This is a genomic window from Anabaena sp. PCC 7108 (genome assembly GCF_000332135.1).
Classification (GTDB): Bacteria; Cyanobacteriota; Cyanobacteriia; order Cyanobacteriales; family Nostocaceae; genus Anabaena.
In genome coordinates, this window is sequence record NZ_KB235896.1 from 5,342,698 (window position 1) to 5,400,368 (window position 57,671).

46 protein-coding genes, 1 tRNA gene, 2 pseudogenes and 3 CRISPR repeat arrays (1 of these 52 running past the window's edge) are annotated in these 57,671 nt (G+C 37.3%); of the genes and pseudogenes, 18 read left to right on the forward strand and 31 right to left on the reverse strand.

What is annotated here, in order from left to right; translation table 11 throughout:
• Positions 1-148 precede the first annotated feature (148 nt).
• Complete coding sequence (locus ANA7108_RS29930) at positions 149-400, reverse strand: hypothetical protein (RefSeq protein ID WP_158318383.1); 252 nt, start codon at positions 398-400, stop codon at positions 149-151.
• Between the two features lie 26 nt (positions 401-426).
• On the opposite strand from ANA7108_RS29930, the gene ANA7108_RS0124945 reads away from it, so the two are divergent.
• Both ANA7108_RS0124945 and ANA7108_RS0124950 read left to right on the forward strand, forming a co-directional pair.
• Positions 427-669 (forward strand): hypothetical protein, encoded by a 243-nt coding sequence (locus ANA7108_RS0124945; protein ID WP_016953565.1) that lies wholly within the window; start codon positions 427-429, stop codon positions 667-669.
• 60 nt (positions 670-729) lie between these two features.
• Positions 730-801 (forward strand) — tRNA-Gln (locus tag ANA7108_RS0124950).
• Between the two features lie 75 nt (positions 802-876).
• Here ANA7108_RS0124950 and ANA7108_RS0124955 read toward each other — a convergent pair.
• The gene (locus ANA7108_RS0124955; RefSeq protein WP_016953566.1) at positions 877-1,356 is read right to left on the reverse strand and encodes a hypothetical protein; all 480 of its coding nucleotides are present in this window, start codon (positions 1,354-1,356) and stop codon (positions 877-879) included.
• A 169-nt stretch (positions 1,357-1,525) separates the two neighbouring features.
• Between ANA7108_RS0124955 and ANA7108_RS0124960 the strand changes: the two genes are divergently transcribed.
• On the forward strand, positions 1,526-2,806 hold the full coding sequence (locus ANA7108_RS0124960) for a hypothetical protein (protein ID WP_016953567.1): 1,281 nt from the start codon (positions 1,526-1,528) through the stop codon (positions 2,804-2,806).
• 133 nt (positions 2,807-2,939) lie between these two features.
• On the opposite strand, the gene ANA7108_RS0124965 is transcribed toward ANA7108_RS0124960, so the two are convergent.
• The 4 genes from ANA7108_RS0124965 to ANA7108_RS29935 all read right to left on the reverse strand — a co-directional run bounded on the left by ANA7108_RS0124965 (position 2,940) and on the right by ANA7108_RS29935 (position 8,297).
• Positions 2,940-4,085 (reverse strand): SpoIID/LytB domain-containing protein, encoded by a 1,146-nt coding sequence (locus ANA7108_RS0124965; protein ID WP_016953568.1) that lies wholly within the window; start codon positions 4,083-4,085, stop codon positions 2,940-2,942.
• Between the two features lie 105 nt (positions 4,086-4,190).
• A complete protein-coding gene (locus ANA7108_RS0124970) occupies positions 4,191-6,236 on the reverse strand; it encodes an AAA family ATPase (protein WP_016953569.1) in 2,046 nt (681 codons plus the stop codon).
• Positions 6,237-7,110: 874 nt separating this feature from the next.
• Entirely contained in the window at positions 7,111-8,073 is a 963-nt protein-coding gene (locus tag ANA7108_RS0124980) for a ribonuclease Z (protein ID WP_016953571.1), read from the reverse strand.
• Between the two features lie 44 nt (positions 8,074-8,117).
• Positions 8,118-8,297, reverse strand: coding sequence for a hypothetical protein (locus ANA7108_RS29935; RefSeq protein WP_144052424.1), 180 nt, complete (start codon positions 8,295-8,297; stop codon positions 8,118-8,120).
• A gap of 373 nt (positions 8,298-8,670) precedes the next feature.
• Between ANA7108_RS29935 and ANA7108_RS0124985 the strand changes: the two genes are divergently transcribed.
• Positions 8,671-9,201 carry a DM13 domain-containing protein gene (locus ANA7108_RS0124985; protein ID WP_026104441.1) on the forward strand — a complete coding sequence of 177 codons (531 nt, stop codon included), beginning with the start codon at positions 8,671-8,673 and terminating at the stop codon, positions 9,199-9,201.
• A gap of 172 nt (positions 9,202-9,373) precedes the next feature.
• Here ANA7108_RS0124985 and ANA7108_RS0124990 read toward each other — a convergent pair whose 3' ends face one another.
• The 10 genes from ANA7108_RS0124990 to ANA7108_RS0125035 form a co-directional block, all read right to left on the reverse strand.
• Positions 9,374-10,297 (reverse strand): hypothetical protein, encoded by a 924-nt coding sequence (locus ANA7108_RS0124990; RefSeq protein ID WP_016953573.1) that lies wholly within the window; start codon positions 10,295-10,297, stop codon positions 9,374-9,376.
• Positions 10,298-10,342: 45 nt separating this feature from the next.
• The gene (locus ANA7108_RS0124995) at positions 10,343-11,020 is read right to left on the reverse strand and encodes a response regulator transcription factor (protein ID WP_016953574.1); all 678 of its coding nucleotides are present in this window, start codon (positions 11,018-11,020) and stop codon (positions 10,343-10,345) included.
• Positions 11,021-11,302: 282 nt separating this feature from the next.
• Entirely contained in the window at positions 11,303-11,950 is a 648-nt protein-coding gene (locus ANA7108_RS0125000; RefSeq protein ID WP_016953575.1) for a hypothetical protein, read from the reverse strand.
• Positions 11,951-12,016: 66 nt separating this feature from the next.
• Positions 12,017-13,411, reverse strand: coding sequence for an HlyD family secretion protein (locus ANA7108_RS0125005; protein ID WP_016953576.1), 1,395 nt, complete (start codon positions 13,409-13,411; stop codon positions 12,017-12,019).
• A 23-nt stretch (positions 13,412-13,434) separates the two neighbouring features.
• Entirely contained in the window at positions 13,435-15,585 is a 2,151-nt protein-coding gene (locus ANA7108_RS0125010) for a peptidase domain-containing ABC transporter (RefSeq protein ID WP_016953577.1), read from the reverse strand.
• 365 nt (positions 15,586-15,950) lie between these two features.
• Positions 15,951-16,151, reverse strand: coding sequence for a hypothetical protein (locus ANA7108_RS0125015; protein ID WP_016953578.1), 201 nt, complete (start codon positions 16,149-16,151; stop codon positions 15,951-15,953).
• Positions 16,152-16,700: 549 nt separating this feature from the next.
• Positions 16,701-16,910: a hypothetical protein gene (locus tag ANA7108_RS0125020; RefSeq protein WP_016953579.1), complete on the reverse strand. Its 210-nt coding sequence runs from the start codon at positions 16,908-16,910 to the stop codon at positions 16,701-16,703.
• 771 nt (positions 16,911-17,681) lie between these two features.
• Positions 17,682-17,981 (reverse strand): hypothetical protein, encoded by a 300-nt coding sequence (locus ANA7108_RS31110; protein ID WP_016953580.1) that lies wholly within the window; start codon positions 17,979-17,981, stop codon positions 17,682-17,684.
• A gap of 219 nt (positions 17,982-18,200) precedes the next feature.
• Positions 18,201-19,085, reverse strand: coding sequence for an alpha/beta fold hydrolase (locus tag ANA7108_RS0125030; RefSeq protein WP_016953581.1), 885 nt, complete (start codon positions 19,083-19,085; stop codon positions 18,201-18,203).
• A gap of 54 nt (positions 19,086-19,139) precedes the next feature.
• On the reverse strand, positions 19,140-19,628 hold the full coding sequence (locus ANA7108_RS0125035; protein ID WP_016953582.1) for a HugZ family protein: 489 nt from the start codon (positions 19,626-19,628) through the stop codon (positions 19,140-19,142).
• A gap of 62 nt (positions 19,629-19,690) precedes the next feature.
• Here ANA7108_RS0125035 and ANA7108_RS0125040 point away from each other — a divergent pair, with 62 nt between their 5' ends.
• The 3 genes from ANA7108_RS0125040 to ANA7108_RS0125050 all read left to right on the forward strand — a co-directional run bounded on the left by ANA7108_RS0125040 (position 19,691) and on the right by ANA7108_RS0125050 (position 21,979).
• Entirely contained in the window at positions 19,691-21,175 is a 1,485-nt protein-coding gene (locus tag ANA7108_RS0125040; protein ID WP_016953583.1) for a CIA30 family protein, read from the forward strand.
• A complete protein-coding gene (locus ANA7108_RS0125045; protein WP_016953584.1) occupies positions 21,176-21,523 on the forward strand; it encodes a hypothetical protein in 348 nt (115 codons plus the stop codon).
• Between the two features lie 63 nt (positions 21,524-21,586).
• Positions 21,587-21,979 carry a GFA family protein gene (locus tag ANA7108_RS0125050; RefSeq protein WP_016953585.1) on the forward strand — a complete coding sequence of 131 codons (393 nt, stop codon included), beginning with the start codon at positions 21,587-21,589 and terminating at the stop codon, positions 21,977-21,979.
• Between the two features lie 258 nt (positions 21,980-22,237).
• A CRISPR array of direct repeats spans positions 22,238-23,745; the repeat unit is 36 nt; unit sequence GTTTCCAATTATTCCGAATTAACCCAATCGGTGGGG.
• Between the two features lie 218 nt (positions 23,746-23,963).
• Here the strand turns inward: ANA7108_RS0125050 and ANA7108_RS30630 are convergent.
• From ANA7108_RS30630 to ANA7108_RS0125090, 8 genes are all read right to left on the reverse strand, one after another.
• A complete protein-coding gene (locus tag ANA7108_RS30630; RefSeq protein WP_192815430.1) occupies positions 23,964-24,113 on the reverse strand; it encodes a hypothetical protein in 150 nt (49 codons plus the stop codon).
• Between the two features lie 50 nt (positions 24,114-24,163).
• Positions 24,164-24,710: direct repeats of the CRISPR family, unit length 37 nt; unit sequence GTTTCCAATTATGCGTCCCCACATGGTTAGTGGAGAC.
• Between the two features lie 308 nt (positions 24,711-25,018).
• Positions 25,019-25,828 (reverse strand): Rpn family recombination-promoting nuclease/putative transposase, encoded by an 810-nt coding sequence (locus ANA7108_RS0125060; protein ID WP_016953587.1) that lies wholly within the window; start codon positions 25,826-25,828, stop codon positions 25,019-25,021.
• A gap of 50 nt (positions 25,829-25,878) precedes the next feature.
• Entirely contained in the window at positions 25,879-27,585 is a 1,707-nt protein-coding gene (locus ANA7108_RS0125065) for a hypothetical protein (RefSeq protein WP_016953588.1), read from the reverse strand.
• A 14-nt stretch (positions 27,586-27,599) separates the two neighbouring features.
• A complete protein-coding gene (locus tag ANA7108_RS0125070; protein ID WP_016953589.1) occupies positions 27,600-29,582 on the reverse strand; it encodes an RAMP superfamily CRISPR-associated protein in 1,983 nt (660 codons plus the stop codon).
• Between the two features lie 20 nt (positions 29,583-29,602).
• Positions 29,603-30,034, reverse strand: coding sequence for a hypothetical protein (locus tag ANA7108_RS0125075; RefSeq protein WP_016953590.1), 432 nt, complete (start codon positions 30,032-30,034; stop codon positions 29,603-29,605).
• Positions 30,031-30,915 carry an RAMP superfamily CRISPR-associated protein gene (locus ANA7108_RS0125080; RefSeq protein ID WP_016953591.1) on the reverse strand — a complete coding sequence of 295 codons (885 nt, stop codon included), beginning with the start codon at positions 30,913-30,915 and terminating at the stop codon, positions 30,031-30,033. The genes ANA7108_RS0125075 and ANA7108_RS0125080 overlap by 4 nt, the downstream gene beginning before the upstream one ends.
• Positions 30,916-30,929: 14 nt before the next feature.
• The gene (locus tag ANA7108_RS0125085) at positions 30,930-31,997 is read right to left on the reverse strand and encodes a type III-B CRISPR module-associated Cmr3 family protein (protein WP_016953592.1); all 1,068 of its coding nucleotides are present in this window, start codon (positions 31,995-31,997) and stop codon (positions 30,930-30,932) included.
• Positions 31,958-33,688, reverse strand: coding sequence for a type III-B CRISPR-associated protein Cas10/Cmr2 (locus tag ANA7108_RS0125090; RefSeq protein WP_016953593.1), 1,731 nt, complete (start codon positions 33,686-33,688; stop codon positions 31,958-31,960). Before ANA7108_RS0125090 ends, ANA7108_RS0125085 begins: the two co-directional genes overlap by 40 nt.
• Before the next feature lie 395 nt (positions 33,689-34,083).
• Between ANA7108_RS0125090 and ANA7108_RS27910 the strand changes: the two are divergent.
• A pseudogene (locus ANA7108_RS27910) lies at positions 34,084-34,362 on the forward strand (transposase); the annotation flags it as partial.
• A gap of 127 nt (positions 34,363-34,489) precedes the next feature.
• Positions 34,490-35,071: pseudogene (locus ANA7108_RS27915) on the forward strand (transposase); the annotation flags it as partial.
• Between the two features lie 133 nt (positions 35,072-35,204).
• On the opposite strand, the gene ANA7108_RS0125100 reads toward ANA7108_RS27915, so the two are convergent.
• Entirely contained in the window at positions 35,205-35,540 is a 336-nt protein-coding gene (locus ANA7108_RS0125100) for a hypothetical protein (protein WP_016953594.1), read from the reverse strand.
• Positions 35,541-35,780: 240 nt separating this feature from the next.
• A CRISPR array of direct repeats spans positions 35,781-36,399; the repeat unit is 36 nt; unit sequence GTTTCCAATTATTCCGAATTAACCCAATCGGTGGGG.
• 396 nt (positions 36,400-36,795) lie between these two features.
• Here ANA7108_RS0125100 and ANA7108_RS0125105 point away from each other — a divergent pair.
• Positions 36,796-38,919: an AAA family ATPase gene (locus tag ANA7108_RS0125105; protein WP_016953595.1), complete on the forward strand. Its 2,124-nt coding sequence runs from the start codon at positions 36,796-36,798 to the stop codon at positions 38,917-38,919.
• A 504-nt stretch (positions 38,920-39,423) separates the two neighbouring features.
• Here ANA7108_RS0125105 and ANA7108_RS0125110 read toward each other — a convergent pair.
• Complete coding sequence (locus tag ANA7108_RS0125110; protein ID WP_016953596.1) at positions 39,424-40,068, reverse strand: DUF3386 domain-containing protein; 645 nt, start codon at positions 40,066-40,068, stop codon at positions 39,424-39,426.
• A gap of 102 nt (positions 40,069-40,170) precedes the next feature.
• Between ANA7108_RS0125110 and ANA7108_RS0125115 the strand changes: the two genes are divergently transcribed.
• Complete coding sequence (locus ANA7108_RS0125115) at positions 40,171-40,833, forward strand: LuxR C-terminal-related transcriptional regulator (RefSeq protein WP_016953597.1); 663 nt, start codon at positions 40,171-40,173, stop codon at positions 40,831-40,833.
• A gap of 255 nt (positions 40,834-41,088) precedes the next feature.
• Positions 41,089-42,324, forward strand: coding sequence for a hypothetical protein (locus ANA7108_RS0125125; protein WP_016953599.1), 1,236 nt, complete (start codon positions 41,089-41,091; stop codon positions 42,322-42,324).
• Positions 42,325-42,635: 311 nt separating this feature from the next.
• On the opposite strand, the gene ANA7108_RS0125130 is transcribed toward ANA7108_RS0125125, so the two are convergent.
• Positions 42,636-44,009: a DUF2330 domain-containing protein gene (locus ANA7108_RS0125130; RefSeq protein WP_016953600.1), complete on the reverse strand. Its 1,374-nt coding sequence runs from the start codon at positions 44,007-44,009 to the stop codon at positions 42,636-42,638.
• A 2-nt stretch (positions 44,010-44,011) separates the two neighbouring features.
• Positions 44,012-44,881, reverse strand: a complete 870-nt coding sequence (locus ANA7108_RS0125135) for an RnfABCDGE type electron transport complex subunit D (RefSeq protein ID WP_016953601.1) — start codon at positions 44,879-44,881, stop codon at positions 44,012-44,014.
• A 375-nt stretch (positions 44,882-45,256) separates the two neighbouring features.
• On the opposite strand from ANA7108_RS0125135, the gene ANA7108_RS0125140 reads away from it, so the two are divergent.
• Positions 45,257-45,922 carry a polysaccharide deacetylase family protein gene (locus ANA7108_RS0125140; protein ID WP_016953602.1) on the forward strand — a complete coding sequence of 222 codons (666 nt, stop codon included), beginning with the start codon at positions 45,257-45,259 and terminating at the stop codon, positions 45,920-45,922.
• Between the two features lie 543 nt (positions 45,923-46,465).
• Here the strand turns inward: ANA7108_RS0125140 and ANA7108_RS0125150 are convergent.
• Complete coding sequence (locus tag ANA7108_RS0125150; RefSeq protein WP_016953604.1) at positions 46,466-47,770, reverse strand: murein transglycosylase A; 1,305 nt, start codon at positions 47,768-47,770, stop codon at positions 46,466-46,468.
• Between the two features lie 60 nt (positions 47,771-47,830).
• Complete coding sequence (locus ANA7108_RS0125155) at positions 47,831-49,144, reverse strand: proton extrusion protein PcxA (protein ID WP_026104442.1); 1,314 nt, start codon at positions 49,142-49,144, stop codon at positions 47,831-47,833.
• An 89-nt stretch (positions 49,145-49,233) separates the two neighbouring features.
• On the opposite strand from ANA7108_RS0125155, the gene ANA7108_RS0125160 reads away from it, so the two are divergent.
• The 3 genes from ANA7108_RS0125160 to msrA all read left to right on the forward strand — a co-directional run bounded on the left by ANA7108_RS0125160 (position 49,234) and on the right by msrA (position 54,602).
• Entirely contained in the window at positions 49,234-51,414 is a 2,181-nt protein-coding gene (locus tag ANA7108_RS0125160) for a hypothetical protein (protein WP_016953606.1), read from the forward strand.
• A 744-nt stretch (positions 51,415-52,158) separates the two neighbouring features.
• Entirely contained in the window at positions 52,159-53,208 is a 1,050-nt protein-coding gene (locus tag ANA7108_RS0125165; RefSeq protein WP_016953607.1) for a hypothetical protein, read from the forward strand.
• A 728-nt stretch (positions 53,209-53,936) separates the two neighbouring features.
• Positions 53,937-54,602, forward strand: coding sequence for a peptide-methionine (S)-S-oxide reductase MsrA (gene msrA / locus ANA7108_RS0125170; RefSeq protein ID WP_016953608.1), 666 nt, complete (start codon positions 53,937-53,939; stop codon positions 54,600-54,602).
• Positions 54,603-54,814: 212 nt separating this feature from the next.
• On the opposite strand, the gene ANA7108_RS0125175 is transcribed toward msrA, so the two are convergent.
• Positions 54,815-56,614 carry an aspartate kinase gene (locus ANA7108_RS0125175; protein WP_016953609.1) on the reverse strand — a complete coding sequence of 600 codons (1,800 nt, stop codon included), beginning with the start codon at positions 56,612-56,614 and terminating at the stop codon, positions 54,815-54,817.
• Positions 56,615-56,769: 155 nt separating this feature from the next.
• On the opposite strand from ANA7108_RS0125175, the gene ANA7108_RS0125180 reads away from it, so the two are divergent.
• Positions 56,770-57,363 carry a cytochrome b/b6 domain-containing protein gene (locus tag ANA7108_RS0125180; RefSeq protein ID WP_016953610.1) on the forward strand — a complete coding sequence of 198 codons (594 nt, stop codon included), beginning with the start codon at positions 56,770-56,772 and terminating at the stop codon, positions 57,361-57,363.
• A gap of 33 nt (positions 57,364-57,396) precedes the next feature.
• On the forward strand, positions 57,397-57,671 hold the 5' end (the start) of the coding sequence (locus ANA7108_RS0125185) for a molybdopterin-dependent oxidoreductase (protein WP_016953611.1). 466 nt of this gene lie beyond the right edge of the window; 275 of the gene's 741 nt are visible here — the first part of the coding sequence; it begins with the start codon at positions 57,397-57,399; the stop codon falls past the right edge of the window.

Here is a 57,671-nt window from a genome sequence, read left to right on the forward strand (position 1 = left end):
CAAGGTTCAGTTGCTAGAAATCAATAACTATAAACCACCAGAAGCCCACCTCCCTTTGGTTGTTGTAGGGGAATGGAGTATTGGGAATGTGGGTGGTGGATAGGTGGCGCATCTCTTCTCTCGTGTCGAGACTTGTGGACTGTAAAATCTAAAGATGACAGAAAATTATTAAGTCAGAATCAGGATGTCCAGGATTAAAGGATGTACAGGATGTTACTGTTAACTTACTAAAAAATAACAGATATTTCTCTCTGCGTCCTCTGCGTCTCTGTGGTTCGTTATTCCATAACTTGTGCATAAAACCCAGATCAAAAAAGCGATCGCCATTATCGTTCCAACTTCCTGTAAAAAGTGAAATTATTGTAGTATAATAAGACAAGTGTTGTTTATAGCATTTCATAGTCATTACTCACCGTCAAAAACACTATGCGCTTAAAAAGATGGGAATCCCCCCGAAAAGAAGGGAGAAACGATAAAGGGCGAGGCGGTTCTGCCAGAAAGAGACAACTGAAGAAACAAAGACAGATGCTGAGAAACAAACTCAAAGAAGCGCAAAAGCCAGAAAACAACAACAACAATCAAAACAACAAGCAGGGGGAAGGTATTTTAACCTTCCCTCTTTTTTTATGCCTTTCTTCGACAATAAATAAGAATAAAAATATTTTCTAAAAAGTACTTGACAAAACCCCCAGGGTAACTGCTATATTATTTGAAGTTGACTTACTTCGTTGGGGCGTAGCCAAGTGGTAAGGCAGTGGGTTTTGGTCCCGCCATCCCTAGGTTCGAATCCTAGCGCCCCAGTATTAAGAAGGGCAGGTTTTAAAGCCTGTCCTTTTTTTTCAATTATCAAAATTAACAACTGGGTTTGGTGGAGAGTCACTTTTCAGGTGATTTGAGAGCTTGATCCAAAACTTGTCTAGCCTGTTCTGCTTTAGTTCGTGCTTCTTGATAACGGATATTAGCTTGGGCGAAATTTTTGAGAACCTTAAAACCTTCCTTGAGACGGGTGATTTCCTCCTCAGTCACCACATTATCTGAGAATAGAACATCAACCGCTTTACGAATTTCCAAAGCTTCAGACCGTGATTCTTGCACCTTCAACTTCAGTGTAGCCAAATTGTTGAGAATCTGGACGGCTTGGGTAATGGCATCCTCACCGCTAGTATTATCAATAGTTGGTTCCTTAACTTCAATTAACTGTTGAGGTCCAAATCCTTCTTCTAGTTGTGTGGATAGCTGATCAGTATCCATCAGTTCCATCAACTGATCCATTGCTTTATCGCGGGCTTTAGCCGAATCTTTGCCAGGAACAGAAAGAATAATTTCTGGGCTTTGAGCGAGAGTATACTGAACCATATTAGGGAAAATGTGCTGGTTTACCAAGCTAGGGAGAAACTAGACACAAGAATTGTCCAGCGCCATAATGACCATATCATTTGGTGATGAGTTTATGCTATGGGTTTAAACTAAAATCAAACTTTATACTAGATAAAGAGAAACTCAAATACAAGAGGAGAGGAGAGCAATGACTCCCAATCCCGCCATTATGCGATCTGTAGAACAATTGGGCTACCGCGTTACCGTTGGTGACGTAGCAACCCAAGCTGGTTTAAATTTAGCTGAAGCCAATCAAGGATTATTAACCTTAGCATCAGATGCTGGGGGACATTTACAGGTAGCAGAATCCGGTGATATTGTTTATAAATTTCCCCAAAATTTTAGAACAATTTTACGTAATAAATACTTGCAATTACGGTTGCAGGAATGGTGGAAAAAAGTTTGGGGAGTGCTGTTTTACTTAATTCGCATTTCCTTTGGAATTTTCTTAATTGCTTCTATCGCGCTGATTACTGTCACCATCATCATTATCATTACTGCTGCCAATTCAGACCGAGATGGAGACAATAGAAGCAGTGGTTCTCGCGGATTCAATTTCTTCTTTTTCCCAGATTTATTCTGGTATTTTAGTCCCGATTATAGACAACAATCGCAAGAAAGACGACAACAAAGAGGGGAAGAGAGCGATCTCAATTTCTTTGAAGCTGTGTTTTCGTTTTTGTTTGGTGATGGTAATCCTAACGCCAACTTAGAAGAACGCCGTTGGCAAGAAATTGCGACAGTGATTGGTAATCACAAAGGAGCAATAGTAGCCGAACAAATTGCGCCATATTTGGATAATTTGGGTGAAAAATATCAGCAAGAATACGAAGATTATATGTTGCCTGTACTGGTAAGATTTAATGGGCAACCCCAGGTAAGTGCTGATGGGCAAATTGTCTATTATTTCCCAGAGTTACAAGTAAGAGCCAGCAAAAAAAAGCGGCAGTCAATAGCTCCTTATTTAGAGGAATTTCCTTGGCGGTTTAGTACGGCGAGTTCAGGAAAAATTATGTTGAGTGCTGGTTTAGGTGTACTCAACTTTGTGGCTGCTTTAATACTGGGAAGTTTATTGAGGGATGGTACAGCCGCAGCGCAAATAGGTGGATTGGTAGGCTTTGTACAAGGAATTTATTGGTTGTTGTTGGCTTATGGAGCAGGTTTTTTAGGTATACCCTTATTGCGTTATTTTTGGATTCAATGGCGCAATGGTAAAATTGCTGCTGGAAATAATCAAAGGATAGAAAGAGCAAGATTGTTAGCAAATGCTGATTCGGCTTTACAGAAAAAAATTGCTTTTGCTAGTGAATTTGCTAAAGAAAAAATCATTGGTAAAGAAGATTCTGTTTATTCCAGTGAGACAGACTTGCTAGAACAAGAATTTGAGCAAGTTAAAAAACAGAACCGATTAGATGAATCAAAGGATTAAGGTTGGGATATGGGGAGATAGGGGGAAGCGGAGACGTGGGGATGGGGTGACGCGGAGATGGGGTGACGCGGAGAATTAAGCTATTCCCTGCACGCTGCCCCCTGCCCCCTGCACCCTGCCTCCTTCTCCCTGCCTATTTAGCCTGAATCGGGGTTAGAGCTACACCTTGGTAATAATGTCCCAAAATTTGTAAATAGCTGGCTCCGCGTTGGGCTAAACTATACGCGCCCCACTGACTCATACCTAAACCATGTCCGTAGCCTAGCCCTTGGAGGACAAAACTGCCATTTGCGCCTTTGCTAACGGTAAAACGGGTACTTTTTAGCTTGAGTGCGGTACGGACTTCCTCTCCTTGGAGGACTTTAGTACCTTGATCACCGATTATTTTCAGGGTTTTCACGCTGCGGAAAGGTGAGAAAGATTCAGCAATCATATCTTTGACATTACCGACACCAGAAATTATGGAGCTAATTTCCCCAGGTGAGAAGGTTTTTACCCAATTGCACTCTTTGACACCTTGATCAAAGTCTTGTACTGCACGGAGGTAAGGGAGAGTATTTCCCCAAACATCTTCTACATTTTCGGTGTGTCCACCAGAACAAGCATGGAAGACTGAGAGAATAATTCGGTTGTTATAGGTGAGGACTTTTCCGGCTGTACCATCTACAGCACCATAAGTATTACGGGATTCGCTGCTGACACCTTTGTAAATTTGCCAGCGGTCGGGACTATCTCCTAAATCATAAACAGGATTGTTGCGCTGTTTTTCTCGTTCATAGAGGGCATAGGTACGGGCTGCGATCGCTTGGGCTTTGAGGGCTTCGGGAGGCCAACTAGAATTCATTTCTCCACCGATGACGCTGTAGAGATATTCTTCTAAATCGACCCAATTAACTGCGGTTAAGCCTTTTTCGGTAGGAATGACAAGAGTTCTGCCTCGAAACCAGCGATCGCCAATATAAACAAATCCCTTAGCAGTTGGCTCAATCCAAAATAACCCAGATTGCCATTTATCCAAAGCCACTCCCCCAGGGACTGCTTGAGCAGCATAAGCGCTCATTCCTGGCAACTGTCCAAGAGTACGTCCTGCACTATCTTTAACTATTGCAGTTGTGGAAGCACCAACTTTGACTTGATTTACTCCCCTCTCAATTGCTACGCGCAGGATGACAGATGCTTGAGCAGGAGCAACCAAAACAAACCACAAGAGGATACCTATCCACCAATGTTGTCCTTGAATCCGGGAAAATAAAGTACCTAAATAAAGTTGGATTTTCATGCTGATTGTCTAATCACAAGCCTCTACAAGTTAAATAAGACAGTTCTCCCAGATAGGAGCTTGCCACCTCTACTTATTATGCATTTTGATTAGACTTGTGGGGTTTTAATCAGCAGATTGAATCGTGTCAGAACGTTTTGGAGATTTCCTGACTTTTGGCGAATTATTCACCTCATTTGCCACAATACCGATTAAATTCAACTGGCTCAAAATTTCGGTTGCTTGCATTAGTTCCTGTGGGGTTAACTGACCAATGCGCCCAACTATGACAATTCCATTACAAACAGAGGCAATAATTCTAGCATCAATGCTATCTAAAACAGAAGGAGCATCTATCAACACCAAGTCATAAATTTGCTCAAAAGACTGAATCAATTCTTTCATCCGCGCAGAACTAAGCAGATTTACCACATCGTCTGGTGTCGGACCAGCAGTTAAAATATCAATTGAGGGGTGAATAGGCTGGACGTAATTATTAACTTGGTTTTTGATATCATCCACCAATAACAGAGATAGCCCCCAATCATTGGATATTTTGAGGATTTTGTGTAAACTTGGCGATCGCAAATTAGCATCTATCACGAGAACTCGTTGATGCATATGTGCAGCACTAGCCCCAAGTCCCAAAGCTAAAGTTGTTTTTCCCTCTCCCGATACGGCTGAAGTCAACATCAAGGACTTGAAAGGTAAGGGACTCTTGAATATTTGAATATTTTGATAAATCATATCCAGGGTTTCATGGCTGGATAATTTATCGTCTGTTTCTATAGTTGGGGATGATAAATTTGGCTGTCTACGTCTTAAAATCTGCTGAAGTCTATTTTTTAAACTAGGTTTTCCCAATTTGGAAACAGAACCCAGTAATCGGATATTTGTGAGTTTTTGTAAATCTTGTGCCGAAAAAATGGCTTTATTAAAAAATTCCCAAATCAAGGCTACTACCGCACCTAAAACTGGACCAATTAACACGCCGACAATTATCAATAACCATTTACGATTACCGATATAAATTCCCAAGTCTGGTTCTTCCAATACTTGCCAATCAAATCCCCCTTGAGCAATTTTCATTCCCAATGACTGTTGTAACTGAAGTAATTGCTCAAGTGTTCGGCGTTGGACTGTTACATCTGAAAGCAATCGATTGTACTCTGATATTATGTTTGGGTAGGTACTTAGCTGCAAGCGAATTTGTTGTTCAGAGTTAGCTAAAGTATTTTCATTACTAATTAGTTCAAGGGCTGTTTTTTGTAACTGCTGCAACTCATTAACTAACTTGGGATCAATTCCTAATAACTTTGGTGTTGTGGTGCTAGTCTTGACGGCTTGATTTTGTAATTCTTCCTGTAATAAGGCCAGTTGAATTTGGCGTTTTTGCTTCAGTTTTATGACCATTGGTGAATTATCAGTGTAGCGCAGACCCTCCTGAGCTAAACTAAATTCTGTCTTTTTCACCTCATCTAATAAGGCTTGATAGCGGCTAGAACGATTCAAACTAGCTGCAAATTGTGCATTTTGGCTGGAAGATGCTATTTTTTGATCTAGGCTATTGTACTGAGCTTGTACAGATTGAAATTGGGAGCGCGTGGTTTGTCGTTCTTTTTGAATATCAGCTAGAGATTCTAGCAGGATTTTACTTTGTACTAACGGGTCAATTAAATTATGTTTTTTGCGGAAGAATTCTAATTTCTTCTCGGAAACTATTACATCTTTTTGTAATTTTGGTAATCGATTGCTAACGAAAGACAAAGCTTGATTTACACGTTGTTTTTTTTGTTCCCTATTGTAGTCTTGATAAACTTTCTGTAGAGCTTGTAAAACCCTTTTTGTCTTAACTGGATCTCGATCTTTGAAAGAAACAATAAATACTTGATTTACAACCCGATTAAATTTTGATAAATCATCTACAGAAGTTACTTGCAAAGCTCCTTGATTACCTGGCTCATTTTTACCCTTAAGATTTTCTATGGTAATATTGGGATAATGAGAGCGTAGTAAATGTACAGCTTTTTGTACCAAATGGGAACTCAGCATTATTTTCATCTGATGAGCATATTCTACAGATGAAAAGGTAGGTTTAATTAACTCAGGATTTGTATTTTCCTGCCTTTGAATTGATTGTGATTCTTCTTCATCTAAATCAGAACTTACCATGATCTGCATAGAACTCTGGTACATCGGTTTAGTGATGACAGCGAGCAGACTTGTAACTGATATAACTGAACAGGAAACCCCTAAAATTAAAAAGCGTCGGTAAAACAGAATTGTAGATATTTTTCTAATGTTAACCGCTCTTGGCTTAGAGGTAGTAACCAGTTGTTGATGATTTAGACCAGTTGTAGCCACTATAAAAGCCCTCTATTATTTAAACAATATATCTATCTGGAAGATGATTATGAGAAAAGAATTTGAGAGAATTTATACTCAAAATTGTCTCAGAAATAGCTAATATTTATTCTTTCCATGATGATAGGCCTACTTCATAGAAAATTCTCTTAAGTAGCTCTTACATAATCTATTCATTCAGATATATGCCCAGTCAGCACTATGATAATAAAATTATTCATTAGATTTTTAAATCTTTAATGAAGCCTGGACATGAGATATATTAAGGTTGATATTATATTTTCCATAACTCGTAAAACTACTCAGGTTATTTTTGAGGTTATTTTTCAGTTACTGTGAAAAAATTTGTATTTGAAAAAATACATCTGTTTTGTAGTAAGTCTTTTCCCATCTACAGCATATTTCAGGTTCCAGGAGGTACAAAATTTAAGGATAAAGCCTGATGCTAAGAGACTTTAAAACCTGTTCCCTCCGGTACAATGGTATGGCAACCGCCAAGATGGTTAGGACATTCACTGAAATTAAAGGCTATAAGACCGCTGCATTTAGGGATGATCCCAATTTTGCCAAAAAATACCAGCAATTATCAATGGTGGCTATAACTTCGCTTGTGCGGTCTTGGTTTGTTTAGCCCCAGAATTCTATGATGTTAGCGAAGCAGTACTAAGTATGGGTCAATTTACTATTTTGAATGTTTATTAGTGATGACAACTTCTCGCCTTCTAGGTATGTCATAGATCATAAAATCATGAGCCATTTCCGTTTTTGGGAAAATAGCACGGGCTTCCCGAAGTAAATCTTTGAACTCAATAGCATTTCCTGGAGCATAGCGGGGACTAAAATGAGTCATGAGTAATCTATTTACTCCAGCCGCGTAAGCTGTTTGTGCTGCCATTGTGCTTGTAGAATGCAATCTTTGAAAAGCCATATCTGCATCTTGATGAGCAAAGGTGGCTTCATGAATTAACAAATCTACATCTTGTGCTAACTGCACAGCGCCGTCACAATAAATGGTATCTGTACAATAGGCCATCTTCCGGCCAATTTCCGTATCTCCACACAATTCGTCGCCATGAATTACTCGCCCATCTGCAAGGGTAACAGTTTCACCGCGCTTGAGTTTCCCGTACATGGGACCTGAAGGTATTTGCAATTCTTTAGCTTTTTCCACATCAAAACGTCCTGGTCGATCTTTTTCAGCTATGCGATAACCAAAAGCTGGAATGCGGTGATGTAAAAGACCACAGCTAACGATAAAATCATTGTCTTCATAAATTACTCCGGGATGAACTGTATGTACCTTGACTGGGTAGGAAAAATGAGTGTGGGAATAACGTAAAGCAGCTTGCAGGTATTCATTTAACCCAGCAGGTCCATAAATATCAACCCTTTCGACATTACCAGCTAAACCGCAACTGGCAAGCAGTCCCATCAAGCCAAAGATGTGATCACCGTGCATATGGGTGATAAAAATTCGGGAGAGTTGGCTAATTTTTAGATCACTTCGTAAAATTTGATGCTGAGTACCTTCACCACAGTCAAATAACCACAGTTCTGCCCGTTGAGGTAATCTCAGTGCGACACTGGAAACATTACGTGATCTTGTAGGTACTCCGGAACTCGTCCCTAAAAATGTTATCTGCACAGTGTTTTTTAGCCTTTCTCTTGCTCAATATGAGGATTTATTCCCTACCTATAGTGACATGGTTGTTGAGTAAATAGACGTTCACCAATAAGCCACCTGAGAAGGGGCAAAATGCCAAAAGATAATAATTTATCCATGATAACAATACCTTCGCCAAAAAAAGAGAGGATAAATGGCGATCGCATAACTGCCCCTCCTAGGCGATCGCTCTTACCAATCATCATCAAGGCTAAAATGTTTATAGCGTCATAATTTCAGTCTCATTTACCCCAATTTATTTGGAACCAAGATTAAGGTTGAAACATAAGAAGCATAATTAGAGATTTTGGCATTGACAATTGCAGGTTGTTATCAGTACTGACAAATTGCAACAAAGCATTGATTTATTGCAACAAATTTTCTTATATTTAATCACTCATAATCTAAAAATTTAAATTTTGCTGAGAAATCTGTAAGAACTTGCTCAGGAAAATATCAGTTTTTTAGATATCAATCCTTATGTATCCATAATCTTGAGATGAATTATTTAAGCAATAATTATTTTCAAGTTCAAGCAAAGAACTATATTGGTGATTAATGCATTGAGGAATGGAAATTATGAACTTAAGAAATTTATTCATACTGGGTTTGTCTTCTCTTGTCATGGTTGGCTGCGTCCGTGAAGTATCAAATAACCAGGCTAATCAAAGTCCTATAGCTGTGAATGCATCTGTTCCTGTGTCTTCAACTCAGGCTAAACCTTTAGCTTCCTCAGCAAAATCTCCAGATTCAACAGTTATTAAATCAGGCACATTTGTTTCTGGAGAACATACAACTCAAGGAAAAGTTCGTATTACTACTAAAAACGGTAAATCATTTTTAGAGCTTGAGAATTCATTTAAGACCTCTGAATCTGGTCCAGACTTGGTAGTAATTTTACATCGTTCAAATAACGTAATTAATTCAACTAAGCCACCATCTTATTCCTTAAAAAAAGGAGACTATATTGTTCTTGCTCCTTTACAAAAATATAGTGGCGCTCAAACATATTCTATTCCTGAAAACATCAATTTATTAAACTACAAATCTGCCGCTATCTGGTGTCGCAAGTTTAATGCTACTTTTGGTGCTGCTAATTTGAGCAGTTAAAAATTAATCAAAAACTAACTACAATTGACAAGGGCAAAATTTATAAAATTAACTTTATAAAATTGATTGGTAAAGTTAATCTAGTTTTTTGATGAAGGTATTGTGATAATTCACAGTATATCAGCAGCTATCCACTCTGCCTTCAGGAATCTAAACTTTTGAAAAAATTTGTCTAATGCCAAGATAGTTCACAAATAGTTCCTTGAGGAGAAAGGGGAACCCGTCGAAATTTACCTTTAATTTGTCGTGCTAAATTTTTGAACTGTTGTGTTCCCCGGCTTTCTCTTGAGGATTTAACCCCCAAACCATCATCTACAATGCTGAGTGTGTAGCAGCCCCCAGATAGAGATAAAGTGACTTGGAGACAGGTGACTCCTGTAGCGTGTTTGCCCACATTACACAAAGCTTCTTCCAGAAATCGGCAGAGTCCTCGCTTGTTTTCAAGGGTCAAATTGCTTTCATCTATAGGCTCAAATGTGCGGATTTTTAGCTTGAGGGTTCTAAAGCAGGGAAAATCTCGCTCCAACGTATGACTATAAACTTGATAGAGAATTTCATGTAGAGGATCTTGTAAATTTATGACTGTACGATTTCCTAAATAAAGGCTAGGTTCTTGCGTAAAGGTTTCTTGTTGCCAAAATTCATAAATTCCTCGTAGCTCTTGGTTTAAATGCTGTAGTTCTTTTTCTAATTCAGGAAGCAATTTGTGAATTGGTAAATCTTCTCCTTTCAGCAGTCTTAAAACCCTATCCAGGTTTTGGAGTGGTCCGTTGTGAATTGTTTCAAATGTAATTTCAATGATAGCTTGCCTAGCTTTAATTCGTGACCTAGCAGTTTGGTCATATTGATAGAAAGCTGTAATTGCTATGGCATTGATAAGAAAAATTATAATTGCTGGAAATATTGAAATCCAAAGACTATCAATTAACAGCAAATACCCAATACTAACTAAACCAGAAGTGGCGATACCAATAACTACAATATTTTCTAGTTGAAGTTTCATCATACCAACAATAGCAGTGTTGGAAATATCCAAGCCAAAAATCCAAATATCTTCCCATCGCTCTTTGATTGTCTTAAATGTTTTTAACTGCATAAGCTTGATGTTTAGTCTTAAAATTTAATTATTTTATATTTATAATTAATCAATTAAGCCTTGTTCTCTTGCTTGCATTTCAGTTTGGATACGGATGTTCTTGCCATCTTCAGGGTAAATATTTAATGCATCTTGTAGCTTACTCCAATAATGACGTACCATGCGTTCAGATATACACATTTTTTCCGCTATTGATTTATCTTGTAATCCTTCCTCAAATGCTAGGGTTAATACCTTCAGCCACTCTGGTTTAACTTCTAATCCTGAGTGAATTCTACTAATATCTTTTGTATGAGTTAATCCCTGTAATGCCCAATCAACTCTTGTTAACATTTCCTGGGTAGAAAGACTTTTATCCGCGATGGTAAATCCTCCTTTATGACTATCAATATCTAATCGAATACGTATTAATGTTCTGACGTGGGCGCTTTGGACAACAATATTCAAATGTGGATATTGTTTCATCAAAATTTTCAGAAGTTTAATTCCATTATCAGGTCTAGCATTCAATCCCATTTGTTCTGGAATAGAAAGATCCATAACGATGAGATCAGGTTGTAAGCTAGTAACTTGCTCAAGAGTATTATTAGCATTTATAGCAGTTATAAACTCAGCCCTAGGATAGTTTTTTCGGAGAATATCAACTGTGCCACTTAGAACTGCTTCATGGTCATCAATCACCATGATTTTCAGCAATTCTTTTGCTGATAAAAGTTGTTCCATATTTAATAAGTACTCTGAAAGAGAAACACTAAGTAATTGTTATTTTAATCGATTAGTATGAATTTAATTTAGTTAAATTCTAATAGATTTTATTATTTATAGTTTATGGAATATAAGGTGTGTAACCCTTAAAATATGAATTTGTGCTGACAAACAGTTCTAATTAATACATTAATTATCTCAAATTTAAACTAGCTTGAATTAGGGAAAATTCAGTAGCTATCAGATGTTTCAATGATATAACATTTGGTATACCGTTAGTTAATTAGTCATGTAAAATACCTACCAATAAAAATGCCAAAATGACCTAAGATTATTGTTGTAGTGCAAGCATTTACCTGATATTAAAAAATTAAAGCTATGGTAAAGATATTCTAGCTCAGGTAACTGGGAGTGAAGAATTAGAGTAGATATATCAGGATAGGAAATTTTGACAACTAATTGCCCCATATTCCGTATTTTTTTTAATCTAATATACATAGAAAAAGCTATTAAACTTTCAGATTTTGGTAAAGTTATGATCAGTAATTCTTCTAAAGCTCTTAAAATTATTAAACTGCATTCAATCGGTTCATATCGCCAGTAATCTGGCATATCAATATGAAAATATGAATGGGGATAGAAGGATAGCCAAGGTTCTAATAAATACTCAATTGATAAAGGTAAGCTATCTTGAATAAATGTTGGGCATAAGCGATCACTCAATTGTACTAAAGAGTGATGAAAATTTTCAATTTTTTTGCTACATTCTTGAATTTCATCAATTGACAAACTTAAATTATCTATCGCCAATACATCTAAACTGCGACGTATGGTGAATGATTCTTGTAATAAGCCATCTCGGATTTTTTCAGCTTCCAAAAATAGTTTTATAGCTTGTCTATAAGACCACCACTGTAATGCTTTTTGAATCATTTTTTCAGATGTCATAAACTTTACAATGGTTATGACTTGAATAATTCAACTAATTTGACGATACATAATACTGATAAGTACTCATAAATCAGTAATTAACCTGGCTTTTCTGAGGATAAATTTCAATGCAGTATCTTCTCTGGAAATAATGTCAGCTTTTACTTCCATTCCTGATTGAACATAACACTGGTGATTTGTAGTACCAAATTCAAGTCTTTCCGGTTGAATAGTTGCTTCAAAGTAGCTACTAGGATTTGTTTGGGTACCATTATTCGTCTGGGTTGTGATTACGTCTGGAGAAATAGTTTTGACAACACCCTTAAGAGTTCCATAATCTGGATAGGGACAGGCATCAAGACGCATTTGTACTTTTTGATCTACAGCAACTTTTTTAATGTCAGCTGTAGAGATCATAGCTTTAATCACTAAAGAAGCATTATTAGGAACAATTTCAGCAATAGATTCACTAGTACGCACAACTTGACCAGAGTTTCGCAAATTTAGTTTAAGAATAATACCGTTACTAGTGGCAATAATGATACTTTTTTTAAGTTGGTTTTCTAGTTGTTGAAGTTCCTTTTGAGATTGATTGAGTTGGGTTAGCAATTCAACACGTCTTTCAATTAAGGCTTGTTTTTCTTTGTTTAAACTAGCAATATTGGCTTGACCTTTGGCAGTTTCTTGGGCAATACGTTCTTCTGCTATCATCACCATTGCTGTAGTTGGATTAACTGCAACTTTAGCTGATTCAACTTGGATTTTAGCTATTTCAAAAGACCTTTTTACTGCTTGCAGCGTTAGTTCTGATTGCTTAACAACTAGTAGTTTCTGCTCATATTCTCGTCGCCCAATAGCTCCAATTTCTGACAATTGCTTATAGCGATCACTATCTATCTGGGCAAATACTAAATCAGCTTCAGCCTTGTCTAAATCTGTCTGAGCTTTTTGCAAACTTTCCTTAGCTGAAAGGAATTCATTTTGAGTATTAGTTTGCTTTTCTTGATATTCTCTTTCATTCCGTACCAAATCAACTTTTGCAGAAGCAATAGTCTTTTCTATAACTGTTTTTTCGGCTAAAATTTGACTATCCAAAATCCTAACTTGACTATCAATTTGGATGAGTTGTAATTTACGTTGTTGCAGTTCAACTTGTAATTGGCTTTTTTTAATTAGCAATTCGCTCGTATCAAGCTTGGCAATAACATCACCTATTTTAACTACCTGATTTTCTTTAGCTAAAATACTTTTGATTGTACCTTCTATTTCTGGTTGTACTATACGAACTTCGCCTGTAGGACGGACAGTTGCAGTAGCTTTAACTGTCACATTATATTTGACCCATGAAGAGAGGGTAATCCCAGTAGCAACCGTGCTAAGGAGGAAAATTCCCGCCAAAGAAGTCCAAAAACTAATAGGAGGAAGAAAGTCATTATTTTCCGATGAAGAGATAACTTTTTCATTGGGAGTATAAATCATAATTAGCTGATGATTATTAATAATTAGGGAATTAAAAAATCTAAATGATCTCCAGTTTTTGTTTTTAATTCCTCCAAAGAACCTTGTAGTTTTAGTTTGCCCTGATCTAGCAAAACTATCCAATCGGCACGATTAATTACCTTAGGACGGTGAGTAATTAAAATAGTTGTTTTCCCTTGGCGATGCTTAAATAATTGATCTAAAACTTGTGTCTCGCTTACAGGATCAAGTCCACCTGTAGATTCATCTAAAATCAAAATTGGTGGGTCTGTAACAATAGCACGAGCTATTGCTAATCTTTGTCTTTGTCCACCAGAAATATTAGCACCAAATTCACCTAAAATAGTTTGATATGTTTCTGGAAGTTTACTGATAAATTCATCAGCACCAGAAATTTGACAAGCTTTTACAATTTGTTCAAATGTAACGTATGGCGCTCCTAACCGGAAATTTTCGACAATAGAACGACTCCAAAAATGAGCATCTTGGGGAACAAGTACCACCTGTTGACGCAGACATTCTAAAGATAGGTCTTGGAGGTTATAAAGTCCAATGCGGATATTGCCAGATTGGAGTTTATATAATCCAGAAATCAATTTTGCTAAAGTACTTTTACCACATCCAGATTTACCAATAATTGCAACAACTTTACCTCCAGGAATTGTTAAAGAAAAATCTTCTAATAAGTCAATCCTACCAGCATAGTGAAAGTTTATATTTGTACAAATTATGTCAGCAGCTTCGGGAATGTGAGCAAAAGGTTTTTTTCCATCACCTTCATTTTCTGGAGTGGCATCTATCACTTCTGTAAGTCGTTGTATGGCAGTTTTCGCACGAGTAAATTCTTCAACAAAACTGATAACAGTACTAATTAATGCTAAGAAGTTACTATTCATCGAGTTAAATGCGAGAAGCTGCCCGACGCTTAAATATTCAGATGGGTTAATTACTAAATTGCCACCGAACCAAAGCAAAATAATACTCCCAATAGCCGAGACAAAACTAGAAAAAGTATTATTAATAATTCCAATCTGAATGGTTCGCAACGTGAGGTTCGCAAGACGACCAAATCTGCTTTCTAATTCATCCCAAAATTGGGGTGCAGATGTAGTTGTTTTGAGAGTAAGTGCGCCTTTAAAGGTTTCTACTAAAACACCTTGTGTTTCTGCCTCCGTGACTAGTACTTCTCTAGTTTTTTGTCGCAAAGTCGGCTGGAATATGACTGTAGATATAGTCATAAATATAGCTATAAATAAAGCCAAAGCTGTAAGTTTCCAGCTATAAAAAATCATGAATAACAGAGAAATTAGTGCAATAAAAAATTTACTAGGTAGATTGATAATTAGTTGAGAAATCAACTGATTAACTTGATCTATATCTTGCAAACGACTAACTATTTCGCCACTACGTCGGGCTTCATAATAACTTAGAGGTAAGCGAAGAATTTGCCGCCCAAATTCCATAACTAACCCTAATTGTAACCGTTGAGCAAAGTGAGCAATTAAGTTAGATTGGATAAATGCAAGGCTACTAGAAATCAAATTCATCACTACTACAGAAATTACCACGGTAGTGAGTAATTTTGTATCGCCTCGAATCAGCACATCATCTGTGAGAATTTGCAGTAAGAAAGGGGAGGCTAAAGATAATAAACCTAATATTAAATTGATGGGTAAGGCTTGAAATAAAATGCTCCGATAAATCCAGACGCGTTTGAAGAAGCGCCAAAAGCCACCAACTTTATCATCTTTTTGGGCAAGAAATCGGGTAGGATCTGGTTCAATTAACAGTAACAACCAATCTGTCCAACCTTCTGCTAAATCTTTTTGAGAAAGATAACGGACACCTATAGCAGGATCAGCAATTAGAAAACTTTTGCCTTTCTTACCATATAAAACAACCCAATGATTCCCCTTCCAATGAATAATTGCTGGTAGAGGTGCTTCATTAATTCGGTCAATAATTTCTGGTGAAGTTTTTACTGGTTTAGCATTGAAACCTAGTGTTTCTGCTCCCCTTTTTAACCCCAATAAAGTTGTTCCAAATTGTCCTGTTCCTACGGCTTCACGAATGTGGCTGAGAGTAAAAGTATGCCCATAATGTTTGGCTATAGCAGCAATACAAGCTGCACCACAGTCCTCTTCACTATGCTGTTTAACGAACTGGTATTTCATCAGTAAATCACCCTAGAAGATAAGAAATAGAATAGGAATAGGATTTAAATATTTTGGGCAGTTTCTAGAAATAGAATCTCTTATTTTTAGAGTTAAAAAAATTAGGTTTAAGAAAATACATTTTTCGACTTGATTGAATATGGTGAAAGATATGATTTATATCAATTGTTACTTTACTAAAAGTAGTCAGTAATCAGTAGTAGGATATTAGATTAGTTATTAATCGTCCTTATTCTACTATCCAATCTCTAGCTGATAGCTGACTTACTTTAGTGATTAGCAGAATTCAAGATATTTTTCTAGAGAAAAACTTTAATTTATCGCTTTTAATGCGGAAAAAGAGAAACTCTAGAATTAATCTTCAATTACACATCAACATAAATCCATTGAGTACCATTAATATTGGTATTGAAACTGCCATTTAAGCTCTCTTTGTTATAGCTGAAGTTACGAGTCACATCTTCCAAATAATTTTTGGAAAAAGCATATTCACCGAAACTAAAACGACCACCAGCTACGATTTCTTGTTGTGCAACAGGTACTTCAGTAAAAAGTAAGTTAGACATGGTAGAATCTCCTTGATTTTAGTTATCGCTTGGAGTTGATTTAGTTTTGCGTGCTGCTCAACTCCTCGCTTGTTAATAGAATATCGGGAAATAACTAGTCGATTCATTCTCATTTACTGCAAACTTAATTACCAGATTTAGAAATATATATTTCACATTTACGTCAGGGATATTTCCGAAAAATACACGCTTCAACTACGCCTAATTATGTCAATTTATATAGATGTAAAAACTAACTAAAAAAATCGCTATAAAAGCGATTATTGTTTTGATGCCAAATTAGGTAGTGGTCAAGCAGTATTTATATCGGTTCTCGATTGAGTGAGGTACAAGATATGAGTTATATCAATTGTTAGTTTACTAAAAGTAGTCAGTAATCAGTAGCAGGATATTAGATTAGTTATTAATCGTCCTTATTCTACTATCCAATCTCTAGCTGATAGCTGACTTACTTTAGTGATTAGCAGAATTCAAGATATTTTTCTAGAGAAAAACTCTAAGTTATCACTTTTAATGCGGAAAAAGAGAAACTCTACAATTCATCTTCAACTACGCATTGATATAAATGAATTGAATACCATTGATATTGGTATTGAAACTGCCATTTAAGCTCTCTTTGTTATAGCTGAAATTACGAGTCACGTCTTCCAAATAATTGCCAGAGAAAACAGATTTACCGAAACCACCAAAACTAAAACGACCACCAGCTACGATTTCTTGTTGTGCAACAGGTACTTCAGTAAAAAGTAAGTTAGACATGATAGAATCTCCTTGATTTGAGTTAGTTATTTTTTGGAGTTGATTTAGTTTTGCGTGCTGCTCAACCCCTCGCTTGTTAATAGAATATCGGAAAATAACTAGTCAATTCATTCTCATTTACTGCAAACTTAATTACCAAATTAAGAGCTATTTATTTCTGATTTACGTCAGTACTATTTCCGAAAAATACACACTCGAACTACGGCTAATTATGTCAATATAATCAATATGAAAATTAAATAAAAAAAATCGCCATAACGGCGATTATTGTTTTGATACCAAATTAAGTAGTGGTCAGGCAATATTTATTTGTATCAATTTAAGAGGATATTGGAAAAATCATCAACTTTACTGATAACTTTTTCCTTATAGAATCAAGATTTGTACCCATAATATCTAAAAATACTTTATTCCATAATCACCATACGTAATGAGCATTAAATCACATCTTGCACTTGAGATAAAAACTGCATCTATTGACAATGACTGAGTGCAAAACTCTAAAGGTTGGGTTCAAGAAGATGCATTTTTATAGTTGATTGAATATGGTGCAAGATATGAGTTATATCAATTGTTGGGTTACTAAAAGTAGTCAGCAATCAGTAGCAGGATATTAGATTTGTTATTAATCGTCCCTATTCTGCTATCCAATCTCTAGCTGATAGCTGACTTACTTGAGTGATTAGCAAAATTCAAGCTATTTTTCTAGAGAAAAACTCTAACTTATCGCTTTTAATGCGGAAAAAGAGAAACTCTAGAATTAATCTTCAATTATGCATCGACATAAACAAATTGAAGACCAGCGATATTGGTATTGAAACTGCCATTTAAGCTCTCTTTGTTATAGCTGAAATTACGAGTCACATCTTCCAAATAATTTTTAGAAAAAGCATATTTACCAAAACCACCAGCTACGATTTCTTGTTGTGCAACAGGTACTTCAGTAAAAAGTAAGTTAGACATGGTAGGATCTCCTTGATTTTTAGTTATCGCTTGGAGTTGATTTAGTTTTGCGTGCTGCTCAACCCCTCGCTTGTTAATAGAATATCGAGAACCAACCTTTGGAATCATGCTCAATTCATGCAAACTTAATTACCAGATTTAGAAATATATATTTCACATTTACGTCAGCGCTATTTCCGAAAAATACACGCTCCAATTACGCCTAATTATGTCAATATAATAAATATGAAATAGGTAAAAGATTTACGAGTGCTAGACGATCAGTATTGTAAGGGCGTATTGCAATACGCCCTAGCAAACAATTGATGTGATTAGGAAACTCTATATTTAAAGATATTTTTGTAATAGACCAATTACAACTTCGGGTGTTTCCAGATGTGGTAAAATTCCTGTGTGAGCGATAGCTTGAAAATCTCTAATTGCGCCTTTATTTAAACTTGCCAAACGTCGTCCCAATGTGATATTAGTAAATTGTGCATCTTCTCCCCAAAATATCACAGTAGGAATTTTGAGTTGCTGAATATATAAACTCAAATCAAAATAAAGATCGCCTCGTAAAAATGCTAAAGCAGCAAATTTGGCATTTGGTTGTTGTGCAGAAGTTAAATAACCTTCTACTATTTCTTGAGTAAGTTTTTCTGGGTTTGTAAAGAGAAAACTTTCTAAAAAATTTCTGACTGCAATTTCATTTTCTGCACCTAAAGCATAAATTAAATTATCCAAAAAAGGCATATTGATAACCGAAAGTGGTAATCTACGTCCAGCACCCTGGCCAAAGTCATCAAAACCAGAGGGACACACTAAAACCAGTTCTTTGAATAATTCAGGTTGATTAATAGCAAGACGAATAGTAAAAGCAGCAGTTAAAGAAGAAGCTATTACTGTTACTGGTTCGTGACAAGTTTGGGTGATAAACTCAGTAATAGTAGTTAGGTAATCTTGAATTTGGTAATCTCGCACAGGATGAGCAGATTCTCCCCAACCAATTAAATCTGGGGCTAAAATGCGATATTCAGAAGCAAATGCAGGGTAAACTTTAGACCATTCGTAAGCAGATGCACCACCACCAAAGTTATGTAAAAACAATAGCGGAGGTAATTTTTGAATGTCAACAATCTCCCAAGGTGCGCTGGTTTGGGTATAGTAAACCATTGCTCCCAAAGATGTATTGATGACTTGTTGTCCAAAACCAGGAGGGTGAAATTGAAGCATATAAATTATGAATTATGAATTATGAATTATCAACTATGAATTATCAACTATGAATTATTCTGTTATCAACGTCAGTTGATTAAGATTATCACCACTGATATGGTAAGCGGCTCCAAAGCCAATTACAAATCTTCCTTCAGTTGGAGTTAGTTGGAAAATCCGAAAATCGGGTAAGCTGCGTAACATTTCAATAATTTCTCCAAAACGTTCTTGAAATTCTCCAACAATTTGATTCCATTGTTCAGTTTCTCTCTCTAGTAAAGTTGCGGTACAATCAAAAGTTAACCGACGACGGGCAAATATTTGTTTGGTTTTAGCTTCATCCTCAATAAATAAAATACTCACATGAGGATTAACATAAATATTTTTGGTGTGAGTAGAAAGACCACTAACGTAAATGTAGATATTTTTAGCATCATCTATGACGAAAGGAGTATAACTTGCGTTAGGGATTCCCTGTTCGTTAACAGTACTAATGATGATACTTGCAAATTCTTCGGTAAATTTTTCATACTCAGCTTGAGCTTTTTCGATTTTAGTCATCTGTTTATTTACTTGGTAAGATTTTATTAGCTATTATAAAATAAAATGGTGATAATACAATTGTGACTGATCAAAATCGTTCTCAATGGGATTTATGTAGGTTTATCAAAACCTTGACCTACTTTGAGGTATTTCCTGTTCTTAACTGGGTACAGCAGTTAATTCAAGGTCGTTCCCAAGATAATCAAGATAAACCAAATGGGGTCAGAAATATGGGTGTAATTCTGGTAGCGGGTGCGACTGGTGGTGTTGGTAAACGAGTAGTCAGACGATTGCGGGAACAGGGGTATAAATTCCGCTGTCTAGTGCGAGATATTGAAAAAGCAAGACTAGTTTTAGGTGACGATGTTGACTTAGTAGATGGGGATATTACTATACCTGAAACTCTGAATAGCTTGGTAATGGGTAATGTGGAAGCTGTAATTTGTTGTACTTCTGTGCGGGTACAACCAGTGGAGGGAGACACAGCAGATAGAAGCAAATACTATCAAGGTATTAAGTTTTACTTACCAGAAATTGTTGGTGACACACCAGAAAATGTCGAATATCGTGGGGTGAAAAACTTAGTTGAAGCAGCAAAAAAATATCTCCCTACCGCAGGTGAAAAACTGATATTTGATTTTACTAAACCAACAGATGAATTAAAAAATATCTGGGGTGCGTTAGATGATGTTGTCATGGGTGGTGTGAGTGCAAGTAGTTTTCAAATATTAGAAAATACGGCTTTATTTAGTGGTAATGTTTCCACTGCTAACTCTGGGGGATTTGCTTCTGTGAGAACAAAAAACTTTTCCCCACCGTTTGATTTATCTGGTTATGAAGGTGTTAGATTGCGAGTCAAAGGTGACGGACAGCGTTATAAAATCTTTTTGCGGACAGAATCAACTTGGGATGGTGTTGGTTACAGCTATTCTTTCGATACGGTAGCTAATACTTGGATAGATATTACGATTCCATTTGCAAATTTAGTTCCTGTATTTAGAGCCAAAATTGTGAAAGATTCTCCCAAAATTGATTCTAGCAAAGTTTGCTCATTTCAATTGATGTTGAGCAAATTTGAATATGATGGAGCTTTAAATCCTAAGTTTACCCCTGGTGGTTTTGCGATACATCTAGAATCGATTAAAGCTTATGGTGGTGAAAGTTTACCCCAATTTGTTCTGATTAGTTCTGCTGGGGTAACTCGTCCTGGAAGACCAGGAATTAATTTAAATGAAGAACCACCAGCGGTCAGATTAAATGACCAATTGGGAGGAATTTTAACTTGGAAGTTGAAAGGTGAAGATAGTTTAAGATCAAGTGGAATTCCTTACACAATTATTCGACCTTGTGCTTTAACTGAAGATGCTGGAGGTAAGGAGTTTATATTTGAGCAAGGTGATAATATTCGGGGAAAAATCAGCCGCGAAGATATTGCTGAACTTTGTATTCAATCAATCCAAAAAACAAAAGCTCTTAATCTCACTTTTGAAGTAAAGGAAGGAGAAAATCTGGCTAATTCTGTTGATTTACAGGAGCTTTTTTCTGAATTAAAACCTGATAAATAAATGCTGATTAGATTATTATTTTCTGTTGTTTTGGCGCTGATTATTGGTAGTAGTTTCTTCTCAAAGACGGCTTCATCACAGCAAGTAAATTTCCGGGTTAATAATTTGGAGTCTGATATCCGTCGTCTAGAGTTACGGTTAAACCAGATTGAGTTATTACTCAGTCAAAACCGCCAATTTTCATCTACTAAGGTTACACCTACTCCGTCACCCTCTACAGGTTCTAGACGAAAATTATCACAACCAGAACGTGAGAAAATGTTTGATAGATTAGCAACTTTGGTGGTTGAATTGAAGCAACAAGTTAATCAATTAACAACGCGAGTTAGTAAACTTGAATCACGCTAAAAAACTTAACCCCCTCCCTGGTTAGGGTTGGGGGCTAAATCTGGAATATATCGGGTAATTAAGATGACAGCAAATATTAATAAAATCGCTACTTATGAAGGTGGGTGTCACTGTGGTGCGGTACGCTTTAAGGTGATAGTTGATAACCATAAAGTTGATGATTGTAATTGTTCTATTTGTAGTAAGAAAGGATTTTTACATTTAATTGTACAGCGAGAAAAGTTTATTTTATTGCAAGGTGAAGATGTGTTGAAAACTTACACATTTAATACCGGAGTTGCACAACATAAATTTTGTGGTATTTGTGGAATTCATTCTTTTTATATTCCCCGCAGTCATCCTGATTGTATTGATGTGAATGTGCGCTGTTTAGATGGGAATGTAATAGATAATTTTGAGATTGTGCCGTTTGATGGTGCTAATTGGGAGGATAATATTCATAAGTTGGTTAATTGATTATAAGCTGTTTATCCAGGGGAAACGCATCTAAATTTTATTGACAAAATACCGTTTTAATGTGTAAACGAAGAAATCCGCATTTATCGTTTGATTGATTTTTTCAAAGTCATAGTGATGAACTAAAATATTGTTAATAAGTGGTCGTTAATGCGAATATTTTGGTCATTATTGAGATTGAATTGTCCTTATTGATAAGATGCGTTTCCCCTGGGGGAATACTGAAGTAGAAGAACTTAAGGGTGATAACAAACTAGCGTTTCCAATTATTCCGAATTAACCCAATCGGTGGGGTGAATCCATGAAACAACAGTTTCAAAATGTTAGTTGTTTCCAATTATTCCGAATTAACCCAATCGGTGGGGTTACATTGATAGCGTCGAAGTGAAACACTTCGTGTTTCCAATTATTCCGAATTAACCCAATCGGTGGGGGTAACTCTGTTGGATTACACCAAAACCGAAACTCCGCTCCGTAGGTTTCCAATTATTCCGAATTAACCCAATCGGTGGGGGTTAATTTTAGTACAGACTAATTTAAGATGTCTAACAATAAGTTTCCAATTATTCCGAATTAACCCAATCGGTGGGGTTAGAATACCAATCAACAAATGAGTTCAAAGAAAAGTTTCCAATTATTCCGAATTAACCCAATCGGTGGGGCCTCTCACTAAATAGAGAGATTGCTGATGCTTTTAGTTTCCAATTATTCCGAATTAACCCAATCGGTGGGGTCTAGCTCACGCTGATGCCGCCAAAATCGCACTTAATAACTGTTTCCAATTATTCCGAATTAACCCAATCGGTGGGGGAGCTTTATATAGTGAGCTCAGACGAATTCATCTTGCCGAGGTTTCCAATTATTCCGAATTAACCCAATCGGTGGGGTAATCCCAAATGCAGTTGATACTCTGCTATTGTTTCCAATTATTCCGAATTAACCCAATCGGTGGGGTTGAAACACGTCTTTCGGGGGCACTCAGAAGACTTGCGGACGTTTCCAATTATTCCGAATTAACCCAATCGGTGGGGACAAAATGGAAACGCTGCCTTCAGCGCTGCCATTTCGTTTCCAATTATTCCGAATTAACCCAATCGGTGGGGCAGCTTTGGCGGTAAAACATAGGAAAAAATAAGGACTTGTAGTTTCCAATTATTCCGAATTAACCCAATCGGTGGGGTTATCCAAGAAAATACTAATGGCGAAAGAATACTTGTTTCCAATTATTCCGAATTAACCCAATCGGTGGGGGGAAAAGACGGGCAGCTATTGGCAACGACAAATGACAGTTTCCAATTATTCCGAATTAACCCAATCGGTGGGGTCCCATAGATGATAACCAGCCAAAGAGTCATAAGCGTGACTGTTTCCAATTATTCCGAATTAACCCAATCGGTGGGGTTATCGGAAAAGTTGGATATATCGACAGAATATCCAAGTTTCCAATTATTCCGAATTAACCCAATCGGTGGGGTTTCGGTCAAGGCGGTAATTCTGGTGGTAATAATATAGAGTTTCCAATTATTCCGAATTAACCCAATCGGTGGGGTTTCCAGAGCTTTCAGCAGAAATTAGATTAGAAACGTTTCCAATTATTCCGAATTAACCCAATCGGTGGGGTTACTTGGCAATATCTTGTGCCATTCTTATAAAAAAGAAAAGTTTCCAATTATTCCGAATTAACCCAATCGGTGGGTTTTGCGAAACCAGCAAAAAAATGCATTCCCCTTGTTTCCAATTATTCCGAATTAACCCAATCGGTGGGGAGTTCGTTTAGCAGCCCTTACCCAGTAAAGGTTTCAGACTGCAAATCGACACCACTTTTAAAAGTATAATACATTTATCCAAAAACCGACACATACACACACCTCAAAACCTTGTCCTACAAGCAATCGACACCACTCCACGAAAAATATAGGGTTTGGGCAATTCTCTGACTGGTGTCGATAGGAAATTAAAAAACACACCCATAAAACCTTCAAATCTAGATGACATAATAGTTTGGAGGTGGTTGGGGTACTTCACCACCAATTGTTAACACCCTCTCAACAGCTTCTTGGGATATCCAATAAAACCGCACACTATCTTCCGCAGGTTTAACTAACTTTCTCACATTTATATAAAGTCGTCGCATTTCCTCCAAACTCAAAAAACGATTGCCCTTGATACTTGAAAAGGATAGTAGTTTCCAATTATGCGTCCCCACATGGTTAGTGGAGACTACTTAATGATTTGGATAAAAATAAAAAGGATGTAGTTTCCAATTATGCGTCCCCACATGGTTAGTGGAGACGAAGCTTATGCTCACTGCTACCTGCTAAATCAAGGGTTTCCAATTATGCGTCCCCACATGGTTAGTGGAGACTGAAATAGTTAAATAAGGAGAATCTTATGAAATTGTTTCCAATTATGCGTCCCCACATGGTTAGTGGAGACTCAACACGCCACACCAACCGAACCTATAGAAGCTTCGTTTCCAATTATGCGTCCCCACATGGTTAGTGGAGACTAGAACAAGAATCCCAACAGCAGCAGAAAGCCTTGGGTTTCCAATTATGCGTCCCCACATGGTTAGTGGAGACCTTCTCGAAGTGCGATCACTAGAAGTTGTTGCTTTGCCATGTTTCCAATTATGCGTCCCCACATGGTTAGTGGAGACAGTATGGTGAAATGTTTATTAGGTTTGGGGTCTTTGTTTCCAATTATGCGTCCCCACATGGTTAGTGGAGACTGCTGGAGTCTAGAAAGCTTGATATACAAGACTTGTGACACCAGTTTGCGCGGATGAAATTAAAAAGTACCGTTTGAGCGATCGCTTGTCAAGTCCTCCCTTCATGAAAAATACCTCAAACCCTTTCCTGGTATGGATTACAGAGTTTGCGCGAGCCTCCTTTTTTCCTCAAGACCTCTAAAGCCATAGCTGATAAGGCTTTACAGGTTATATAACAAGCGTTCGATAAATACACCCCCTGGTTCGCGCAGTTTTAGGTAGTGTTGTTAGGTGATTTCCTTTAAAGTATCCCATAATCAACTAGAAAATTATTGCTGTGCAGCTTGTCTAACCTCATCTAGAGATAAACTTAAAGCCTGTGCTATTTGTTCTACACTCAAACCAGCAGCTAACATTGCTGGTACTGCTAGTAGTTTTCCTCTAAGTTCTCCTTTCTGTTCTCCTCTAAGCTCTCCTTTCTGCTCACCTTCTGCAAAGGCTTGTTGGTATACTCGTGTTTGCTTTAAGTCGCTTAATCCAAACATTGCTTCTATCTCCTCGATGTCCATGCTGGGAAATTTATAAACCAAAATTGTTTCAATAATTTGTAATAATTGTTGCTGTTGGCGTACAGATGCAATTTCTTGGTTGGTTCTGGTAATCAACTCCCTAGCTAATTGGATAGCTCTATCTTCATTTTCGATCACTAATTTAATCGTAGCAATGCCGATGGGTAAGGATGCACTTTCTCCTAATTCGTCTAGATAAATGAGGGTGACTCTTCCAGAAGCGAAGGATTCGCGGTAATGAGTAATTGGTGCGCTGTCAATGCTGCGAGTTGGGTAAATCACTACAGCGAACCAATCGTTTTCGGGTTTGTTTTGGCGTAAATATAGATGAATTTCTGTAAATAGTCGGGAGTAGATTGCTACGTCGGTTTGAAATTGGACTTCTAGAAAATAAATTGGTTGCTCTTGGTTTTCTGGAAGGAACACACCGTCAATGCGGAATGCTGTTTGCTTGATTTCGACTGATGAAAATTGGTACTGGGTAGCAGTATCGGATGACTCACCAATGATTTCAAAGAAAATATGCGGGAATTCTTGAAATAGGCGGTAAAATATGCTGTCTGTTTTCACGCTAGTTTTTTGAAGACTGAGATGCTGGTTTTGGGTGAGATAGTTGGAGATTAGGTGATATCATTAGCGATCGCTTCTAGTTCATCATATAAATTCCTCTCATTGTAAGGTAGACCTAAATTCTTAATCTCATTCAGAAATTTTTCTTTAACTTCTTTTTGGTAGGTAGTCAAAACATCTTGATTGCTAGAATTAGGCTGATCACCTAAAAGATATCTAATCACATCTATTTCTGTAACTCCACGTAAATTGTGCATTAATTGATTGCGACGATCTGCTTCGCGTTCTCTTACATATTTACCTATCCATTTCAGAAGTGTCCAAGATTGAAAATTCTTTTTTGGTGCTTGTTTACACAATTCACATAGCCATGCAACCATACCTTGATTGTTTCCCACTACAGAAAAATTACCAAAATCACCTTTATTGAGCTTTTTAAATATCTCATTATTTTTGATAGGAAAGGATAATTTCCCTAAAATTTTTATTTTTTCTTCCTTAATATTTGTGCTTCTATTTACACCTATTAAGTTTTTTAAGTGATTATCTTGTTGATATATCTCAGTGTCTTGTTCTCTTTTTTTAAAACCTAATCCTTCCTGAGTCCAAACAATTACTTCATCAACTCTTAATTTTCCGCTAGTTGGTGAATTAAAAGTTTCATAGCGACTATATAATTCATTGATTATAGCTGCCTTTAAAAAAGTTTCATGAGCAGCAGCTAATAATGTAATTCCCTGAATATAATTTTTTTCTTTAAAGAAAATTTCTGTTAAAGAGAGTGAATCAACAACACGCTGTATAGCTGGTATAACATCAAATTCGTTCTCATCTTTTTTAATCGAACTTTCACAAATATTAAAAACGCTCACCATATTCTTCAACCGAGGCATAACATTTTTAGTATCTATATAACCAATTTCCTCCAACATAGACAAAGCAGCACCTGGTAAACCTTTCCGAACTAACTGTTTTGCTTTTTCAAGTTGGATTCCCATCCAATACTTAGAAATATTGATTATCTCTGGTTCTGAAACTGGCTCATTATCATCATTAAAAAATACATTACTAGATAAAAATCTGACATTCTTAAAACTACTTAAACTGACAAACTGCACTGCTGAAGAAATTGCCGGAGTTCCCGCTTGATGACTAATATATACAGTTTCATTAGGCTGATATGTAGGAGATTCTGATAATTCCCCTTGAATCTTATTCAACTTTCTTTTCACCACCTCTAAAGTTTCATTCCAGTTATCTAGTCCTTTTTGAAATGATTCTAAAATATGGAATTGAACTTTAACTGACGAGAATATTTCCTGCTTCTGAAAATACTCCCTAAACATAGGTTCTAAAGTACAAGTATCCTGCCAAAAAGGAGAAAATTCATGTTTTACTTTCTCATTCAAATCACCATCTTCATCAACAAATATATTTCTTTGATCAGTCAACAATACAATAATCATAGATGGCTTTTCATCGGGATGATTCAAAAAATGTTGAGTGAAAGTATCTAACAATGGAAAAGCCAAATCGTCATAATTATCCTGTAAATGATTTTCATAGACTATACCTAATATCCTGGCAGGAACAGGATAAAGTTCGGTAGCTTCGTCTTCCCGAATAGCTGCAAATTTATCACATTTTCTGATATCTTTTTTATCATCATATCTAACATTCTCATGAAAATCTTCCCAATAGGAATCAGTCTTTAACTGCACATCACTATTGCCTGTTGTAATAATCCAAATTGACATATTAAATCTCCTGATTACCAAACTTTTTTAAATTCACTATCATCGTTGAGAAAATCCAAAAACTTTTTAGTTTCTGAAGATTCATCAGCAAAAATGGTCAGCAACTCTATATAACCTTTCCCTGACACAACTTTCCCCTGTTCATTAGTTACAAAACCTGGATACATACGATGCCAAATACGTCCTGTATTTCCCATACTTCCCGCTAAAATATGAGGATTTCTAATTCTATCATTCCCCTTATAAGCATCATGAAACCAGTGAACTGCTAGACTTTTTCCATTTTCCGCAAAACGCGCCCACACTTGTACTTTTGGTGAATACCAAGCTTCCCGCCATTGTGTGATATCATCATTTTTATTTGATTGATTTTGAGGTTGATTCTGAGCAATTTCGGGACGTTTTGGTGGAGATTTAAGAATAGGAGCTTGATTGGGTTTTGATGTATTTTTGTTATTGGGTATATTAGTTGCGACAGTTGTATTTGTAGATTTCTGTGTTGGTATATTGGTTAATAAATTTACATCCTGTTTAATTTGCTTATCTTGCGGTATCCAACTCCGAATTACATCACGAATTTGTTGGATATATTTAGCAATATCATTAGGATTATTTTGGTCATTTTCTAAATTATTGAGAGGATAATATTCTAACTCATCAATAAATTGCCAGTGACAACCAATAACCTTTTCTGGATGGTTTTTAAAATAGGTTGTGTGAAACTCTTTATGACATACTCTGCGCCAAGATTTACCAATTCCACCAAATAGCATGGTAAATTTAATTATAGCTTTGGCTGTATTAATTAACTTGAGTCTTTCCGCATCATTTATTTCAGGACGCATACAAAAAATATTTAAAGTTCCTTCCGAAAGTTCATAGTGTTTCGGATGAGATGGAAACCTCAAATCTTCTAAATTAAAATCAAAATCTATTCCCAATAATCCCACATTGGCATCTTTTGAATCTTGATTATTTTTGTCAGCAAATCCACCCCATAAATCTTTAGTAATTTCCTTGGCTGTAACTCCGTCAGTCATTCCTGCTAATAAACGTAAAGTATGTCCGCGTAATGCAGCTTTGAACATATTCGGACGAAATTCCGGTGTTTTATTAACTAATGTTGATACACCACCCTGTCCTTTGAGCTTAATTTGTAATAGTAAACGGGAATCTTTTTGATGACTATAATCAATTTCTTGAAAATATCCGTAACCAGCACTAACTCTAGAACCCAGTCCATTAGCTAACGCTCTTTCCCAGATTTTTTTAATTTTATCCCATTCAGATTTATCTAATTTTTCGGTACTAGAAAACCCGAATTTTAATGTAGTATGATAGAGAGATATCATTGAGTTTGCATTAGTTTTTTTATCTCTATCATCCTTAATTACTTGTCTGCTTTCTTGACTGTGAACAATATCTACTAATTTTGTTGTCCAGTCTAAATCAACTGGATAAGCACCATGAAAGCGCAAAATTCCAGGTTTACTACTACCATCTGCTAATTTTTTACCGCAATAGTTTTCTGCTTCTTTTTTCCCTTGTTCTTTTCCATAAATTTGCTTACAAGCACGAACAAAAGCACCTTTCATACTTGCACCGGAGAAATAGGGAAAACCTTTAGCACCAATAATTGGCCGGATAAAACCCTCATCTTGTCCGCTATTGGAAACCAATCTCCATTTGATTTTATATTCCCATGTTTGTACTTGAGAACCAAATTCTGGAAATTTAAAGTTTGTATTTTTCGCGGGTTTTACACTTGGCTTTGAACGCGCCAAAGCTTTATTTATTGGTTGATTAGATACAGCTTGATTGCTGTGAGATACTTCTTTAGGAAGTAAATCTTTAGGAAAAATATCCTTCCATTCATCAACCCATATCTCTGCATCTTGTCGCTTTTCTGAACTTTTTCGCTTATCAACAACTCTGTGAATTTGGCAACGTCCATCAATTTGAGCGCGGAACATCATGGGTACATCTTCAGGATTCATGGTTATTTTTCCTCTTTTTTCTATTTAACTTTATTAAATCGCTGTGTCCACCAAACTAAACTGTCACAAAATTGAGTTAAAACAGCCAAAGTTACTCTTTGATGCTCAATGGGAAATTGCTCTTTATCCCAGAATTTAGCTGTCATTTTCTTGATATCTTCGGTTTTAAAATTTTTGCCATCATGACCTATTTTTTCATTAGGAACAATAATTCCGGCTTGTTTCATAATTTCTACTAACTCTTGCCAAGTTGCTAACCAAAACTCTCCTTTATTGTAATCTTCACTATTTTCTTTCTTGCTCATTAAGCGTAAATGTTCTCCCCAAAATCTTTCTAATCCATAAGCTGCTGTGACGCGCATTTTGTGAGATTCTTTCAAAACATCTTTTTCCCGATATTTAAGAACTAGATGTTGTGCTTTTTGGTCTAATTCGTAGGAGTTCCAAGTCATGATTTTTTCTCAGTAATATGCTTAATTGTTAAATGACAATGACCTAAACCAATAGATTCGAGTCCACCCAAATATATTTCACCACTTAATGCTCCCTGAATCGGTTTCCATTCCCAATCTTTATCATGGGGTTTAATCGCAATTGGGAAGGCTAAAATAGTTCCTTCAGGTAAGGCTTCGGTATTAAAGAATTGACCTTTTTTAGCCATTTTTTTATCATCTTCTAAAGCGACTCGACTTTGACGATATAAAGCCATATCGTGAATCATAGCTATATCATTATCACTTACTACAACTGCTGGTAAATCTTCACCTAAAGGAAACCAATCTGATAAATTCCCTTCTCTTTTAATTTCTAAAAAACCGAGATTAAAAAAGAGAAATTTTTTGCCTTTATGTTTATTATCTTTAGATTCTAGGGAGCTATCCCATAATTTTTTAGAAGCTGTGTATTCTCTGGGGATTTCACTAGCTTTTTTATTCAACCCAGCTATACGATTATACCTTTTGAGTAAACTAGGACAAGTTACCCAGACAATTGGTTGTCCCGGACAAAAAACAGGTAGCCAAACAATAGAAGCGTGTTCTAATTTAATTACAGCTTCGCTGGTACTATCTGGTTCTCCTGGTGCGGCTTTTTTTCCATACCAAAAATTTTCATCTTGTTCGTGAGGAATTGTTTCTCCTTTCTTTTTTAGGTATTCGCAATATTGACGCATATCGGCTCGCAAACGACCGCGAATTGAACTACCATTAATAATGCCAGTTTGGGTAAATTGGTCACGAAATATGAGGTTTAAATTACCGTTTTCCTCTCCTGCTGTCGCTCCGACATGAACTGGTGCTAACGTTTCAATAATTCCACAAGCTTTCTGATACATTATTTTCTCTCCTATTAATTTACTAATTGAGATTCTTGATATTTTTGTAAACCTTTAATTTCTACTGGTAAACACAAACCAGAACCGATTTTTTGTAAGCTATATCCCTGATTAGGAAACCAGTCTGGATGAAATTCACTCCAGGTTTTATTAAGTGGTTTTGGTAATACATAGACACTGCCGGCGGGAACTGCATAACGTCCTCTTCCTAATCTTCCTGCTGAATTGAACCGATAAGGTATGGCTTTATCAGTTAATAATTTAGTTTGTTTTTCTGGAAAATATGATGCTAAATCAGGATGTTGGGGAAAGCGAAAAGAAAAGCGGGTTGAACCCCATACAGCAGGAGAAATTAAAGCAAATGATTGTTCTATTTTTTGCTCAAAAAGGTTCAAAACTTCCTTATTTTTGATATCTTGACATTCAATTTCGACAATATGATTTTCCCCTCCAAAGCGATACCATCCATTGTTTAGTTTATGGCTTGATAAATAAATTAAACAAGTATCTTCTGGCATTTGGACGGCACTTTCTAGAAACAAACCATCTTTAGCTTTGGAATGCCTTTCATCATCTTTCATGTGAGGATGAAGAGAAGATACATAATCCCAAGGATGATTAGCACAATTTGGTTTATTCTCATTCCAAGAAGTAATAGTTTGCCATGTAAAGGCTGGTTCTAATTTATCTTCATCTTCTTGATATTGTCTTTGTCGCTGCCAATTGCCATTTTTATCTAATACCCATTCGTCTCTATATTTCTCTTTATCTCCAGCAATAATTCTATGCCAAGGAATTGGTACATAAAAATTCTGTTCATATCCAGATTTAGCCCAAAATGGACCCGCAGTATGCAAGTTTTGAGGAAATTGTTCGTGAGTTTCCTTTTCCTCTGCTTCTGGTTTGGGAAAGTTTTTATCTGTTAATTTGGCATTAAATAATAAACCAGAAAGAACTGCTGCACTGGGTGGAAATTTTTCGCCAGAACGACCAACTAAATTTTCTGGGGAAAGAAATGCACCTGCACTACCATATAAAAAACCTAATGGTCTAATGATGATGATGTGTTTGTATTTGAACATAAGTGCCAACCAATTGTAATTAAATCTTCTATCCAATCAATCATTAATAAAGCTTTTTGAGCGGAACTTGCATCATCGCTTGCACCCACAAGTAATTTTTCATGACTTTTAAGAATGTCTTTATAGCCAGGAAAATAAATATCAAAAAATTCTAAAAAATCTCGCCGATAGTCAATAATTTTGCTTTGTTTGGCGGTGTTGTCTTTATCAATTTCTTGACGACGACGGTTTTCTCCTAGTCCAAAAGCGTGACGGGATTTGAGTTGGGCTAAATCGCTGTATATATGCGTCCAATTGGGTTCATATTTACTATCTCGACCTTTGTGTTCCCATTCTGGATAGGTGTTACCTTTTCTGTCTTTGTATGCTTTTAATATGTGTAAATATTGCCACGGACAAGTCCATTCTACATACTGTCCACTATTAAATACAATTCTAATGGTTACGCGATCGCGTTTCAAACTTTTGGCTGTATCCTGTGCTTGACGACAATGTTGCAATACATCTCGTTGGGGTACACTCCCCGCAACCCACACAAACCCTACACTGACACTAATACCTTGTCCGTTCTCTTTCCACTTATCATTTAATGTCATCAACCATTCCAATGCAGTCAATCCAGGAATCGGTTCTCTAACATTTTTACTATAAATTACACCTAAAAAATCATCGCCACCAGCATAAATTACTCGTCCAATCTCATCTTGTTCTGCAAAGTTATTATAGAAATCCTCCCCCCAATTTCTTAAAGCCAGAGTAAAGTCTCTTATTCCTTGTTCACCATAATTTTTCGCTATTTCTTTGAGTTTATTACCAACTTTATCTCCATCTCCTATAAACCAACCCGTCCATTGTCCGGGTTCAGATTCTGATTGTTTGGTTAGCGATTCGGTAATTTTTTCTTTTATCGTTGGTTTGCGTTGAATTTCACTAAAGTTCTCTTCCAATTCTTCAAAAGGTTTATTCTGATGTCTGCGCTGGCTAATTTTCTCCCTCACTTCGTACCATGTTACTAGGCGTTTAGTTAATTCTGGAATGCTCAATTTTTCAGTAGAATCAATAACTTCATTGGTAATTCTTTCCAATCCTTCATAAAAAGGTTTAATACTACTATCTTCTTTTCTATAGTGGAAATGCTCTAAATTTTGAGATTTAGGTAGTTCTCCACCCAATCCTGGAAATGCAATTCCATCTGTACCTGTCAAACTTGAACTTTCCCCAATCCAGTTAATTGCAGTCCAATCACGAGAAAGCTTGCGAGTTTCCAAATCTTCCATTGCATTTGCAATAGAATCACCTTGCCCCCAAAAGATTTCCCAAGTATAGTTTCCCCAATGTCCCCACTCACGTTTCCATTCATATTTATAATTGGATAATTTGGTCTCAATCCAGTTACGACAAACAAAAAGAATATCTTCCCAAGCTGTTAATAATTCTTGGCGTGCAATATCTTCGGGGAAATGACCTTTTATAAGAATGCGGTTTGGCATTCCCTTTTGTACATTGATGTTTGCAGGGGAAATTACTGTAGTTTCTGGAGGTTTATGTGCTGCTATCACTATCTGTTGACTGAGGTAGGACAAAATTAATGACGCACCATATAAGTCCCGTAACTTCCGAGATTTTTCGATAAATCCCTGCACTGGTGCAAAGGTAATAGCAGTGTATGTGTATTTTGCTTCATCAGACATACTCTTACTTCAACACGTAAATAACTTTAACTACAATATCTGGCACTAGAGAATCGTATAATGAGCAACTTAGATGCTGCCCAAAATAACTGATTTTCTTTATCTATGTAACAATACGTAAAGGAAAAGTAACAAAGTAAAAAGAATTGGTGATCCCCTTACTTGTTATTTTTCAACTTAACGCTCATATTACTAAGTGTTGCAGAGACGACCTGAGTTGCAACCTCCTTTCATGCGAATGACGAAAAATATCACACCAAAAATCTACTGTAGGGTGCGTCAGACTGCATAAATCTAGTGAATAAACAGATTTTTCATATCTGACGCACCTGACCAATGTGTCAGTGATTAAGTCCTGTTATGATAAATCCCTAGACAAAAGTGCATCTTGAAAAATGCCAAAACCAGCAGATACCAGCACAAAAAAACTAATTAGCCTTGCACCAGACAATTGGGTAAGATGGGTAACAGATATTCCTAATATCAAAGCCCATGAAATTTTATCGGGGGAATTTCAATGGATAAGTAGAGAAAGTGATGTATTAATCCGTGCCACAAGTCCCGAACATGGAGAATTTCTCGTATTAAATGAACTGCAACTGCGTTACAGTTCCAAAATGCCCAGACGAATGCGTTGTTATGCAGCACTTGCAGAAGAAAAATATGAATTACCGACTTAAGTAATTGGACAAAAATATTTACAGTCATTGCGAGCGAAGCGAAGCAATCCCAGCCCTTGCGATTGCGTCATTCCACTGCGTTCCATTCGCAATGACATTGTGTAATTAATTCTGTCCTAGTACTTACCCGGTACTAATTAATATCTTGCAGACAAGTGATGTAGAAATACCCACGAGATTTACATCAAATCTTGCCGGATTAACAGCAACCCAAGATTACCGTGTGATTAATTTGTGGGAAGTTGATGTGAATATTCCCTTTCAACAATCTTTACCATCATTACTTCCCTTTGTCCCAATTCTGAAAGGAGGAGGAAATGAGTCTACAATTAGGGAAGCATTGCAAATCTTACGTCAAGATCAAGACTTAAATCAACTGGAGACGGTTCTAGCATTTTTTGCTACCTTTGTATTAGAAAGTGCGTTAGTTAAAGACATCATGAGGTGGGATATGGCAGTTTTACGAGAGTCACCTTGGTATGAAGAAATACTAAAAGAAGGAGAAATAAGAGGAAAAAGACTAGGAGAAGCAGAGGGAATTATATCGAGTATACGGACGAGTTTGGAAGCAAAGTTTGGCAATGAAGCTTTGGAATTAATGCCTCAAGTTTCTCAAGTTAATGATTTGGAACAGTTACAAGGAATTTTGCGAACTGTGGTTTTAGCCAATAATTTTGAGGAATTACGGCAAACTTTTTCATGATTTTTTGTTAATTAGTAGCTATAGCCACAGTTACCAAAATTAGGACGTAAAAATCATAATTTGTAGGGGTTTAGCATTGCTAAACCCTTACCAATCGCTGCAATATACCTGACCCCAGAAATCTGTTTGACGATTACTGTCCGACTTCGGTAAGTCCTCGAAAGTCTATTATATTAATGCCGCCTTTATTATTTGGTATTACAGAACCAACTGTAATAACTTCTTCTTGGGTAGATTTTAAGCTATTAAAAACTAAGTATTTCGCAACATAGAAGGGAGTTTTCAGGAAACAATTGTTGTTCACAAAACTATTGTGCTTTACGTGATTACTCTTCCAGGTAATGCTAACTGTGGAAAAAGTGTCTTTAGTGCAATATATTCGCACTTCTTGAGTTTTTTCTTCTTCTAGTAATGCTGAACAAGAAAAAGATAAATAAATAACAGCAAAAACAAAAACTAAACGAATCATTTTTGATTTTCCAATTACAATTTTACTTACTAATTTAGGATTTACGCATTGTACAAATCAATCGTGATATGCGTTCACCAAAATACCTTATTTCAGGCTGCAATTAATTCTATTTTTGCCGATAAATCAACCGTGGAGTAGGGGTTTAGCACTGCTAAACCCCTACGATAAATGTGTTTTTCACGTCCATATATATTTAATGTTTTTTGTCAATGCGTAACTCCTATAATTGTCAAACAAGTTTCCAATTATTCCGAATTAACCCAATCGGTGGGGTAGTGACAGGTTCAGAATATGACCGTAGAAAGGTTTCCAATTATTCCGAATTAACCCAATCGGTGGGGCGATAGCAACTGTTTAGGTGCTAACGGACGTAACGTTTCCAATTATTCCGAATTAACCCAATCGGTGGGGTTGGGAGAATTTTCTGTCAATGTGCCAACCACAATTGATAGTTTCCAATTATTCCGAATTAACCCAATCGGTGGGGGGGATTGCGTATATATACAAAGATACAAAAACTCCAGAGTGTTTCCAATTATTCCGAATTAACCCAATCGGTGGGGAAATGCAAATGGTTGTTCCAACGGATCACAATTCGTTCGTTTCCAATTATTCCGAATTAACCCAATCGGTGGGGAAGGCACTTTTCGCGGAGCCCCCTCGGGCAACGCAATGTTTCCAATTATTCCGAATTAACCCAATCGGTGGGGCATGGGATTATTTTCTAGCAATCCGAGCAACAAAAACAGTTTCCAATTATTCCGAATTAACCCAATCGGTGGGGAAATGAGTTAGTCGCCGTAAATATTGGCAAGAGCGAGTTTCCAATTATTCCGAATTAACCCAATCGGTGGGGAGTTCGTCTAGCAGCCCTTACCCAATAAGGGTTTTAGACCGCAAATCGACACTACTATAAAAAACATCATAAATCCATCTGAAAAATTAATCAAACACATAGCTCAAACCCTTACACAGCAAGCCATCGACACCAATCAACGAAAGAATAGGGATTTGAGCGATTCTCTGACTGGTGTCGATAGTCATGATACAAAACCTCCCCAAATAGCCTCAAACCTAGATACAGAAAGACTTTGATAGAAACTTAGTTTAACAAAATATCTTCTTGGTCATTCGCACGAGCAATGTAAAATTACCATTTATACCCAACTAAGATTAAACACATACCTCAAATATTTAACTTGATTTGCATATTTAAATAAATTAGTAAAATAACTATAAAATTATACCTTATATGTCAACATCTCGACGCAAGACTCAACAGGCAGCTAAAACCGACTCCAAAGCCTACGCTCATTTTCTCATTGGGACACCAGGAAGCGGTAAATCTACCTTTGCAAAACTCCTATCCAGCACAGGGAATTGCGAAATCATCTCCACTGATGAAATCCGCCAAGAACTATATGGTGACGCGACAATTCAAGGGGAATGGCACACAATCGAAGCCACTGCCATTAACCGTATTTGTACTGCTTTTAGTTTAGAGAAAAGTGTTATCTACGACGCTACTAATTGTAAGCGTTCCTTTCGCATGGACTTTTTACTCAAAGTCAAAACCCAACTTGGAGAATGGGAGTTACCCCAACTCCACTGGATTGGCTGGTACTTAAAAACTCCCTTGGAAATTTGCATTAGCTGGAATCAACAACGCCAACGCCAAGTTCCCCCAGATATTATTAAAAGTATGTATAAAATGCTGCAAGACTTTCCACCAATTCATGGTGAAGGATTCGCCGCAGTCAATAAAATTGATGTCAATTCACCCGAATTTTCCCAACACCAAATTGCCAAACTAATTGGAGGTGTTCCCCGTCAAATTGTTAACGTTCAAAATCGTCATGCAAACATCACACCCCATCGTTATAGTCATCTAGTGGATTTTGAACGTTTGATGTATTTGATATTCTTAATAATTAACTATCCTGGCATTGGTGAGTTCCACTTAACTAAGCCTCAAGTCCTAGAAAACATTCTCGGCTATGTTCCATATTTTACTAACTCCCTGCAAGAAATTACTGCTTTTATGTCCAAGATGCGGGGTGAAATTTATGCTAGGGAAGATGCTATAGCTGCTGATTTAGAATGGCTAGAAGCTGAAGGAATTATTAATAGTAATTCAAAAGTTTGTAGTGAAGATTTTCCCAAGTTTGCGCCTGATGAATTGATGTCTTTAAATGCAACACATTCCTATTCAGACAAAGATGTGTTTAGGCGTTTAATCGGGACAATTCGCTTTATTCTCCACTACCCTTTTTTAGCTGATATGGGTGTAGGTAGCTTGAACACTTTAATTCGCTCTCTTGCACAAGCGGGGGTAATTGACAACTATCGTACAGAAAAAGATAGAATTCGTAAAGATATTGAAAAAGTTTTAAAACCTTATAAAATATTACCGGAGTTTCCGATGCGTCACGGTTATTTTGCTGGTACTGGCATTCTTTCTAAACCAGAATTAATCAAGGTTTTTGATATTATTCAATCCCAAGCTAAGAGTTTAAATGACCCCCAAGCCTTAGCAATCTACGAAACATTTAAGCAACGGTTGTTACAAACACATACTATTGAAAATACTGAAAATATTTATCCCGTGAGAGCGATCGCTAATAGTTCTATTATTGACCCCAAATATCTCCATAGTAGCGCCTTAAGTAATAATCTCACTCAGTTGGAAACAGCAATTGTGGAAGGAAGGCTGTTGGAGTTACAACGGTTTGCAGGTGTGGGTAGATACAAAGGGGATGAAAAAGACTTTTTTTTAGCCTATCCATTGCAAATGGTTTTTTCTAACTTTGCTTGGTATTTGGGTTATGAGTGCGTAAGTGGTGAAACTTCTGGTTTATTGCGTTTTGAACGTCTGGATAGACTGTGTTTAGGTAGACCGCAAAGCCAACAACGCAACGGAGAATCACAGGAAAAGGCACTACAAAAGTTACAGAAATTATTTAAATCTGGTGCGGGGATGTACTTAGGAAATAGCAGCATTGACCAACAACAATTTCTCAGTACAGATCAACAAAAACGAATGCAAGTCTGCGTGACAGTGGAACTGTGGTTTAATGACCAGATTTATCCGTTTATTACCGAGGGGACAAAACGGTTCGCACAGATGAAAATGTCTCCACCGATTCAGAAGACAACGAGTAATTTACCCAAGTCGCTATTTTGTTTGGACAGGACTGATGATATTTATTTCCCCCATCGTTTTCAAGCTACCTTTCCCAAGTGGACTTTAGAGGATTTTGATTTGCAAAGATGGATTGTTGGTTTTGGTGCAGGTGTGAAAGTAGTAACACCACAAAAATTAGCGGAAAGGATAAAGGAAATAGGTCAAGGAATTGTCGGAAATTATGAAAGTTAAAATATTAGGACTTACGCATTGACAAGATTCCTCAAATATGTAATATGAATTATATTTCTTGTAGGGTGTGGTTCGGCAAGCTCACCAACCACGTCAGACACGATATTTTCACAAAAAACAGATTCTCTCTATCTGACGCACCTTACTCAATAAGAGACTTCCAAATAAAAAAATATCCCGTCGTTTTGAGAGCAGGGGGGCAGGGAGCTTTCTAGCAGGGGGAGGAAAGGTGATTTTAGTTGCAGAAATTTGGATAGCGAAGCGCTGCTGCAAGCAGTTCATCTTTTTTGTGGAGTTCTCTAAGTTATTCCCAAAGGCGAAAACGACGCAATTTCGTTCATTCACATCATGGCAGATTCGTACAGTGCGTAAGTCCTAAATATAATCATTGGTGACAAGTTAAGGAAAAGGAGAAATTGTCAAGGGTGGTATTCGTAGTGATAAAAACAATGGACAAGTGATCGCTCTCAAATTATCGAAAGCGATCGCAGATTATTGAGAAATCTAGCCTAACAACTCGATCTTAGAAAAGATAAATTCCTGAATGGAAACGTTACCGTCTACCTCAGTGCGAATTTCCCGACGATTCAAAATGAAATACTCACCAACTTTTTCATATTCATCGGTGAATTCACTTCTACCGCCCTTTTGTTCGCCAGTTTTGGGGTCATGATATACAGAATCATAGGTATGAGACAAATATCCCGCCCCTGTATCAAGACTGCTAAAAGTGTCAATTGTCACAAAAGTACCATGAATTAAACGGTGTACGTGGCAAACTTCATTATTGCGAACTTTATACTTGTCCCCTTCAGCCTTTCCACCCATCAAAATTTCCACTGCACCACTTGCGTCAGTATTACCGTAGCTAAAAGTATTGGCGCTGTGAGTGTCTTCAAAGGCGCGACGGACACGGTGTACGGCGATTTCCCAAGCTTGACCGTGAATCGCTTTTTTAGCTGCTTCGTCTTCTACACCCAAAACTTCGGCTTTGAGATTGGCATCAATACGAACTTGACCTGTAATCACCTGGCCATCATACTTGTAAGTAATATCTGCGGTATAACCAGGGAAGCTTTTGTCCCAAGTGTAGCGGTTTTCATAAGCAGCCCGGAAAAGTTCTTGGGCAGAGATTTGTGTAACTGTCATGTGCTTCTCCTATCGCCACTAGTAATAATAGCGTTTTAATCTTGCTGGTATTAGCATAGAGATAATGATTGAGGTTCGCATAGTCCCCAAGTGGGTACTCTTATGGCTAAAACTCTCCACGCCATTTTTCAAGCGATCGCTAATGTCCAAAATGAGCAAGAATTAAAACAGGCTCTGATGGATACCATTGGCGACCATTTTGGAGTGCAACATTGGGGTATTTCTTTCCTAGATGACGATTCCCCCACCAAAATAGACTTTCCAGAAATGCCCGCAGCTTGTTTAGAAAGCAATCCTGTTGGTCAATATGTGGTAGAACGGCACGCCCCTACCCATGAGCAATTAATCTTATCTCCCAGTGATTGGAAGCATTTTTGCACCCGTCATGACCATGTGATGACAGGTCCAATAGTGTCCGATGGTAATTTGGTGGGAACATTGAATTTTGCCCGTGACCAAGGCAGTCCACCTTTTAATAGTAATGATTTAGCTGACCTGAGCGCCTTATGTATTCATTTATCAAGCAAACTAGCCACACTACGGGCAAAACCCAAAACTTTCCCCACTACCGTCTCCAGTCCTCTCACACCCAGAGAATTAGAAATTGCTGAATTGGTAGCCCAAGGTTTAACTAATGCAGAAATTGCGACTAAATTATGGATTACCCAAAATTCTGTTAAGCAAGCTTTGAAAAGAATGTTCCGCAAATTGGGGGTATCAGCGCGTGCGGAAATGGTAGCCAAATTGCAAAATCTCGTAGCTTAAATCAATAAGTAAGTAGCCATCATGAACTGCGTACACCAGGAGGGATGAAAAACTTCTTATTCCCCTCATCGCTTGCGGGGAGGCGTTAAGGGTGGGGTCTTATTTTCAAGTCAGGGGGAGGAAAATTCGTTTTGATGCTGTGAAATTGGATAATTTATTTTTTGGAGTTCCCGAATTTAAATCGCTTCAGAAACAGAAATCACCGAGAATGAGTCAAATTAAAGACAAATTGACTCATTCTTTATTCCTAAAATCATGAAAACCAAAATACTTTTATGTAGTCTGCTGGGGTTATTTGGTGTCAGCAGCCTGATTTTTTTAACAACAAAACTTACCCATAATTCCATTAAACAAGCGATTCCTACGGAGCGCTTCGCGATCGCAATTCCGCCCTCAAAAAATCTGCCTCAAAACCTAGAAACAGCAGTGCGGGAGAAAATGGGGCAGCAATTGGAAATTAACAGCAAACTACTCAAACTGAATAAATCTCAAATAGCTACTTGGAAAGACTGTTTACCTGATAAATCAGGGTTGATCCCTCTTCAACCTTGTCCAGCTACATCACGTTCTGGCTGGCGTGTGACAATGACTGGCCAGGGTGAAAATTGGGTTTATTATGTGACTAATAATGGATTTATCACCCTTGATGCGATCGCTAGTTTAAATAAAACTATCTTGTCAAATTTATCCACACAATTGCTTGTGCAGCCAAATAAGTTGCGTATTTTGGCAGCACAACTGACCAAAGGTGTTGCACCCTGTCCGGTCAATGCTACTTGTAAAGCTAAACCGACTGTAGGATGGCGTATTCTTGTAGAGGGTACAGAAAAACCATTTTTCCTGGAACTTGATGGTAAAGAGTTGAATTATGGAACTGCAAGCAGATTTCTTCCCCAGCAAACCGCACAAATGCCTCGTAATATTGGTGAGAGGGTATTACAAGATGTGTTGAGTCGGCAAAATATGTTAACTCCCAACCTTCGGGTTGAAAGTATTAAAGCCATAAAATGGAATTGGTGTCGAGGTACAGGTACAGGACCGACAAGACCAGAGATGGGAAATTGCCCAGATGTAGAACAAGCCGGTTGGCAAATGAGCGTCATCAACCAGAGCGATCGCTATATTTACTATATTCCCAAAACCGCAACTTCAGACTTCAACTTTATTCCCCTACCTGATGGAATGCAGAGTTTACCAGCTTCAGTAGTAACCGCAATCCAAAAAGATGCAGCTAAACGAGCAAAAGTCCCAGAGAAAATGATTAATCTGCATTGGACTACACCCAAATTTTTTGACCATTGTTTGAATATTAACAACCAAAAGTTACATTGTCGTCAGTCAATTCAAGCAGGATGGCAAGTCAAAGCTGTTGGGGGTAAAGTACCTAGTGCAACTACTCCAACCCCAACTGCTGCCTGGATTTACAATGTGAATTTGGGTGGAAATGACATTCGGTTTTCACAGTCTTCTACCTGGTATCCAGTACCTTAAAGATGAGCAATAAAACCCACTATTTTGGGGAGCATCCCAATTTTGCAAAAATATACGCAACTAACCCAAAAAACCTGTTTTACCTCTTACCTTCGCGCTCTTCGCGTCTTCGCGGTTCGTTTATTTTATGCTTTGTATTCAGTTGGAAGCTCAGATAAAAAATAAACTTACACATTTGGGATGCTCCCCTATTTTGCAGAATTTATTGGGTTTCCTCCCATCAACCTAGTCGAGAAAAATAAGATCCCTAACTTCTCTGATAAATCGGGGATCTGAAGTAATTAGCCGGACTTAATATAAACCGTATTGTTCTATAATCCTAGCCAAGTTAAGAAATTTTCCCACCAAGAAGTAGTCTGAATTCCTACATTAAACTTCATTTTTTGGCGAATATCTTGAATCTTCCAATTAGTTAATTTAGCAAGGGTTTGAGCTTCTTGTTCAAAACGCCCAGCTAAAGACCGTTTGTATTCCCTACCAGCAGAACATTGTAAATTACCTGTAAAGGGATGTTGTAAAATATAACGTCCTTGGAAAGATTCTTGATTAGAAGTTGCTTGAAACATCAAATCTTCAGGGAACTTATTGCGAGTGTAGCGGACGTGCAAACGAGTAATAAAAACATTACTTGTAGGAAAGGGACGACTAAATCTTGGCTGTGTTATGCCATTGAAATCAGAATTATTATCTAACCAAAACACACCAGCTTGCTTAAGTTCTTCGGAGTTGAGAGGATCAGCAGAACAAGGATCGCAACTACTCATATTCCAAGCATATTCTAGAAAAGCAACTTTTTTATCTTCTTTAGTGTAAGAAGTTTGAAACATGGATTTATAAAAGTCGCCAAATTCTTCTTTGACAAAAACAGGAATATTAACGTTAGAGGCAACTTTAACCGTTCGGTAGTTGGTAACTTCGGCTTGTCCTTTGGGTGAGAGAATATAAACAATCAAATCTTGTTCTGTAGTGGAGTTAATCATACCCAAACGAATGGGCAACATAAACTTAGATGATTGGTAGGAGATTTGCAGAGGTCTGAGTAATTGATAACCAGATTCCTCAAATTTATCTAAGTTGACTTTAGCAACAAAGAATTTCATCGCAGAACGAATATAGGGTTTTAGTAATTCTTTTGCCCCTCTGGGAATTTTGTAGCCATTGCGGTTCAGCCAAGTTTCTAATCCACCAGATTCTTTAGCACTGAGGATGACAATATCATATTCACCAACATTGAAACGCGCCTCAACTGTCACACCTAAACTGTTATCGCTTCTCCTACTTTCCTCTCTACCTCTAGTTGCTGCGGCTTGTGGTGCTGCCATATCCGCCATTTTGGAAATTGGGGCGCAGGGGTCAGAATCAAAATATTCTACTAATCTTGGGGCGCTAAAAGCATCTAATCGTTCGATAATTTTAGGTTCAGCAACGCGTACTTGCTCTTTTTTAATCACCGTTGGCACAGGTATAACTACAGCAAAGTCTTTAACTTCACCTTGAAAGTCATTAGCCATAGTTAATACTGTTTTATCTCCTTCTCGCGCAATTACTACTTGAGAAGCTTTGTTATATAGCTTGGTATCAGCTTTGGCAACATAAAAACCGCAAAAAGCCCAAGCTGCCGGTGCAAAAGATAGCACTGCTACAAGTGCTATTAATAAGGGAATGAATAAGCTAAATTTTTTCATTTTTATACAACCTTACTAATTTGTAATTGGTGATTTTCTTCCTGTACTTCTGTTTCGTTCTGCCAAGAAAATTTGGGTGCAAACCAGATAGTATCCACGATAATAGTCAAAGGTGCTAAAGCAAATAAAGCCCAAAAAACGGCAGTCGAAAGAAAGAAATAATTCCGCAAAGCAAAGGTGACTATAGCAATACACACAGCCCAAATAATTCGACCTATCCGACTATTGGGAATTGACCGAGGATCTGTCACCATAAATAAGGCAAATAATAGTAAAGACCCACTCATCAAGCGATGTAAGTAAACATCCCAAGTCCAACCTAGCCAAATATTGCGTACTGCTTCCAGTAAGGAGTAAGCACCTAAAAAAGCGGCTGTGGTATCCCAACGACCAACACGTTGCAGAACTAGTCCCCCAGTTCCAGCAAATAACAGCCCATACCACCATTCTTCACCCCACTGTCCGGGGGAAACCCAAGCATCAGAGGTTAGTGATAAGACGGTAATAATCCCAAAATTGGCGGGGTTAAAGAAATGCTTATCACCAATTTTGAAGATAAATTTGCTAGAAATCGCCATTGCTGCGGCTAAAACCATAGTTGTCCAATGGTCAGCCCGTAGCAGTAAACTCAGTCCTAGAGAGGTAATTAAGGAACTGCGGAGATTGAATGTTGGTTTGATATGAGTTGGTTCTGGGCTAATTACCAATGACCAACGACTAATGACTAAGGAAAATATGAGTTGAGTTGTGATGCAGGTTGCGATCGCTATTACAATCAACTCAGGTCGCAGTGTCCAGTCTCTTGTCCCAATCCCTAACATGAGGAACACACTGAGAAAGAGAATTTGATAGTCTCGAGTATCTTTGAACATTACCCCTTCACTCAGGGATTACCCTGTTATTTGTCATCAATGTAGTCGAAAGTTAGGGGAAATAATATTCTTGTTACAGTTTTTGTTACAACTCTCACCATCATTTTTCAATCGGTATAAGTATATCAACGTAAATAATTCAAAGTTTGTAGTCAGGGCTTCAGCCCTACTTTTTCCTACTTTTTATCATCAAAGTGTAGCATTGACCATAGGAGAGAGGTCTAATATCAATTCACTTAATTAAAGCTACAAATGAATCTCCCCGTCTCTCAGTCCCCTCGTCTGTCCATTTGTATCAACCTTAAAGTAAAACGGTATAAAACCTCAATAAAAACCAATAGTAATACTTAGTACTTTACTTACTTAAAACCTAAAATGCAGTTTGCACCTTTGTTCCCGCTTGTTTACCGTATTCTCCAACCGAGTTTTCCTAATTGTCTTTGGTGTGGAGATAGTAATAAAAAAAATATCGCTCTCACGTTTGATGATGGACCACATCCTCTATACACACCCCAAGTATTAGCAGTTTTAGATCGTTACAGAATTACAGCTAGTTTTTTCTGGTTGGGTGTTTGTGTTAATCGTTCACCACATATTGCTAAAGCGGTTAAAGATAGGGGTCATTGGATTGGGTTACATGGTTATGAACATCATTCTTTTCCGATGCTTTCCCCAACTGAATTAAAGCAAAGTTTAGAAAAAACTCAAGTTGCTATTAACAATGCTTGTGATTTACAACCTGAAGTATTACGAGATGTCCGTCCTCCAAATGGGTTTTTTAGACCTGCAACTTTAAAGCTATTTCAACAGTGGAATTATCGTCCTGTAATGTGGAGTGTTGTACCGGAAGATTGGGTACGTCCTGGTGTTAATGTTGTAGTGCAGCGAATTTTGCAACAGGTGAAAAATGGTTCTTTAATTGTTTTACATGATGGTGTTTGTGGTGGACAAGATGTTGCTGCTACTCTCGAAATCTTAATTCCGCAATTATTACAGCAAGGTTATGAATTTGTAACTGTTGATAGTTTATGGAATCAATAAAAGCACAACAGAGATTTTTATTGCCTTTTATCATTAAATCCTCTCAGGATTTTCTTTAAATTCCTGATCCCATCTATGTAAAATTCTTTGATATATTGCAGAATTTTTTGCAAAAAATTATATATCAATAGCTTTTGTGAATAGCTTAAAGACCTCTTCTTTTTATCCTTCCTGCCCGCTGCTTTGAGCATTTTTAAATACTTGTTCATGTATTTTATGGAACTTATCTATAACAACTGTTTTCGGATTTTTAGGACTTACTCATTGACAAAGTTTATCAAAGATGAATTGTGGATTTTATCTCTTCTATGGTGCGTCAGACCCGATAACTTGCCCACAATTAACAAAATTTTGCCATCTGACGCACCCTACTAAATATTATGCCGGAAATAACTAATTTGGGTTGACACAGATCATGTCTCATTTGTATAGTGCGTAAGTCCTAATATTAAAGGTTTTATAGATATCTCTGTTTATTATTCAGTTACGAATTACGAATTACGTTCGCGTAGCGTTTCCGTAGGAAATATTACGAATTACGAATTACGAATTATTTTTAGGTTTGAGTAGCAAATAAAATAGTTGTCCATTACTGACGGTGACACCTGCTCGTTCTGCTGCTATTTTACCAGTTCCTAAGAAGTAGTCTACCCTTCCAGCACCTTTAATTGCTCCTCCTGTATCTTGATCTAATACATAACGGCTAACAGTACGATGTTCTAATTCACCGTTTTGATTAGCAAAGGGAAAAGGTGCGCGAATTAATGCTAAAGCACCGGGAGGCATTAAAGATTTATCTGTAGCGATGGAACGTTCTGGTGTGAGTGGTACACTTATAGAACCCTGTGCTGGTTTACCGTTGGTTTCTCGGAAAAACACAAAACTGCGATCGCGGGGAATATAAATATTTAAATCTTGAGGATATTTTTGGAAATAGTCGAGAATTATGGGCATGGTTAAACCTTCTAAAGGTAATTTACCATCATCCACTAATGAGCGTCCCAAACTTTTATAATTATAAGCTGTGTTACCTGCATAGCCGATAGTTGTTTGCGTTCCATCTGTTAATTTTAGTCGTGCTGAACCTTGAATTTGAATTATATAAGGTTCAAGGCGATCACGGAACCAAAATAACTCTAAACCTTTTAATTTACCTTTTGCAGCTTGTAAGCCATCTGCACCTTCTAATTCTAACCGGGTAGGGTGGGGTTTAGTCCAAGATGTTAAATCCGCAGGATAGCGATAAGCAGGGTAGCGAAACTCTTTTGTTTGTTTGCGACTGGCTAAATATAGTGGTTCATAATAAGCAGTAAACAGAACTGTACCTTTACTATCTTTACCTAAAGATTGATAAAAAACAAATTCTTTTTCAATAGCTGTGTGTAGTTCTTGAGGGGAATTAGTTGCTAATAGCAATTCTCGGAATCTTCGCAAACTTTTGTCAACACGTTCCTTGGTAATTTCCGGGATTTTATACTTTTTATAAGCGACTTCAGCATTACTAGTTTGCAAATATTTTAAACTTTGGTCAATCGCTGTTAATAACGCTTTTTTATCAGCCATTTTTTCAGGATTTCCACCATAGATCATTTCATCTAAACAAGAGTAATCATTTTCACAACAGCTTACTGGAACTCTGGGGATAAGTACAGGTATTTTTTTTCCTTTTTCGCTTTTCAAAATATCTGGTAATTCCCATTTCTTGACCTGACATTTTGGTGAAATTATTTCTTGATTTGTAACTTGATTTGTGATTTTTTCTTCTTGATATTTAATCGGTTCTAACTGCACCATGAAAATACCTAAAAAGATAGGTAAACTGATAGTAGTGTTGAGTATTTTTTTCATGAGATGAAGTTTAATTAATATTTATTGATTTTATTTATAGTCAATATTGTCTAACTACTTTTATTCATTCATATTATGATATGTAGCAACTGCTGAAGGTGAAATTCGATTCAAGTAACGGAAAATCCAGTATTTGAAAATCGTATCTAAAATTACCGGAAATGTAGCAATAAATAAGAAGATAAAATCACGATTTGCAGGTAATCCCCAATGACGCGATATTCCTTCTAGAAGTACTTCCCAACCGTGAGGAGAGTGAAATCCGACAAATACATCAGTAAACAAAATTATAATAAATGCTTTGGCGCTATCACTCAATCCATATACTACATGATCAAAGAAATCTTTGAGGACAGCAATAGAAGACTTACTAATAAGTAACAGCCATATAAAAGCCGCTACCGAGCAAATATCAGCAAATACATTTTTAATTGCATTGGAACTTTCAGCACTAAATTCCTCTGCTACTTGCTGTGCTTTCTCTTTCATCTGATTTTCTATCTCTTCGGAAGATATCGGTGGTGCATTACTAATTAAATTTTCAAACTTGATCCTTTCTTCAAATCTTTGCAGTTTTTCTAGTGCTTCTTCTTCCATTTCATAATTTAGAAAGACTTGTTCTGTTTGGGAATTTCTAACCTTCTCTACTAATGGTCCGACTACTAAAGCTTTGGCTAATTGATGAGTCAAAAGTGGGATGATAATAAGTAGTAATATAAATCGAATAGAAATAATTGTTCTTTTTTGTGTCTGACGAAAATTTTGGACTACGTCTTTTTCTGAATTTGGATCTAATTCTACTTGCAGACGAGTGATGGTGCTTAAAATTGACCGCGGTAAAACCCCTGTTGTATCAGCTTTGCGTTTTGATTTTGGTTGGATATTTTGAACTGGGGATTTTGGTTTTAGAGATTGATCAATAGCTGCATCATCTGCTACTATTATAGATAGAGGTGATAAATTGGGGCTGTTTTCTTGTAGAGGATCAATTGTATACTTGGAAATTACTAAATCAATGAATTCTAGCTTTTCTAAAACTACAGCCGGACTAGGATATTCAATACCTGCTTTCAAGGCTGCTTTTTGCTTAGATTCATTGGAAAACCAACGACTGGCTCTAAATTCTGTCAGTCGCATTCGCGCTTTTTTTAATAATTTTTTCAACTCTATTTCAAAATAATCCATGACACTACTGCTGTATATAGCAGGGTCAGAGCTGATTTTATTACCATTAAAATGCTGGTCTTCGATTTCCTTAATCTTTAATGCTGTTTGATAAGCTTCCTCTAAGGAACGGTCTGGTGTCTGTAGATACCACTTGTAAGCAGTTAGCAAGAAAGAGTATATTTTTTGACTAAACACAGAGTTTCTCATCGTAGATGATCATCTAGTACTGTTTGCTGATTCTTAACCTTAAGTTAACGCAGTTACGTATAATAACAAATTTATAAGGAGTCTATTTGGTGGTTTCAGATTCTGTTTGGATTGTTGGTACTAGTCGCAGCGGTAAAACTACTCGCATAGCCGAGATGTTTTGTCGTTGGCTAGAAATTGACAACCAAGAGACAGAATTATTTTATACGAAAAAACCAAGCTATAAAAAAGCCGAAAGCGAAAAAAAAACCTCAACCCTCCGACCAACAGAGTCGGGAGTTTTAGTATTAGCGGCTAATGATGATAATCGCCAAGAATTAGCTGATATAATTATTACGCTAACTTCAGGAAAATATCCAGTTCGAGCTAAAACAACTTTGGGGTTTTTTCAGGATGAAGTAATTTTATTTTGGCCATTATTAATTGAATCATTACAAATTAAAGCACAATTTCCAGTGAGATTGCGCCCGGAAACTGAGCAGGAATTAGCAACAAAACTCTGGCGTTCTCATTTAGACGCAGAAACTTTGCGACGTGCGGGATTAAATGAGAATCGTTTGGTGAGACGGATTTTGGATTTATGGCAATTGGGTGCTTACAGTGGTGTAGGTTGTGAAGATATTACCCAGATTTTAGAAAGTGGTTTACAGGAAAATACGAGTAATTTAGAGCCAGAATTTTTAGGATCTTTGCTGCTAAATTGGCGCAATTGGTGTTTAGAAAGAGGATTGCTGACTTATGGGCTGATAACGGAGCTTTACAGCCAGCATCTGCTAACTAATAGCGATTATCAACAGCGTCTCAAGCATCGCTACCAGGCAATTATAGCAGATGATGTGGATGATTATCCAGCGATCGCTCATCACCTGTTTGAATTACTTTTAGATGGTGGTGCAGTTGGCGCTTTTAGCTATAATCCAGATGGGGCGATACGCTGGGGATTGGGTGCAGATCCTCAATATTTACAAAGACTAGCACAGCGTTGTCGGGTAGAAAATTTAATTGGTTTTCCAGCAGATAGTTTAGCGCCTACATTGGTGAAACCGATGGTAGAATTAGTCACAGAACCGATGGCGATTATCAGTTTAAGTGCATCTGTGCAACCCATTCAAACAGCTTCTCGCGCTCAACTATTACGTCACACAGCAGAAGTAATTATTGATGGGATTAAATCTCTTAAAGTCGAACCAGAAGAAATTGCCATAATTGCCCCAGGGTTAGATGCGATCGCACGTTATACTCTGATAGAAATATTAACTAAGCAGAATATCCTCGTAAAATCTCTCAACGACCAACGTCCTTTAATTAGTTCAGCAGATGTGAGGGCATTACTCACCTTATTAACTTTAGTTTACCCTGGTTTGGGCAGACTTGTAGATCGAGACGCAGTTGCAGAGATGTTAGTCGTCTTGAGTCAAATTAACACATATAATGGCGAGAAACAAGAATTTATTGATCCTGTACGCGCTGGATTAATAGCAGACGCTTGCTTTGTTCCCCACCCCGACACACCCCATTTACTACCAGTTAAGAGTTTTGAACGCTGGGATAGAATTGGCTATGGAGCAAGTAAAGCCTATGATCAGATATTACAGTGGATAGAACAACAGCGATCGCAACATCAACCGCATCTTCCCCTGACACCTATTTTTTTGATATATAAAGCCATTCAAGACTTTGTCTGTAAAAATAACAATCCTTCCTATGAAACACTAGCAGCATTACGAGAACTACTAGAAACGGCTCAACACTACTGGGAAGTAGACAATAGGTTAAGACAAACCGATAACATCTTACTTTCACTCCATACTCAACAAACCCTCACCACCACCATCACCGAATTTATCCAACTGTTGCGGCGTGGTACAATTACAGCCAATCCCTACCCCGTGCGTCCCATTGGTAGTGCCAGAAAAGCTGTTACCTTAGCCACTATATTCCAATACCGTGCTAGTCGAAAATTTCACAGATGGCATTTTTGGCTAGATGCTGGTTCACCGCTGTGGGCTAAAGGTGGTGCAGCGACTTTGTTTGGTGCTACCTTATTCCTCCGCGACAGGTTGGGAGAACCTTGGACAGCAGCAGATGAACAATTAGCAGAAGAACAAAGATTAAAAAGAATTATAGCAGATTTACTAGCTCGTGTTTCAGAGAAAGTTTATTTGTGTCACAGTGATTTAGCTGTGAATGGACAGGAACAGTTAGGACCTCTGTTACCTTTGGTTCATTCATGTAATAGCAAAGTGCTGAGTATAAATCCAGTTATCTAAGAGAATGTTTGTAAAGTCAAAATATATAGTCATTCCCATGCTAGTGAGGTACAAAGTTTTTTCGTTTTAGGGAACTCTTAACAGGGAACAGTGAATAAATTGGTGTGTACTTCATTAGACTGGGAAACGCTATATAAAATATATATTTAAAACCTTTCTATTGGTTTGGAAAAACTAGAGATTTTATATTTGGGTAAATTTGGAGTCTCTACACTCACTCAAAAAACATCCCGCACTTATGAAACGCCCTCTTCTGTCGCGTCGAAATTTGTAAACTGTAACATTTAAAAGTTGGAAATCTAAATTTATCAATTGTCAGAATCAGGATATCCAGGATTTAAAGATTGACAGGATGTTATTTGAGGTTTTCTTTTTTAATCCAAGCCTTTTCGATATGATCTGAATTATGATTATTAGATAATTCTATCTTCAAGCCAGGACTAAGTAGAGTAACGTAAATAATTAAAGGTTTGTAGTGAGGTCTTTAGACCTCGAAGTAGGGCTGAAGCCCACACTACGAGGAAATTTCAGACTTTGTTACTTTACTTAACATAGTTTGATTTATTATTGCCTACCTACTTAATTTAACACTTAATGTTAAAGCCCAGATATCAAATTTTTTTTGGATTAAACCAAAAAATTCAAAAATTGTGTGATACATTTACTGTATGATCCCCGAACATACACTGAAACTCATTAGTAAATAATTTCAAAGTAGTGTCCCACATAGAATCCAAGAAGTCCGTGGAATCTTTAGCACAGCAATGGGCTAGTAAGTATGTAAACAACCTCCAGGTTAATACTAGCGGTCAAGAATCTGGAGAACATCTGACTCTATCAGAAATAGTTTCACCAAGTAGACGTGAAAAAACTGCTCAAGGAATCTTGTTATCTTTACGGGCTATCAGTGCTAAAGCGTGGAATAAAACCGAGCTTCTGCTGTCAGAAGAAGTTAAGCAGCATGGAATAGATCCTAATATAATTAATCCTTGGGACATAGCCGCTGATTCTTTTAGAATTTATCAAAAAGCTTTAGATGTATACATTCAAAAAGCATCATTACGCCCCCTGTCTTTGCTGATGAAACTTGATAAGCAAGAATCTTCACTCTATAACCAGGGGCTGGAAGTTTATACTGATTTGATAGCTCCTGAGAAGTTAGCTATTTTCATTGGTGCAGATATAGGAGCAATCAGACATAAATATACAAGTATTGATCCTAGATTGATTGGTTTTGTGAGTATGCAGTTTCATTACACAAGCGAAATGCTCATAGAAAAACTTGAACCTGTGGAAAAAATACTTATTAGCGAGTACTTTAAAGTTATTGATGATTACCTCTATATGCCTTTGCAACGTGCATATAACGCAGCAGCAACGCATGATTATAATTCCCCTGTCATGTCCGCAGTCCAAACTCTACTACCAAATAGTACCCAGATTGCCCATAACATTCGGCAAAGGATAATTGAACTTTTTCCCAATTATCAATCTATATCTGGGTTGTTAAGCGACCCCATAGTAAAAGCATCTAGCATCCGAGATGTGGAAATGTTTCAAATTTATTTGTGGGTATGTGCTTTAGAAGGAAATATCTCGGCTATCCAAGAAGAGTTATTTCCCCTTTGTGTCATGCTTTATCCTACATTAAAAGTGCAGTGGGAACTAGTTCGCCAAATGTTGTATTTACTCAGATATGAAATATTTGATCGATTAACTACTGAACAATCTAACACATTAATGCCATATTTTGAGGCGTTGTCGCAGATGTTCTCTTCAGCAGTGTTAGGTTAGTTTGATGGTAACTAATATAGTAAGCTATATAATTGTTTAATTGGTATTAATTGTTCAGATAGATAATTTATAAAAATAATACTTATATAGAAGTCATATTTGATTTTTGAAAAAAATTAGGTATTGTAGGGTGCGTCAGATATTACAAATCTGTTTATTAATAGAATTTATGGAGTCTGACGCACCCTACGTATCTTTTCATAAATCAAATATTATTCCTATAGCTAATAGCCAATAAACACTCCTATCCTCAATCGCCAGGAATAACACTGTCTGCTCGCTTATATCTTAGAGGTTGTTTGAAAAGTATTAGATGAAACCAATAATTTTCAAGAACCTAACTTCCCTACCCGTCCCTGACCCCTCACAAGGGTAGGTTTTTAATACTGTCTGTGAAAGCAGGACTAGGAAGACAAGGAGGGAAGATTTCCTCCGCACAATGGTCTTTTAACTGGCTGTAATTGTTACTAATATTACATAATTTTCTGCGGTTTTCCTCCCTTGTCACCTTGTCCACCTTGTCTCCCAAGTCTTGCCCTCACGAGAATGTAAAAAACCTATACCTGTCAGCTTTAGGGGGGTGGGGAGAGGTTTACCAGAGGGGTTTATTTATACATTAAAAACTTTTAAAACATCCTCTTAGATTTAAAGAATCAAGGGTGTCTTTAGACTTGAGAATATTTACAATAAAGAAGAATAGCAATCATTGATCATATACATCAAAAATCATGGGAATATTCGGATTTGGTAAAAAGTCGGGAATGCCTTCACCAGAACAAGCTTTACCCGGACGCAAAGAAGTAATGCGAGTACCTGCACAACATTACGTTAACAAAAATCCCCTGAAAGCACCTTTTCCTGAAGGCTTAGAAACCGCCATGTTTGGATTAGGCTGTTTTTGGGGCGCAGAACGCAAATTTTGGCAACAAGACGGAGTTTATACCACTGCCGTTGGTTATGCTGCCGGTTACACACCCAACCCCAGCTATAATGAAGTGTGCAGCGGGATGACTGGTCATAATGAAGTGGTTCTAGTTGTATTTGACCCGGCAGTAATTAGTTATACTCAACTGCTAAAAGTCTTTTGGGAAAGTCACAACCCCACCCAAGGAATGCGTCAAGGTAATGATTCTGGTACTCAATACCGTTCGGGAATTTATGTTTATTCAGAAGCGCAAAAGCAATTAGCAGAAGTTTCCAAGGATGCTTATCAACAAGCACTCAGTGGCGCTGGCTATGGTCAAATTACCACAGAAATCTTAGATGCACCTGAATTTTACTATGCTGAAGACTACCATCAACAGTATCTAGCTAAAAACCCTGGTGGTTATTGTGGTTTAGGTGGTACTAATGTTGCTTGTCCAGTGGGTATTGCTGAAGCGACTGTGAATTAAAAGCAGTTTTCAGGAAATGGATACAGACTATACTAAAAACGGTTAATATCTCGACATAACAAAATTCAAAGTGAAAACTTCAATAAAAACTCTGCGTCACTTTGCGTTTACCTCAGCGAACCTCTGCGTTTAAAAGCAAAATTCCTAACCGTTTTTAGTATAGTACCGCAAGTCTGTATCTGTAGATTGTTTGGAATTTTGATTAAATTTGTTTAAACTGGAACTACAAATTTCTCACTTCCAGCTAAATCAAAAGCAGTGTGAATGACTTGCAAAGCTTTCACACCTTGTTCTTGTTCCACAACACAGCTAATTTTAATCTCTGATGTCGCAATCATTTGAATATTGATTTTGTGTTCTGCTAAAGCCTCAAACATTTTGGCGGCAATACCTGGTTGTCCTACCATACCAGAACCGACGATACTAACTTTAGCGATCGCACTATCTAAGACTACTTCACCCCATCCCATTTCAGCCGCCACTTGTTGTAATTTAGCTTTGGCGTTTTCTGCATCCAACCTAGCCACAGTAAAGGCTATATCCCGCCGAGGAATGCCATCAACCACTCGACAACGCTGAGATTGAATAATCATATCAATACTGATGTTATGCTCTGCCAGTAGCCCAAATAACCGCCCTGCCATGCCGGGAATATCTGGTAATTGGCGAATAGCTAGACGCGCTTGATTCATATCTAAAGCGACACCACGTACTGCGGGAGAATTGGCAGCAGGGGGAGTCAGGGAAGTAGAAGAAGCAGTGATTTCAAAACCTTGACAAAGTGCTACAATTGCGCGATCGCAATCAACCGCATCTACCAAACAACTAACTTTCACTTCACTGGTAGAAATCATCTGAATATTCACCCCCGCTTCAGCTAAGGTAGCGAACATTTTAGCTGCAACCCCAGGACGACCAATCATTCCTGCACCTGCAATACTCACTTTTGCCGTATCTTTTTCTACTATTACCTCAGCTTCGTCAGAGTTCGGTTGATTTCTTAAGGCTGGTGCTATGGCGGCGGCTACGGCTTCTGCTCTTTTTAATATTGGTGTATTTACAGTAAAAGCAATATCATTACTATTACCTTCATGAATTGACTGAATAATCAAGTCAACGTCTACATTTTGTCGAGAAATTTCTCCAAATAACCGTGCTGCGACACCAGGTTTATCGGGGACACGCAACAAAGATACCTTTGCTTGGTCGCTATCAAATTCTACAGCATCAACAGGACGAGCTAATTCTAAATTGACAAGCGATCTGCCTGGAGTATGAGGCGTTGTTACCCAAGTTCCTGGCTGCTCTGTCCAACTTGAGCGTACCACCAAAGGCACACCATAATTCCGAGCAATTTCCACAGCGCGAGGATGCAGCACTTTTGCCCCTAAACTTGCCAATTCCAGCATTTCATCACAGGTGATTTCTGTCATCAACTGAGCTTCCGGGACAAGACGCGGATCTGTAGTTAAAATCCCTGGAACATCGGTATAAATTTCACAAAAATCCGCTCCAATTGCTGCTGCCAAAGCCACTGCGGAAGTGTCAGAACCGCCACGTCCCAAAGTAGTAATTTCTAATTCTTCTGTGCTGCTGATGCCTTGAAATCCAGCAACGACCACCACTTTACCTGCATTGATTTGCCGCATCAAGCGTTCAGTTTCAATATGTAAAATCCGAGCGCGAGTATGTTCTGCTTCGGTAACAATTCCTACCTGAGCGCCAGTCATAGAAATTGCTGCTTGTCCGATTTCCTGCAAAGCCATACTTAGTAAAGCAATGGTAACTTGCTCCCCAGTGGAAAGCAGCATATCCATTTCTCGACGGTTAGGATTTTTAGAGATGCCATTGGCAAGTTTAACTAGTCCGTCGGTGGTTTTCCCCATCGCTGAAACCACTACTATTACCGAGTTTCCTGCTTTTACAGTTTTGTCAACTCGTTGTGCAACAGCTTGAATACGTTCGACTGAACCGACAGATGAACCACCGTATTTCTGAACTATGAGCGCCATATTTATTATATTGAATCTATTATCAGTCTCGTTGGTAAGGAGGCCAGGGAGACATTTAGGAAAATAATTATATCGTGATTCTCAATCAAAAGCTATTTTTAGATAGTAAAATTTTAAACTGATAATTGTCATACTAATCCCCAAATATCACTGCCATGAATTATCCTGCTAAATCACAGAAGTTACCCACCCAAGCCAGAGGTGCTAAGATATTTCACTCTATCAATATCATTAGCCTGTTTTTGATGCTTACCAGTGGATTGCAAATTTACAATGCTAACCCTGTTTTTGGCGGCCGTGCTGGTTTACAGATTCCCCCCATTTTCACTTTAGGCGCTTGGTTAGCAGGTGGTAGACACTGGCATTTTGCGGCTATGTGGTTATTTTCTCTCAATTTTTTAGGATATGGAATTTATATTTTCGTGACCCGACGTTGGCGACATAGATTTGTGGGCAATAATGATATTAAAGCCTTACAAAAAACTCAAAATACTCAACGTTTAACTTATGCTTGGCATCGAATTATTTACACAGCCATTATTCCCGTATTATTCTTGGCAATATTAACAGGAATTGGAATGTACAAACCTGCTCAATTTTCTTGGATAGTTAATATTTTTGGTGATTGGCAAGCATTAAGAATTGTGCATTTTCTCTCTGTTCCATTGGTAACAATCTTTGTAGTTATTCATTGGCGTTTAGGACAAAAATCTGGAGGTAATAAATTAACAGAATCTATGTTTTGGTAATTCTTGATAATTTGTATTTGGAGTAAGTAAATCATGAATCATGCAAATAATAAAGATTTAATTCATCTAGTTAAACCTGAATTATCACGCCGGAAATTTTTACAACTATCAGGGATTTCTAGTCTGGGTTTATTGCTTGGTGGTTGTGGTACACCAGCACTGGAAGATTTGGTAGGTAAACTTTCAGAACCTCTCAATCAAAAGGTGGAAGAATTAATTTTTCAACCGCAAAAATTTGTACCAGAATTTGCTGCTAGTGAAATTCAACCAGAAGCTTTAATAATTAATAGTTTTCGCAATACACCAAT

Coding starts and splice junctions, on each gene's coding strand:
- ANA7108_RS29930 (WP_158318383.1), bottom strand. CDS start 400: ATGAAATGCTATAAACAACACTTGTCTTATTATACTACAATAATTTCA.
- ANA7108_RS0124945 (WP_016953565.1), top strand. CDS start 427: ATGCGCTTAAAAAGATGGGAATCCCCCCGAAAAGAAGGGAGAAACGAT.
- ANA7108_RS0124955 (WP_016953566.1), bottom strand. CDS start 1,356: ATGGTTCAGTATACTCTCGCTCAAAGCCCAGAAATTATTCTTTCTGTT.
- ANA7108_RS0124960 (WP_016953567.1), top strand. CDS start 1,526: ATGACTCCCAATCCCGCCATTATGCGATCTGTAGAACAATTGGGCTAC.
- ANA7108_RS0124965 (WP_016953568.1), bottom strand. CDS start 4,085: ATGAAAATCCAACTTTATTTAGGTACTTTATTTTCCCGGATTCAAGGA.
- ANA7108_RS0124970 (WP_016953569.1), bottom strand. CDS start 6,236: ATGGTAAGTTCTGATTTAGATGAAGAAGAATCACAATCAATTCAAAGG.
- ANA7108_RS29935 (WP_144052424.1), bottom strand. CDS start 8,297: ATGATGATTGGTAAGAGCGATCGCCTAGGAGGGGCAGTTATGCGATCG.
- ANA7108_RS0124985 (WP_026104441.1), top strand. CDS start 8,671: ATGAACTTAAGAAATTTATTCATACTGGGTTTGTCTTCTCTTGTCATG.
- ANA7108_RS0124990 (WP_016953573.1), bottom strand. CDS start 10,297: ATGCAGTTAAAAACATTTAAGACAATCAAAGAGCGATGGGAAGATATT.
- ANA7108_RS0124995 (WP_016953574.1), bottom strand. CDS start 11,020: ATGGAACAACTTTTATCAGCAAAAGAATTGCTGAAAATCATGGTGATT.
- ANA7108_RS0125000 (WP_016953575.1), bottom strand. CDS start 11,950: ATGACATCTGAAAAAATGATTCAAAAAGCATTACAGTGGTGGTCTTAT.
- ANA7108_RS0125005 (WP_016953576.1), bottom strand. CDS start 13,411: ATGATTTATACTCCCAATGAAAAAGTTATCTCTTCATCGGAAAATAAT.
- ANA7108_RS0125010 (WP_016953577.1), bottom strand. CDS start 15,585: ATGAAATACCAGTTCGTTAAACAGCATAGTGAAGAGGACTGTGGTGCA.
- ANA7108_RS0125015 (WP_016953578.1), bottom strand. CDS start 16,151: ATGTCTAACTTACTTTTTACTGAAGTACCTGTTGCACAACAAGAAATC.
- ANA7108_RS0125020 (WP_016953579.1), bottom strand. CDS start 16,910: ATGTCTAACTTACTTTTTACTGAAGTACCTGTTGCACAACAAGAAATC.
- ANA7108_RS31110 (WP_016953580.1), bottom strand. CDS start 17,981: ATGATTCCAAAGGTTGGTTCTCGATATTCTATTAACAAGCGAGGGGTT.
- ANA7108_RS0125030 (WP_016953581.1), bottom strand. CDS start 19,085: ATGCTTCAATTTCACCCTCCTGGTTTTGGACAACAAGTCATCAATACA.
- ANA7108_RS0125035 (WP_016953582.1), bottom strand. CDS start 19,628: ATGACTAAAATCGAAAAAGCTCAAGCTGAGTATGAAAAATTTACCGAA.
- ANA7108_RS0125045 (WP_016953584.1), top strand. CDS start 21,176: ATGCTGATTAGATTATTATTTTCTGTTGTTTTGGCGCTGATTATTGGT.
- ANA7108_RS0125050 (WP_016953585.1), top strand. CDS start 21,587: ATGACAGCAAATATTAATAAAATCGCTACTTATGAAGGTGGGTGTCAC.
- ANA7108_RS30630 (WP_192815430.1), bottom strand. CDS start 24,113: ATGCGACGACTTTATATAAATGTGAGAAAGTTAGTTAAACCTGCGGAA.
- ANA7108_RS0125065 (WP_016953588.1), bottom strand. CDS start 27,585: ATGTCAATTTGGATTATTACAACAGGCAATAGTGATGTGCAGTTAAAG.
- ANA7108_RS0125070 (WP_016953589.1), bottom strand. CDS start 29,582: ATGAATCCTGAAGATGTACCCATGATGTTCCGCGCTCAAATTGATGGA.
- ANA7108_RS0125075 (WP_016953590.1), bottom strand. CDS start 30,034: ATGACTTGGAACTCCTACGAATTAGACCAAAAAGCACAACATCTAGTT.
- ANA7108_RS0125080 (WP_016953591.1), bottom strand. CDS start 30,915: ATGTATCAGAAAGCTTGTGGAATTATTGAAACGTTAGCACCAGTTCAT.
- ANA7108_RS0125085 (WP_016953592.1), bottom strand. CDS start 31,997: ATGTTCAAATACAAACACATCATCATCATTAGACCATTAGGTTTTTTA.
- ANA7108_RS0125090 (WP_016953593.1), bottom strand. CDS start 33,688: ATGTCTGATGAAGCAAAATACACATACACTGCTATTACCTTTGCACCA.
- ANA7108_RS0125100 (WP_016953594.1), bottom strand. CDS start 35,540: ATGATTCGTTTAGTTTTTGTTTTTGCTGTTATTTATTTATCTTTTTCT.
- ANA7108_RS0125105 (WP_016953595.1), top strand. CDS start 36,796: ATGTCAACATCTCGACGCAAGACTCAACAGGCAGCTAAAACCGACTCC.
- ANA7108_RS0125110 (WP_016953596.1), bottom strand. CDS start 40,068: ATGACAGTTACACAAATCTCTGCCCAAGAACTTTTCCGGGCTGCTTAT.
- ANA7108_RS0125115 (WP_016953597.1), top strand. CDS start 40,171: ATGGCTAAAACTCTCCACGCCATTTTTCAAGCGATCGCTAATGTCCAA.
- ANA7108_RS0125125 (WP_016953599.1), top strand. CDS start 41,089: ATGAAAACCAAAATACTTTTATGTAGTCTGCTGGGGTTATTTGGTGTC.
- ANA7108_RS0125130 (WP_016953600.1), bottom strand. CDS start 44,009: ATGAAAAAATTTAGCTTATTCATTCCCTTATTAATAGCACTTGTAGCA.
- ANA7108_RS0125135 (WP_016953601.1), bottom strand. CDS start 44,881: ATGTTCAAAGATACTCGAGACTATCAAATTCTCTTTCTCAGTGTGTTC.
- ANA7108_RS0125140 (WP_016953602.1), top strand. CDS start 45,257: ATGCAGTTTGCACCTTTGTTCCCGCTTGTTTACCGTATTCTCCAACCG.
- ANA7108_RS0125150 (WP_016953604.1), bottom strand. CDS start 47,770: ATGAAAAAAATACTCAACACTACTATCAGTTTACCTATCTTTTTAGGT.
- ANA7108_RS0125155 (WP_026104442.1), bottom strand. CDS start 49,144: ATGAGAAACTCTGTGTTTAGTCAAAAAATATACTCTTTCTTGCTAACT.
- msrA (WP_016953608.1), top strand. CDS start 53,937: ATGGGAATATTCGGATTTGGTAAAAAGTCGGGAATGCCTTCACCAGAA.
- ANA7108_RS0125175 (WP_016953609.1), bottom strand. CDS start 56,614: ATGGCGCTCATAGTTCAGAAATACGGTGGTTCATCTGTCGGTTCAGTC.
- ANA7108_RS0125180 (WP_016953610.1), top strand. CDS start 56,770: ATGAATTATCCTGCTAAATCACAGAAGTTACCCACCCAAGCCAGAGGT.